General features: G+C 32.4%; 59 protein-coding genes (1 of these 59 running past the window's edge). 11 read left to right on the top strand and 48 right to left on the bottom strand.

Going from position 1 to position 57,671, the window contains the following annotated elements; genetic code table 11:
- The 11 genes from rnr to LQ615_RS01105 all read right to left on the bottom strand — a co-directional run.
- Positions 1 to 296, bottom strand: partial view of a ribonuclease R gene (gene rnr / locus LQ615_RS01155; RefSeq protein WP_239703772.1) — the start only. It extends 2,032 nt beyond the left edge of the window; only the first 296 of its 2,328 coding nucleotides appear in the window; the start codon lies at positions 294 to 296; its stop codon lies beyond the left edge, outside the window.
- A gap of 33 nt (positions 297 to 329) precedes the next feature.
- Positions 330 to 1,070, bottom strand: a complete 741-nt coding sequence (locus tag LQ615_RS01150) for an alpha/beta hydrolase (protein ID WP_017000771.1) — start codon at positions 1,068 to 1,070, stop codon at positions 330 to 332.
- A gap of 90 nt (positions 1,071 to 1,160) precedes the next feature.
- Entirely contained in the window at positions 1,161 to 1,394 is a 234-nt protein-coding gene (secG, locus tag LQ615_RS01145) for a preprotein translocase subunit SecG (RefSeq protein WP_017000772.1), read from the bottom strand.
- Positions 1,395 to 1,463: 69 nt separating this feature from the next.
- Positions 1,464 to 2,807: a 3-phosphoshikimate 1-carboxyvinyltransferase gene (aroA, locus tag LQ615_RS01140; RefSeq protein ID WP_064204480.1), complete on the bottom strand. Its 1,344-nt coding sequence runs from the start codon at positions 2,805 to 2,807 to the stop codon at positions 1,464 to 1,466.
- Positions 2,808 to 3,051: 244 nt separating this feature from the next.
- Positions 3,052 to 4,356 carry a phosphopyruvate hydratase gene (gene eno, locus LQ615_RS01135; RefSeq protein WP_017000774.1) on the bottom strand — a complete coding sequence of 435 codons (1,305 nt, stop codon included), beginning with the start codon at positions 4,354 to 4,356 and terminating at the stop codon, positions 3,052 to 3,054.
- Positions 4,357 to 4,385: 29 nt separating this feature from the next.
- A complete protein-coding gene (gpmI, locus tag LQ615_RS01130; protein WP_064204481.1) occupies positions 4,386 to 5,921 on the bottom strand; it encodes a 2,3-bisphosphoglycerate-independent phosphoglycerate mutase in 1,536 nt (511 codons plus the stop codon).
- The gene (gene tpiA, locus LQ615_RS01125; protein ID WP_017000776.1) at positions 5,921 to 6,682 is read right to left on the bottom strand and encodes a triose-phosphate isomerase; all 762 of its coding nucleotides are present in this window, start codon (positions 6,680 to 6,682) and stop codon (positions 5,921 to 5,923) included. Before tpiA ends, gpmI begins: the two co-directional genes overlap by 1 nt.
- 22 nt (positions 6,683 to 6,704) lie before the next feature.
- Positions 6,705 to 7,895: a phosphoglycerate kinase gene (locus LQ615_RS01120; RefSeq protein ID WP_064204482.1), complete on the bottom strand. Its 1,191-nt coding sequence runs from the start codon at positions 7,893 to 7,895 to the stop codon at positions 6,705 to 6,707.
- A gap of 114 nt (positions 7,896 to 8,009) precedes the next feature.
- Entirely contained in the window at positions 8,010 to 9,020 is a 1,011-nt protein-coding gene (gene gap, locus LQ615_RS01115) for a type I glyceraldehyde-3-phosphate dehydrogenase (protein ID WP_064204483.1), read from the bottom strand.
- A 48-nt stretch (positions 9,021 to 9,068) separates the two neighbouring features.
- Complete coding sequence (locus LQ615_RS01110; RefSeq protein ID WP_017000779.1) at positions 9,069 to 10,085, bottom strand: sugar-binding transcriptional regulator; 1,017 nt, start codon at positions 10,083 to 10,085, stop codon at positions 9,069 to 9,071.
- A 149-nt stretch (positions 10,086 to 10,234) separates the two neighbouring features.
- Positions 10,235 to 10,480: a glutaredoxin family protein gene (locus tag LQ615_RS01105; protein WP_064204484.1), complete on the bottom strand. Its 246-nt coding sequence runs from the start codon at positions 10,478 to 10,480 to the stop codon at positions 10,235 to 10,237.
- 440 nt (positions 10,481 to 10,920) lie between these two features.
- Between LQ615_RS01105 and clpP the strand changes: the two genes are divergently transcribed.
- Positions 10,921 to 11,511 (top strand): ATP-dependent Clp endopeptidase proteolytic subunit ClpP, encoded by a 591-nt coding sequence (gene clpP / locus LQ615_RS01100; RefSeq protein WP_017000781.1) that lies wholly within the window; start codon positions 10,921 to 10,923, stop codon positions 11,509 to 11,511.
- Positions 11,512 to 11,569: 58 nt separating this feature from the next.
- Here clpP and whiA read toward each other — a convergent pair whose 3' ends face one another.
- From whiA to LQ615_RS00975, 25 genes are all read right to left on the bottom strand, one after another.
- Positions 11,570 to 12,511, bottom strand: a complete 942-nt coding sequence (gene whiA, locus LQ615_RS01095; RefSeq protein WP_017000782.1) for a DNA-binding protein WhiA — start codon at positions 12,509 to 12,511, stop codon at positions 11,570 to 11,572.
- Positions 12,512 to 12,636: 125 nt separating this feature from the next.
- Positions 12,637 to 12,786 (bottom strand): hypothetical protein, encoded by a 150-nt coding sequence (locus LQ615_RS01090; RefSeq protein ID WP_017000783.1) that lies wholly within the window; start codon positions 12,784 to 12,786, stop codon positions 12,637 to 12,639.
- Positions 12,787 to 12,895: 109 nt separating this feature from the next.
- Entirely contained in the window at positions 12,896 to 13,882 is a 987-nt protein-coding gene (locus LQ615_RS01085; RefSeq protein ID WP_064204485.1) for a gluconeogenesis factor YvcK family protein, read from the bottom strand.
- Positions 13,869 to 14,783, bottom strand: a complete 915-nt coding sequence (gene rapZ, locus LQ615_RS01080; RefSeq protein WP_103268608.1) for an RNase adapter RapZ — start codon at positions 14,781 to 14,783, stop codon at positions 13,869 to 13,871. The genes LQ615_RS01085 and rapZ overlap by 14 nt, the downstream gene beginning before the upstream one ends.
- A gap of 261 nt (positions 14,784 to 15,044) precedes the next feature.
- A complete protein-coding gene (gene trxB / locus LQ615_RS01075; RefSeq protein ID WP_064204487.1) occupies positions 15,045 to 15,992 on the bottom strand; it encodes a thioredoxin-disulfide reductase in 948 nt (315 codons plus the stop codon).
- A gap of 63 nt (positions 15,993 to 16,055) precedes the next feature.
- Positions 16,056 to 17,504 (bottom strand): tetratricopeptide repeat protein, encoded by a 1,449-nt coding sequence (locus tag LQ615_RS01070; RefSeq protein WP_239703773.1) that lies wholly within the window; start codon positions 17,502 to 17,504, stop codon positions 16,056 to 16,058.
- A complete protein-coding gene (locus LQ615_RS01065; RefSeq protein WP_017000788.1) occupies positions 17,501 to 17,983 on the bottom strand; it encodes an acyltransferase in 483 nt (160 codons plus the stop codon). The genes LQ615_RS01070 and LQ615_RS01065 overlap by 4 nt, the downstream gene beginning before the upstream one ends.
- 14 nt (positions 17,984 to 17,997) lie before the next feature.
- Positions 17,998 to 18,825, bottom strand: coding sequence for a prolipoprotein diacylglyceryl transferase (lgt, locus tag LQ615_RS01060; protein WP_103268609.1), 828 nt, complete (start codon positions 18,823 to 18,825; stop codon positions 17,998 to 18,000).
- Positions 18,822 to 19,754, bottom strand: a complete 933-nt coding sequence (gene hprK, locus LQ615_RS01055) for an HPr(Ser) kinase/phosphatase (protein WP_017000790.1) — start codon at positions 19,752 to 19,754, stop codon at positions 18,822 to 18,824. Before hprK ends, lgt begins: the two co-directional genes overlap by 4 nt.
- A 357-nt stretch (positions 19,755 to 20,111) precedes the next feature.
- The gene (locus LQ615_RS01050; protein ID WP_064204491.1) at positions 20,112 to 20,465 is read right to left on the bottom strand and encodes a hypothetical protein; all 354 of its coding nucleotides are present in this window, start codon (positions 20,463 to 20,465) and stop codon (positions 20,112 to 20,114) included.
- 16 nt (positions 20,466 to 20,481) lie between these two features.
- A complete protein-coding gene (uvrA, locus tag LQ615_RS01045; RefSeq protein WP_017000792.1) occupies positions 20,482 to 23,316 on the bottom strand; it encodes an excinuclease ABC subunit UvrA in 2,835 nt (944 codons plus the stop codon).
- A gap of 5 nt (positions 23,317 to 23,321) precedes the next feature.
- Entirely contained in the window at positions 23,322 to 25,304 is a 1,983-nt protein-coding gene (gene uvrB, locus LQ615_RS01040; RefSeq protein WP_017000793.1) for an excinuclease ABC subunit UvrB, read from the bottom strand.
- A gap of 132 nt (positions 25,305 to 25,436) precedes the next feature.
- Positions 25,437 to 25,667: a CsbA family protein gene (locus LQ615_RS01035; protein WP_017000794.1), complete on the bottom strand. Its 231-nt coding sequence runs from the start codon at positions 25,665 to 25,667 to the stop codon at positions 25,437 to 25,439.
- 8 nt (positions 25,668 to 25,675) lie between these two features.
- On the bottom strand, positions 25,676 to 26,326 hold the full coding sequence (locus LQ615_RS01030) for a YfbR-like 5'-deoxynucleotidase (RefSeq protein WP_017000795.1): 651 nt from the start codon (positions 26,324 to 26,326) through the stop codon (positions 25,676 to 25,678).
- A 1-nt stretch (position 26,327) separates the two neighbouring features.
- Positions 26,328 to 26,903, bottom strand: coding sequence for a TlpA family protein disulfide reductase (locus tag LQ615_RS01025; protein WP_064204493.1), 576 nt, complete (start codon positions 26,901 to 26,903; stop codon positions 26,328 to 26,330).
- 121 nt (positions 26,904 to 27,024) lie between these two features.
- Complete coding sequence (locus LQ615_RS01020; RefSeq protein WP_017000797.1) at positions 27,025 to 27,912, bottom strand: LysM peptidoglycan-binding domain-containing protein; 888 nt, start codon at positions 27,910 to 27,912, stop codon at positions 27,025 to 27,027.
- A 367-nt stretch (positions 27,913 to 28,279) separates the two neighbouring features.
- Positions 28,280 to 28,603, bottom strand: a complete 324-nt coding sequence (gene cccB, locus LQ615_RS01015) for a cytochrome c551 (RefSeq protein WP_070044915.1) — start codon at positions 28,601 to 28,603, stop codon at positions 28,280 to 28,282.
- Positions 28,604 to 28,774: 171 nt separating this feature from the next.
- A protein-coding gene (gene prfB / locus LQ615_RS01010; RefSeq protein ID WP_103268613.1) for a peptide chain release factor 2 occupies positions 28,775 to 29,888 on the bottom strand; the annotation gives its coding sequence in 2 pieces (ribosomal slippage) (positions 28,775 to 29,815 and positions 29,817 to 29,888; 1,113 coding nt in all).
- 12 nt (positions 29,889 to 29,900) lie between these two features.
- Complete coding sequence (gene secA / locus LQ615_RS01005) at positions 29,901 to 32,432, bottom strand: preprotein translocase subunit SecA (protein ID WP_017000800.1); 2,532 nt, start codon at positions 32,430 to 32,432, stop codon at positions 29,901 to 29,903.
- Between the two features lie 167 nt (positions 32,433 to 32,599).
- Positions 32,600 to 33,163, bottom strand: coding sequence for a ribosome hibernation-promoting factor, HPF/YfiA family (gene hpf / locus LQ615_RS01000; protein ID WP_017000801.1), 564 nt, complete (start codon positions 33,161 to 33,163; stop codon positions 32,600 to 32,602).
- 66 nt (positions 33,164 to 33,229) lie between these two features.
- Entirely contained in the window at positions 33,230 to 33,418 is a 189-nt protein-coding gene (locus LQ615_RS00995) for a ComF family protein (RefSeq protein ID WP_239703774.1), read from the bottom strand.
- Between the two features lie 6 nt (positions 33,419 to 33,424).
- Positions 33,425 to 33,754 carry a hypothetical protein gene (locus LQ615_RS00990; protein WP_239703775.1) on the bottom strand — a complete coding sequence of 110 codons (330 nt, stop codon included), beginning with the start codon at positions 33,752 to 33,754 and terminating at the stop codon, positions 33,425 to 33,427.
- A gap of 137 nt (positions 33,755 to 33,891) precedes the next feature.
- A complete protein-coding gene (locus tag LQ615_RS00985) occupies positions 33,892 to 35,178 on the bottom strand; it encodes a DEAD/DEAH box helicase family protein (RefSeq protein WP_231051161.1) in 1,287 nt (428 codons plus the stop codon).
- A 54-nt stretch (positions 35,179 to 35,232) separates the two neighbouring features.
- Positions 35,233 to 36,096, bottom strand: coding sequence for a fatty acid kinase binding subunit FakB1 (gene fakB1, locus LQ615_RS00980; RefSeq protein ID WP_016998594.1), 864 nt, complete (start codon positions 36,094 to 36,096; stop codon positions 35,233 to 35,235).
- Between the two features lie 74 nt (positions 36,097 to 36,170).
- Complete coding sequence (locus LQ615_RS00975; RefSeq protein ID WP_103268616.1) at positions 36,171 to 36,689, bottom strand: hypothetical protein; 519 nt, start codon at positions 36,687 to 36,689, stop codon at positions 36,171 to 36,173.
- Between the two features lie 81 nt (positions 36,690 to 36,770).
- On the opposite strand from LQ615_RS00975, the gene LQ615_RS00970 reads away from it, so the two are divergent.
- Positions 36,771 to 37,421, top strand: a complete 651-nt coding sequence (locus tag LQ615_RS00970; protein WP_064210873.1) for a YigZ family protein — start codon at positions 36,771 to 36,773, stop codon at positions 37,419 to 37,421.
- Positions 37,422 to 37,423: 2 nt separating this feature from the next.
- Here LQ615_RS00970 and LQ615_RS00965 read toward each other — a convergent pair whose 3' ends face one another.
- Positions 37,424 to 38,479, bottom strand: coding sequence for a glycosyltransferase family 4 protein (locus tag LQ615_RS00965; RefSeq protein ID WP_239703776.1), 1,056 nt, complete (start codon positions 38,477 to 38,479; stop codon positions 37,424 to 37,426).
- A 258-nt stretch (positions 38,480 to 38,737) separates the two neighbouring features.
- Here LQ615_RS00965 and gdpS point away from each other — a divergent pair, with 258 nt between their 5' ends.
- The 4 genes from gdpS (at position 38,738) to pepT (ending at position 42,415) form a co-directional block, all read left to right on the top strand.
- The gene (gene gdpS, locus LQ615_RS00960; RefSeq protein ID WP_016998598.1) at positions 38,738 to 39,808 is read left to right on the top strand and encodes a GGDEF domain-containing protein GdpS; all 1,071 of its coding nucleotides are present in this window, start codon (positions 38,738 to 38,740) and stop codon (positions 39,806 to 39,808) included.
- 96 nt (positions 39,809 to 39,904) lie between these two features.
- Positions 39,905 to 40,672 carry a threonine/serine exporter family protein gene (locus tag LQ615_RS00955; RefSeq protein WP_016998599.1) on the top strand — a complete coding sequence of 256 codons (768 nt, stop codon included), beginning with the start codon at positions 39,905 to 39,907 and terminating at the stop codon, positions 40,670 to 40,672.
- A gap of 14 nt (positions 40,673 to 40,686) precedes the next feature.
- Positions 40,687 to 41,151, top strand: coding sequence for a threonine/serine exporter family protein (locus tag LQ615_RS00950; RefSeq protein WP_135021463.1), 465 nt, complete (start codon positions 40,687 to 40,689; stop codon positions 41,149 to 41,151).
- A 37-nt stretch (positions 41,152 to 41,188) separates the two neighbouring features.
- A complete protein-coding gene (gene pepT / locus LQ615_RS00945; protein WP_070045683.1) occupies positions 41,189 to 42,415 on the top strand; it encodes a peptidase T in 1,227 nt (408 codons plus the stop codon).
- Between the two features lie 349 nt (positions 42,416 to 42,764).
- Here pepT and LQ615_RS00940 read toward each other — a convergent pair whose 3' ends face one another.
- Complete coding sequence (locus LQ615_RS00940; protein WP_135021467.1) at positions 42,765 to 43,886, bottom strand: glycerate kinase; 1,122 nt, start codon at positions 43,884 to 43,886, stop codon at positions 42,765 to 42,767.
- Between the two features lie 101 nt (positions 43,887 to 43,987).
- Entirely contained in the window at positions 43,988 to 44,308 is a 321-nt protein-coding gene (ytxJ, locus tag LQ615_RS00935; protein WP_017000356.1) for a bacillithiol system redox-active protein YtxJ, read from the bottom strand.
- 166 nt (positions 44,309 to 44,474) lie between these two features.
- On the opposite strand from ytxJ, the gene LQ615_RS00930 reads away from it, so the two are divergent.
- Complete coding sequence (locus tag LQ615_RS00930; protein ID WP_017000357.1) at positions 44,475 to 44,705, top strand: hypothetical protein; 231 nt, start codon at positions 44,475 to 44,477, stop codon at positions 44,703 to 44,705.
- Positions 44,706 to 44,755: 50 nt separating this feature from the next.
- On the opposite strand, the gene LQ615_RS00925 is transcribed toward LQ615_RS00930, so the two are convergent.
- On the bottom strand, positions 44,756 to 45,643 hold the full coding sequence (locus tag LQ615_RS00925; protein WP_135021469.1) for an EMYY motif lipoprotein: 888 nt from the start codon (positions 45,641 to 45,643) through the stop codon (positions 44,756 to 44,758).
- Positions 45,644 to 45,739: 96 nt separating this feature from the next.
- Here LQ615_RS00925 and LQ615_RS00920 point away from each other — a divergent pair, with 96 nt between their 5' ends.
- Both LQ615_RS00920 and murB read left to right on the top strand, forming a co-directional pair.
- A complete protein-coding gene (locus LQ615_RS00920) occupies positions 45,740 to 46,261 on the top strand; it encodes a GrpB family protein (RefSeq protein ID WP_064210890.1) in 522 nt (173 codons plus the stop codon).
- A gap of 70 nt (positions 46,262 to 46,331) precedes the next feature.
- Positions 46,332 to 47,261, top strand: a complete 930-nt coding sequence (gene murB / locus LQ615_RS00915; protein ID WP_064210869.1) for a UDP-N-acetylmuramate dehydrogenase — start codon at positions 46,332 to 46,334, stop codon at positions 47,259 to 47,261.
- 163 nt (positions 47,262 to 47,424) lie between these two features.
- Here the strand turns inward: murB and LQ615_RS00910 are convergent, their stop codons facing one another.
- The 8 genes from LQ615_RS00910 to nrdI form a co-directional block, all read right to left on the bottom strand.
- Positions 47,425 to 48,465, bottom strand: coding sequence for a ferrated catecholamine ABC transporter substrate-binding lipoprotein SstD (locus LQ615_RS00910; protein WP_017000359.1), 1,041 nt, complete (start codon positions 48,463 to 48,465; stop codon positions 47,425 to 47,427).
- A 103-nt stretch (positions 48,466 to 48,568) separates the two neighbouring features.
- Positions 48,569 to 49,369 carry an iron ABC transporter ATP-binding protein gene (locus LQ615_RS00905; protein WP_064210867.1) on the bottom strand — a complete coding sequence of 267 codons (801 nt, stop codon included), beginning with the start codon at positions 49,367 to 49,369 and terminating at the stop codon, positions 48,569 to 48,571.
- Entirely contained in the window at positions 49,366 to 50,331 is a 966-nt protein-coding gene (locus LQ615_RS00900; protein ID WP_017000361.1) for an iron chelate uptake ABC transporter family permease subunit, read from the bottom strand. Before LQ615_RS00900 ends, LQ615_RS00905 begins: the two co-directional genes overlap by 4 nt.
- Positions 50,324 to 51,292, bottom strand: coding sequence for an ABC transporter permease (locus tag LQ615_RS00895; protein ID WP_017000362.1), 969 nt, complete (start codon positions 51,290 to 51,292; stop codon positions 50,324 to 50,326). The genes LQ615_RS00900 and LQ615_RS00895 overlap by 8 nt, the downstream gene beginning before the upstream one ends.
- A gap of 124 nt (positions 51,293 to 51,416) precedes the next feature.
- Positions 51,417 to 51,848 (bottom strand): FixH family protein, encoded by a 432-nt coding sequence (locus tag LQ615_RS00890; RefSeq protein WP_103268623.1) that lies wholly within the window; start codon positions 51,846 to 51,848, stop codon positions 51,417 to 51,419.
- Positions 51,849 to 52,101: 253 nt separating this feature from the next.
- Complete coding sequence (gene nrdF / locus LQ615_RS00885) at positions 52,102 to 53,073, bottom strand: class 1b ribonucleoside-diphosphate reductase subunit beta (RefSeq protein ID WP_064204699.1); 972 nt, start codon at positions 53,071 to 53,073, stop codon at positions 52,102 to 52,104.
- 27 nt (positions 53,074 to 53,100) lie between these two features.
- Positions 53,101 to 55,206, bottom strand: a complete 2,106-nt coding sequence (nrdE, locus tag LQ615_RS00880) for a class 1b ribonucleoside-diphosphate reductase subunit alpha (protein ID WP_017000365.1) — start codon at positions 55,204 to 55,206, stop codon at positions 53,101 to 53,103.
- Positions 55,178 to 55,567, bottom strand: a complete 390-nt coding sequence (gene nrdI / locus LQ615_RS00875; protein ID WP_103268625.1) for a class Ib ribonucleoside-diphosphate reductase assembly flavoprotein NrdI — start codon at positions 55,565 to 55,567, stop codon at positions 55,178 to 55,180. Before nrdI ends, nrdE begins: the two co-directional genes overlap by 29 nt.
- A gap of 373 nt (positions 55,568 to 55,940) precedes the next feature.
- Here nrdI and LQ615_RS00870 point away from each other — a divergent pair, with 373 nt between their 5' ends.
- Positions 55,941 to 56,825, top strand: coding sequence for a DMT family transporter (locus LQ615_RS00870; RefSeq protein ID WP_135021479.1), 885 nt, complete (start codon positions 55,941 to 55,943; stop codon positions 56,823 to 56,825).
- 3 nt (positions 56,826 to 56,828) lie between these two features.
- A complete protein-coding gene (gene queF / locus LQ615_RS00865) occupies positions 56,829 to 57,329 on the top strand; it encodes a preQ(1) synthase (RefSeq protein WP_017000368.1) in 501 nt (166 codons plus the stop codon).
- The last annotated feature ends 342 nt before the right edge of the window (positions 57,330 to 57,671 follow it).

Genomic DNA, 57,671 nt, shown 5'->3' with positions numbered 1-57,671 from the left:
TTTGGTGGTATAAAAATATCTTCGATTGTATCATCTTCAGGTCTTAAGAATGCAAAACCTTTTTTATGTTGGCTAAGCTTCCCTTTAACTAAATCTGATTTATCTCTTTTCTTTTTATATCTATCCGTCTTTGTTCTTTCTAGTTGACCCGTTTGTTCTAAATCAACTAGAACTTTAATTAATTCTTTAAATGAATCAGCGTTACTTAATCCCATTACGTCTTGAAATTCACTTACCGTCATGGGCGTGTAGTCTTTCTCATTTATGATTTGTTCAACTTCTTCTCTTAGATTCATAGCGGGCCTCCTTTCTTGTTTTTATATTGTGTCTTATTCGGACCAATCTAATGATTCTAAGAATTGATATACGTCTTCAAATACTTTCTCTTTTTCTTGTCCGATTGTTATAACATGACCAGATTCTTCATACCACTTAATATATTTATCATCAGATGAAGATGAATTATAAATAATATTAGCAGAATCAGGATTTATCATTTGATCAAGCTTGCCTTGTACTACAAATAAAGGATCAAATACTTCATCAACTTGATCTCTAACTGCTTGAATAGTATTTTGCAATTCAGTTAAAGTGTCTGTCGGATGAAAATGTTTCATTTCTTCTTCAATTTGTTCACTTGATTTACCTTCATATTTTTTAAATTCTCTTGCATAATCTAGTACACCTTCAAACATAGTACCTTCTGTCTTAATGTACATAGGAGAACACATAGTTACTATACCTTTCACATCACGATTTAAACTTAATTTCAAGCTAAAAACGCCACCCAATGATAGTCCAGCTACTGCTATTTCAGTATACCCTTTTTCCACAAGAAAATCATATGCATCTAAGCAATCTTTAAACCATACATATGGGCTTGATTCTAATATTTCTTCTGGTGGTCTTCCATGACCTTCATAATGCGGAGCATATGATGTATATCCTTTTTTCTGTAAGAAACGTCCTAATTGTCTAACGTCTGATGAATTACCTGTAAATCCATGCAAAAGTAATACTGCGCGTTTACCTTCTTCAAAGAAGAAAGGTTTAGGTAATTGAATTCTCATGATCGACCATCCTTTTACTCTATTTAACTCTATTGTATCTTTTTTTCACTTGCAAACAAATAAAAAAGTCCGACATTACCCGTCGGACCACTACATTTTAAAGTAAGTTATTGCTAACATAATTAAGAAAAATAAAATCGCTAGAATGATTGTTGTTCTGTGTAAAACTAAATCTATTCCACGTTGCTTTTGTTTACCAAATAATTGTTCTGCTCCACCACTAATTGCACCTGATAAACCGGTACTTTTACCTTCTTGAAGTAATACAACGGTAATCAATGCAATACAATCTATGATTAATAAGACGATTAAAAATGTATGCATGGACTCGGTCCTCCTGTCTATTATAACAGTAGCATTATAGCACATTTACAAAATGCACTCAAGTTTTCATTAGTCATAATCTATTGACATGCCTAAAGATTTTAACATTTCAAAGTACGTTGGACAAGTCTTTGATACACATGCTGGGTCAAGCAGTGTTATACCATCTACTTTTGTGCCTACTAAACTAAGAGACATAGCTACTCGGTGGTCATCAAATGTATCCAATGTAGCACTTTGAATCTCTCCTGGCTGAATCGTCCATCCATCTTGATGTTCTTGTATGTTAATCCCTAGCTTAGTTAAGCTTTCAGTTAAAGCTTCAACTCTATTACACTCATGATTACGTATATGTTCAACACCAGTAATTGTAATTGGACCATCCGCAAACGCTGCTAATGTACCGATTGTAAGTGCTTGGTCTGAACATGCATTCATATCGATTGTTAAATTACCTTTGAGCTGTTCTGGACCAGTGATAACGACATAATCTTCACCTTTTTTAACAGTAGCACCCATTTTTTCTAAAATGTCTACAACTTCTAAATCAGGTTGATGGGTTTTTAGGTTCAAATGATTAATCTTAATTGTCGATTTGTTCAGAGCTGCTAGAGCCATAAAATAACAAGCAGTTGATAAATCGGCTTCTAAAGGTAAATTAGTCGCTTGATAAGAACCTTTTTCAACCTTCATATGTTTATAGTCATCTGAGACTTCTACGCTTATCCCAAATTGTTCCATTAATTCTATCGTGATATCTACGTATGCACTTTGTACTATCTCTGTTGTTAATTCAATTTCTGTTGGTTGATTAAACAATGGTGCAGCAAGTAATAATCCACTAATAAACTGACTAGATTTATCGCCTGCTATCATGACTTTACCACCAGTTTCAGGTGTCCCTTTAATTTTGACTGGAAGTTGGCCTTCTTCTTCAATATAAGAGACTTCTACCCCTAATTGGATAAGTGCATCATGTAAAGTTTTATGTGGTCTACCAGCTAATTGTTCCGTAGAAGTGATAGTAATTTCACTTTTATCTTGTGTCCCTAAAATGCCAGGTAAAAATCGAGCAGTCGTGCCTGCTGAACCAATGAATACTGTTTGTTCTTCTGGAAGACTTTCCGTATCTACACCAGTAATATTGATTGAATCTCCTTCAAACTCGAAAGTTGCTCCTAATTTCTTTAATGTTTCCATGCACCAATAAGTATCATCACTTTTAAGATAACCAGATAACTTTGAAGTACCTTTACTAAACCCTGCTAAAATAAAAGCACGATTCGTTACACTTTTACTCCCTGGTATAATAATTTCTTTATTAAATACTTGATCTGTTGGATGCAAACTTAATTTTTCTACACCATCTAAACTAGACCAAGGTGATTTTGCACTTTTTAAATTAATCGTCATCTGTGAAATCCTCCTATAAACATAATTCTCTATATTATAGCCCATTTTAACACGTAATGGAATGATAATGACACATTTAATTTAAAGCGTTAAAGCGTTACTGTAAAAACAGTTTGTTTTAATATAAAAAAACCACCAATCTGTTAGATAATGTGAAATCCAACAAATCGATGGTTTAATTTTGAGAATAGATATATTCATACTAGTCTCATATTTTGTGAATCATTTTATATTAAATGCACAATTATTTAGATAAGTTATAGAAAGCTTTTATACCTTCAAATTTACCAGTTTCATATAATTCATCTTCGATACGTAATAATTGATTGTATTTAGCAATACGATCTGTTCTAGATAATGAACCAGTTTTAATTTGACCAGCATTAGTAGCAACTGCGATATCTGAAATTGTAGTATCTTCAGTTTCTCCTGAACGGTGAGAAATAACTGCAGTGTAACCAGCTTTTTGAGCCATTTCGATAGCTTCGAATGTTTCAGTTAATGTACCGATTTGGTTAACTTTGATTAAGATTGAGTTACCGATACCTTTTTCGATACCTTCTGATAATTTTTCAGTATTTGTAACGAATAAGTCGTCACCTACTAATTGAACACGGTCTCCGATACGGTCAGTAAGGATTTTCCATCCGTCCCAGTCGTTTTCGTCCATACCGTCTTCAATAGTGATGATAGGATATTTGTTAACTAACTCTTCTAAGAAATCAACTTGTTCTTCGCTTGAACGTTTAACACCGTGTTCACCTTCGAATTTAGCATAGTCATATACGCCGTTTTCGAAGAATTCTGAAGCTGCACAGTCAAATCCTAAAACTACATCTTTACCTGGCTCTAAGCCAACTGCTTTAATAGCTTCTAAGATAGTTTCAACGCCATCTTCAGTACCTTCGAATTCAGGAGCGAATCCACCTTCGTCGCCTACTGCTGTGTTTAAACCACGAGATTTCAAGATTTTAGCTAAGTTATGGAAGATTTCAGCTCCCCAACGTAATGCTTCTTTGAATGATTCTGCACCTACCGGTAAAATCATGAACTCTTGGAAAGCAATTGGTGCGTCAGAGTGTGAACCACCGTTTACAATGTTCATCATTGGAACTGGTAATTGAACACCGTTGAATCCACCAAGATATTTGTATAAAGGTTGTCCTAAGAAATCTGCAGCTGCATGAGCTACTGCGATTGAAACACCAAGGATAGCATTTGCGCCTAATTTACCTTTGTTTGGCGTACCATCTAAAGCGATCATTAATTTATCGATTGATACTTGTTCTAAAACTGAAATTTCACCTTCGATAATTTCTGGTGCAATAATTTCGTTAACATTTTCTACTGCTTTAAGTACACCTTTACCTAAGTAACGATCTTTGTCTCCGTCACGTAATTCAACTGCTTCATATTCACCAGTTGAAGCGCCTGAAGGTACTAATGCTCTACCAAAAGCACCACTTTCTGTTAATACTTCTACCTCTACTGTTGGGTTACCACGTGAATCTAATACTTCGCGTGCATAAATATCTGTAATAATTGGCATATTTAAAACTCCTTTTTCATAATAGTTAATTATTTTTTAATTAATGATTCACCAGTCATATCTTCTGGTTGTTCTACTCCTAGTAAGTCAATAAGTGTTGGTGCTAAATCTGCTAGTCTGCCATCACTTCTTACTTCTACCCCTTCTTTAGTTACAATAACAGGAACAGGGTTTGTTGTATGTGTAGTCATTGGTGATTCAGTATCTGTTAATACTTCATCAGAGTTACCATGGTCAGCTGTTATAATTGCCGTACCATTCATAGATAATATTTTATCTACTACTTCACCTAGACATTCATCTACTGCTTCGATAGCTTTAATAGTTGGCTCAAGCATTCCACTATGACCAACCATATCCGGGTTAGCAAAGTTTAAAATGATTAAATCTAAATCACCTTTATCTAATTCACCGATTAAAGCATCTTTAACTTCGTAAGCACTCATTTCAGGTTTTAAATCATATGTTGCTACTTTTGGTGAGTCAATTAGCACACGACGTTCACCGTTAAATTCAGCATGTGAACCACCACTCATAAAGTAAGTTACATGTGGGAATTTTTCAGTTTCAGCAATTCGTAATTGATTTAAATTGTTCTTCTCAGCAACTTCACCGATTGTATTTTTAATATCAACTGGTTTGAAAGCTACTTCAGCAAACACATCATCACTATAATTTGTGAACGTTACGAAATATAAATCTTCTAGTTTACGTTTGATTTCGAAACCTTCGAATTTCTCGTTAGTGTAAACTTGGCTTAATTGTGCTGCTCTATCGGGACGGAAGTTGAAGAATATCATTGCGTCATGACTGTTAACGCCATTATTTTCAACGCCTTTTTCTTCATCTTTCACGATAAATGGCACAACAAATTCGTCTGTAAGTCCATCTTTATAGTTTGCCTCAACACCTTCAACAGCTGTTGGGTAAACAGGACCTTCACCATTAGACATTGCATTATATGCTTTTTCTTCACGATCCCAACGATTATCTCTGTCCATTGCATAGTAACGACCAGAAATAGAAGCAAATTGTCCAATGCCTATTTCTTCGAATTTATTTTCAGTTTCTTCGATATATCTGATAGCTGATTTTTGATCAACATCACGACCGTCTAAGAATCCATGAACATAAACTTTTTTAACACCTTGCTTTTTAGCTAATTCTAGTAAAGCAAATAGATGTTTGTAGTGACTGTGAACACCACCGTCTGATAATAATCCCATTAAATGTAATGTTGAATCATTTTTTACGACATGTTGCATTGCTTCTTTTAATGCTTCAATTTCAAAGAAATCGCCGTCTTCTATAGACTTATTAATACGAGTTAAACTCTGGTAAACAACTCTGCCGGCACCAATATTTAAGTGACCTACTTCAGAGTTACCCATTTGACCTTCTGGTAGTCCAACATCTAGACCACAAGCTGATAATTCGTTATGTGGATATTTATTGTAATATCTATCAAAGTTTGGTTTGTTGGCTTGTTTAACCGCATTACCATGTTCTTCTTCACGGTTTGCAAATCCATCAAGTATGATAAGTGCTGTTGGTTGTTTAGCCATTACTTTGCACCTTCTAATAGTGCTACAAATGAATCAACTTTTAATGAAGCGCCGCCAACTAATGCGCCATCGATATCTGATTGAGCCATATATTCTTTAATGTTTTCAGGTTTAACACTACCACCATATTGAACACGAAGTGCATCTGCTGCTTCTTGTGAGTATGCATTTGCTACAACTTTACGAACATGTGCACACATTTGGTTAGCATCTTCTGAAGTTGAAGATTTACCAGTACCAATAGCCCAGATAGGTTCATAAGCTATAACTGTTGATTTAACTTGTTCTTCAGTGAATCCTTTAAGAGCAGCTTCAACTTGGTCGCCTACTACTGATTCAGCTTTGTCTGCTTCTCTTTCATCTAAAGTTTCACCTACACAAATAATTGGTGTCATATTATGAGAAAATACAGCTAATGCTTTTTTGTTAACATCTTCATCTGTTTCACCAAAGTATTCACGACGTTCAGAGTGTCCAAGGACAACATATTTTACGCCTAAATCTTCTAATGCTGCTGGAGAAGTTTCACCAGTGAACGCACCACTGTCTTCAAAGTGAGCATTTTGAGCACCGATTTGTAATCCTTCTGCTACGCCTTCTTTTGTTAAATTAACAAGTGCATCTAATTGTAAAGTTGGTGCACAAATTACTGAATCAACTTCGTTTGTATCAGGTAAAGCTGGAAGTTCATTAACAAAGTCTTTTGCTTCTTGAACTGTTTTGTTCATTTTCCAGTTACCTGCGATAATTGGTTTTCTCATGATATATTAACTCCTTTTATAATTATTTTTCTGAAATAGCTTCGATACCTGGTAATTCTTTGCCTTCTAGATATTCTAGTGAAGCACCGCCACCAGTTGAAATGTGTGAAAAGTCATCAGCAAATCCTAAGTCCATTGCCGCTGCAGCAGAATCTCCGCCACCGATAATAGTAGTTGCATCTTTTAAGTTTGCGATAGCTTCACATACACCGATTGTACCTTTAGCAAAGTTATTGAATTCAAATACGCCCATTGGACCGTTCCAAACAACAGTGTTAGCCCCTTCTAGAGCTTCAGTAAATAATTCTACTGTCTTAGGACCAATATCCATTGCTTCTTGATCAGATGGGATTTCATCTATAGAAACTTCAGTGATTTTTGCATCATTTGAAAATTCTTTTGCTACTTTACAATCTACTGGAAGGATAATTTTATCTCCTGCACGATTTAGTAATTCTTTAGCAAAATCAATTTTATCTTCTTCTAATAATGATAATCCAATTTCTTTACCTTGTGCTTTAAAGAATGTATATGCCATTCCACCACCGATAATAACTTTATCAGCGATATTTAATAAGTTTTCAATTACGCCAATCTTATCTGAAACTTTAGCACCACCTAAAATAGCTACTAAAGGACGTTCTGGGTTATTTACAACGCCACCGATAAATTTAATTTCTTTATCCATTAAGAATCCTGATGCTGTTTCAACATTAGATGCGATGCCAACGTTAGATGCATGTTCACGGTGTGCTGTACCAAATGCATCATTAATAAATACATCACCTAAAGAAGCCCAGTACTTACCTAATTCAGGATCATTTTTAGATTCTTTCTTGCCATCTACATCTTCGAAACGTGTGTTTTCAAATAATAACACGCCGCCTTCAGATAAATCATTGATAGCATTTTCTAGTTTTTCGCCACGAGTTTCAGGAACAAATGTTACTTTTTCATTTAATAATTCGCTTAAGCGTTCTGCTACTGGTTTAAGTGATAATTCTTTTTTATCTTCTTCTGTTTTCACTTTACCTAAATGTGAGAATAAAATAACTTTACCGCCTTGTTCGGCAATATATTTTATAGTAGGAAGCGCTTGAACGATTCTGTTGTCATTTGTAATTGCTCCGTCTTTCATTGGTACATTAAAATCTGCTCTTACAAGTACCTTTTTACCTTTTAAGTCAATATCTTTAACATTCTTTTTTGCCATGACTAGTCTTCCTCCTCTGAATAATAGAAAATGCTTAACGATTAAAAATAAGCGGAGAAGCGTTGTGCTCCCCGCTTACTCATAAGCATAACCTATTTAGTTCATTTAATTAAATTATTTGTTAGCTTCTGCAGCTAAATATTCTAAAGTACGAACTAATTGTGAAGTGTAAGACATTTCGTTGTCATACCAAGCAACAGTTTTAACTAATTGACGGTCTCCAACTGTCATTACACGAGTTTGAGTTGCGTCGAATAATGAACCGTAAGTGATGCCAATAACATCAGAAGAAACGATTTCGTCTTCAGTGTATCCGAATGAATCATTTGTAGCATTTTTCATTGCTTCGTTGATTTCTTCTATAGATACTTCTTTATCTAATACTGCTGTTAATTCAGTTACTGAACCAGTTGCTACTGGAACACGTTGAGCTGATCCATCTAATTTACCTTTTAATTCTGGGATAACTAAGCCAATTGCTTTAGCTGCACCAGTTGAGTTAGGTACGATGTTTTCAGCTGCTGCACGAGCACGACGGAAGTCACCTTTAGCATGTGGAGCATCTAGTGTATTTTGGTCACCAGTATAAGCATGAATTGTCATCATTAATCCTTCAACGATACCGAATTCATCATTTAATACTTTAGCCATTGGAGCTAAACAGTTAGTAGTACAAGATGCACCAGATACGATTTCTTCTGAACCGTCTAATTCATCATGGTTAACATTGTATACGATTGTTTTCAAGTCGCCTGAAGCTGGAGCTGAAATTAATACTTTTTTAGCACCTGCGTCGATGTGAGCATGAGCTTTTTCTTTATCAGCGAAGAAACCAGTACATTCTAATACTACATCGATGTCTAAGTCTCCCCAAGGTAATTCTTTAGGGTTAGGATTTTCGAAAGTTTTGATTTCTTTACCGTTTACACGGAATCCGCCTTCAATTACTTCTACTTCATCTTTGAAACGACCTTGTGTAGAATCGTATTTTAATAAATGAGCTAACATAGCGTCATCTGTTAAATCGTTGATTGCTACTACTTCGATATTTTCTACTTCTTGTAATCTTCTAAATGCTAAACGACCTATTCTACCAAATCCATTAATTGCTACTTTAGTTGCCATTATGATGGCCTCCTTTAAATTTGTTATTTGAAAAAGGCTATTAACCTTTTATTCCGCATTGATTATTGCTTTTGCAGCACTTTCATCAGTTACCAAAATGGTATTCTTCGGTGCAATTTCAAGATATGCTTTAATCGCATCTGCTTTCGATGCACCGCCCGCTACTGCAAAAATATTTGTTTTTGTCGCTAAATCTTCTAGTTGCAAGCCAATCGTTTTGACACGATGTACGACCTCGCCTTTGGCATTAAAATAATAACCAAAAGCTTCTCCGACTGCATGATGATGTTTCAATTGACTTAAGACTTCATCTGAAGACTTTCTTCTTTCAGCCATTTTCAGCGCATCACCAATCCCGTGAATAATAAAATCCGAGCGACGAATTGCATCCAGAACCTCTATAACAGCTGGTTCTTTCAGCAAAGTCTCATATGAACTTTCGCTTACTTGGTCTGGAACATACAAGACCTTATACGACCCACCAGTTCTATTTGCCATGCTTGCACAAATCGTATTAGCTTGAAATACTACATTTTCTCCCAAGCCGCCACGAGCTGGTGTGAACAAAATGTCTTTATCTAATGGATGTAATGACTCACTAACTTTAGCCATCGTCGACCCACCAGTTACTGAAACAGATGCTTTATCATATAAAGACTGTTCAAGTAATTCTCCCGTTACATTTCCCATCTCCGCCTTAACTGTTTCATCTTTATCAGAGTTTCCTCTTACGATATGAACTTTAACGCCATATTGATTGAAAATCTCATCTTCTAAGTGATTGAAACTTGAATATAATGTGAGGTAATGAGATAACGATGCTAACGTGTGCTCGCCAGTCTCAGTTAGTTTCATACCTGTAGATTGAACGCGGATTAAATCTTGCTGTTTTAAAATTTCTATCTCTGTTCTCAATACCCGTTCAGTAATATTCATAACATCACTTAATGTTCTTCTGCCAATAGGTTGCTTCTTCTCAATCGTTGATAAAATATTAAAACGTCGATACATCTTGTCAATTAGGTCAGGCACAAGTCTATGTTGTATCTTTAACAAATCTTCCATAAACATGTCCCTCCTCACAAATTAACAGATGGGCAATTTCTAACCTGGGTTAGACATTTTTCGTCCCATGTGGGTCAAAAAAATAATATCTGTTTACAGTTATTATAATACACCCACTGCAAACTGATTGCAAGTAAAAGCAATTTGATTTAGCTTAAATTTTCTACTTCTTCTAATAATGTTACGAAATCAATATTTCCTTCTTGAAGTATTTTATCTTGATACATGACAATTGGAATTCTAAGCATGTATTCATTCAATAAATAATCATTATCTTCTATATGTATTGTTTCAATATTAACAGGCTTTTCAAAAGTTTCTTTGAAAAATTCTAGTTGATATTTCGCATCTTCACACAAACCACAATTTCGTCCGATGTAAAATTTAATGTTCATGTTCTCATCCTTTAGTTAAAATAGCCTCCCCGGGACGAATTGAACGCCCATTTCAAGAACCGGAATCTTGCGTGTTATCCATTACACTACGGAGAGTTAATTCTTAATTGTTTATTTATAATGCCTTAACATCTTCATTATATAATAAAGTTATCAATTATAGGGAGTGATTATAATGACTTACAGCCAAGCAGAAAACATTATTAAAAAAAGATGCGAATATTTTAATATGGATGTCACGCTTATACATTGCACTCAGCTTATTGATTACGGAAACTATTATATCATTTATGCAACCATTGACAATAATTGTCGCAAATTTCCTGTGTATAAATCAGCTATTTAAGTTATAATATTCATCAGTAGGTCATATATTTTGACCATGTTTGACTTTGTGTTGTATGATATGGTCATTAACATATTCAAAGGAGGATTAACTGATGAATTTAATACCAACAGTTATAGAAACAACAAACCGCGGTGAACGCGCTTATGATATTTACTCACGTTTATTGAAAGACCGCATTATTATGTTAGGTTCTGCTATCGACGATAACGTAGCGAACTCAATCGTATCACAATTATTATTCTTACAAGCTCAAGACTCTGAAAAAGACATATATCTTTACATTAACTCACCTGGTGGTAGTGTAACAGCTGGCTTTGCTATCTATGATACAATCCAACACATCAAACCAGACGTACAAACTATTTGTATAGGTATGGCAGCTTCAATGGGATCATTCCTATTAGCAGCTGGTGCAAAAGGTAAACGTTTTGCTCTACCTAACAGTGAAGTAATGATTCACCAACCACTTGGTGGTGCACAAGGACAAGCAACTGAAATTGAAATCGCTGCTCGTCATATCTTACGCACACGTGAAAAATTAAACAACATCTTATCTGAAAGAACAGGTCAACCAATTGATAAAATTGAAAGAGATACTGACCGTGATAACTTCTTAACAGCTGATGAAGCTAAAGATTATGGTTTAATCGACGATGTTATGCATCCTGAAGATATAAAATAATTTTTTAATAAAAAAACGCCTTTCCAATTTATTTTGGAAAGGCGTTTTTATTATATACTTAATTAATTGTTTCGCCGCTTCTTATTTTATCTGCCATTTCATTTAATTTACGTAACCTATGATTAATACCTGATTTAGAAATTTTACCTGTACTTACCATTTCTCCAAGTTCTTTAATAGAAACATCTTGGTTATCAATCCTTAATCTTGCCACTTCTCTTAAACGATCCGGTAAATTGTCTATTCCAATCTCTTTATCGATTAATTGAATACTCTCTACTTGTTTCATCGCTGCACTTACGGTTTTATTTAAATTTGCTGTTTCACAATTTACAAGTCTATTCACTGAATTACGCATATCTCTAATAATTCGAACATCTTCAAATTTAAGCAACGCTTGATACCCGCCTATTAAACTTAAGAAATCCGAGATTTTTTCTGCTTCTTTTAAATAACTAATGTAACCTTTTTTACGCTCTAACTGTTTAGAATTTAATTCATACTGATTCATTAAAGCTGTTAAATCTGCTGAATGCTCCTCATATAATGAAAATATTTCTAAATGATATGATGAAGTTTCCGGGTTGTTTACTGACCCGCCCGCTAAAAATGCACCTCGCAAATAGCTTCTTTTACAAATATCATTTTTTAAAATACTTTTATCAATTTCTTGTTTAAACATACCGTCTTGCAGTATACCAAGTTCATCTAGTATTTCTTTTGCTTTAACTTTAATTCTACTAATATATATATTGTTTTTCTTGAGTTTCATTTTCTTTCTTACTAATAATTCAACTTCTACACCGAAGCATTTTTTTATTAGTGAAAATATACGTCGTGCTATGGCTGCGTTTTCTGTTTGAACATTTATAACAAATTGTTGATTAGAAATGCTTAAGTTTCCATTCATTCTAATCAAAGCTGAAAGTTCTGCTTTTGCACAATCATCGTCAACTTCTATTCGCGTTAATTCATTTTTCATTTCTGAAGCAAAGCTCACAGCAGATCACCCTTTCTTATTTATACACATAAAAATAATGATATGCCGAAAGACATATCATACGTTTCATTTCTACTATATATTACATGGAACAGCCGGGCGTATCAAGTTATTCATCTTAAGTTTTATTTTTTTGCTGTTTCTTTGATAATACCAAACAAAATCATAGTCACGCCTATAATTAAAAAGATAACCCCTAAAGATTGATGAACAACTAACCCTGTTAACAATAAAATACATCCAATAAGTACCATCAAAATTTGTACTCGTTTCATAACTACCACCCCATTTTGTAACCCCTTACAAATACACTTTTATTCTACTTCAATTTTTAAAAGAAGCATAGTAATAACATTATAAATATTATTACTATGCTTCTCTAATTTATTTATCTTTTTTGTATTGAATCGTACTAATTTCTTGAAGAACAACTTCATATATAATACGTGCAAGCACTTTATTATTATGCCTAATATATTGATGTGGTGTAATACTCACAAGGTTTTTATCATGAATACATTGAACGCCCATCTCTTTTAATTTGTCATGATCAAAATCTACTTGTTTTGCATCTTCTTCTTCATATCTCAATAAAATTTCTTTATTAAAACGTTCATTCTGACAAATTACAAAATCTATAAACGACGCTCCTACGTGATCGTGAATTGCTTTAACATGATCACTCACGCTATATCCAGTTGTTTCACCTTTTTGTGTCATAAGATTACATACATATAATCTTTCAGCTTCCGTATTAATAATCGCGTCTCTCATCTTGTTTAATATTAAATTTGGTAAAATGCTGGTATACAACGAACCAGGTCCCATAACAATTAAGTCTGCTTCTTCTATTGCTTGTATTGCTTCAGGCATTGGTTCAATGTCTTCAGGTGTTAAATATACTTCTTCTATCTTTTTAGATTTTTTAGGTATATTCGATTCACCGACAACAACTTCTCCATCAGACATAACCGCATTAAGCACAATACTTTTAGTTGTAGATGGTATAACTTGTCCTTTAATATTTAAAATTTTACTTAATTCTTTTACGGCATGTCCGAAATCATCCGTTATGTTAGTCATTGCTGCTAATAATAGATTTCCTATTGAATGACCACCCAATTTTTCCTCTTCAAAACGATATTGGAATAATTTTTCAAGCATTGGTTCTGTATCACTTAATGCTGCTAACACATTTCTAATATCACCAGGTGCAGGTATATCCATCACATCACGGATTTTACCTGTACTACCACCGTCATCAGCAACTGTAACAATGGCAGTTATATCAATTGGATAATCTTTCAGTCCTCTTGCTAATACTGAAAGACCTGTTCCGCCTCCAATTAGGACAACTTTAATTTTTTTCATTTTTTATTCTACTTTCGATATGTGCATCGCGATGTGACGTATACACAACATAATCAAAATTATCTTTAATATCTTCACCTAGTCTTTTAGCAAGTGCTACAGAGCGGTGTTGACCACCTGTACAACCAATTGCAATTGTTAATTGTGATTTACCTTCTTTTTTATATCCTGGTAACATAAACATCATTAAATCACTAAACTTCTTATAAAAAGTCGAAGTCTCTTTCCATTTCATTACATATTGGTATACTTCATCGTCTAACCCAGTTAATGGCCTTAATTCGTCTACATAATATGGATTAGGTAAAAATCTTACATCAAATACAATATCTGCATCTATAGGCATACCATGTTTAAAACCAAAGCTCAACACCCTTACTTCGAATGTTGAAGAAGGATCTTTTTCGAAAGTTTCAATTAATTCTTGTTTTAATGATTTTGGTTTCATTTCTGTAGTATCAATCACAAAATTACTAATACCTTTAATGTCACTTAGCAACACTCTTTCTTGCTCAATAGCTGCTAACAAGCTTCCTTTTTCACTAAGTGGATGTGTTCTTCTCGTTTCTTTATATCTTGAAATTAACCTTTTATCGTTAGCTTCTAAAAATAGTATATCCACAATAACCTTTTTTTCACTTTGTATATAATCTAATTCTTCTCTTAAGTTATTAAAAAAATCTCTTCCTCTTAAATCAATTCCGATTGCTACTTTTGATAAGGAAGGATTACCTTGATCCATCAAATCTACGAATTTTTGTAATAGGATTGGTGGTAAGTTATCTACGCAAAAATATCCTAAATCTTCTAACGCCTGTAATGCTACTGATTTACCTGCACCAGACATACCTGTAACGACTATTAATTCATTCTTCACATTGCTCTTGTCGACAAGTTTCATAACTATTCTCCTTTGACTATCAAATATACCTTTATATTACATCATAACATCATAAAATACATTAAATATATGAAGCTATCGATATTTATTAAAAGAGCGGAACAGAAATTATATTTTTTTAAAAATTTTGTAGTCCCGTCCCAACTAGGATTACTATGATAAAAAATTGTTCTAAGCTCATTTTCAGTCCAGTCAGCTACTCCCTATGTAATGAAACAGTCCGAGACATTTATATATGTCCCGGACTGTTTATAAATTTCATTAAATTAATTGTTCTTCGTCTTCTAGTGTTTCAATATAAGCTTGAGCATTTTGAGCTGCTATACTACCATCACCTGTTGCTGTAACGATTTGACGTAATGTTTTTTCACGTACATCTCCTGCAGCGTATACACCAGGTACGTTCGTTTCCATATCATCATTTGTTTCAATATAGCCATTTTCATTTAAAATACCTAATGATTCAAATGGTTTAGTTAATGGTTTCATACCGATGTAAATAAATACACCATCAGCTTCATGTTCTACTTCAGAACCGTCTTCAGTTGATACTAATGTTACTGAACCAACTTTTCCATCTTTTTCATTAATAGATTTCAATGTTGAATTCCAAATGAAGTCCATTTTTTCATTTTTAAATGCACGATTTTGAATGATTTTTTGAGCTCTTAATTCATCTCTTCTGTGTACAACTGTTACTTTGTCTGCAAATTTAGTTAAGAACATGCCTTCTTCTACAGCAGAATCTCCTCCACCAATAACGTAAATATTTTTACCTTTAAAGAATGCACCATCACAAACTGCACAGTAACTTACACCACGGCCACCTAATTCTTGTTCACCAGGCACACCAATTTTCTTATATTCTGCACCTGTCGCAATGATAATTGCATGTGCAGTTAGTGTTTTATCTCCCATGTTAACAACTTTATAATGACCTTTATCTTCTATATCTTTTATATCACCATATTCATATTTAGCACCAAATTTTTGCGCGTGTGTAAACATTTTAGTTGATAAATCTGGTCCAGTTATTAAATCAAAACCAGGGAAGTTCTCTACATCTTCTGTATTTGCCATTTGTCCACCTGGCATACCACGTTCTATCATCACAGTTGATAAATTAGCTCTTGAAGCATATACTGCTGCTGTCATACCAGCTGGACCTGCCCCAACAATAATTACATCATAATCTACTTGTGTAGTCATTTATAAACTGCCTCCTCTTATTAATTCAGTAGAATTGTACAACAATCATTCACATAAGCAAACTTATATGCTCACTAATGCTTTTATCGCTTTATTTAAGCGATAAGCTGTTATGTTAAATGAATTTTGTATCTCTTTTTTAGTTATTTTTTTATTTAATGTCTTTAAATAAATATAAATCGACGCGGCAACATAGTGTGTTGCTTCTTCAATATTTTCATGTTCTGCAATCAACATTTCAGCATGTTCTATCCATGACACGAATAATTCTTTACCATAATGTTGATATTCAGATTGTTCTATTAATCTCATACCTTCATCAATAAAACCTAGTTTATTAAGATGTAAATCTTGAAAGATATACGTAATATATAGTCGTTCATAATCAGGTAAATTCTCTAAAACTTCCCAAGTTTCATGGGACATGACTAATTCTTTATTCTTCATATGCCCCAATAAGAATATTCCATATAAACGATATCTATAATCTTCATCTTTTAATAAAGGTAACACTTGCTTATCTAGCATATCTTTAAGGTCGTCAATTTTCCATGGAGGTAATTGACTATGGTATTGTACACTACCTTCAAACTTTAGCCAATGACGTTTAGCCTCTTCCAAATAACCTAAATGATAAAAATTATAACTTAAGGCATGATGTAATTGTGGTGTACTCGCCTGAGGTTTCTTTAAAAGTGGCACTAACAATTGGTTTGAAGATTTATGCTTACCTAAATAACTTAACACTACACCCAATTTAAATGACTCTTCGTCATTAATAGGATGTAGCTTACTTAATTGTTTTAAATAATGGTTAAATCTATCCATTTGTTCAGTGTTATATAAGAGTAATGTCATATGGCAAAGTGCATAAATATCTGAGGGGTCCTCATCTAAGATTGTTTGTAATAATGCTTCTGCTTCTTCATATTTACTGTTATACAGCAACGCCATCGCTTTTAAATTCATGATATGCACATCTTCTTGCATAGTTAAACGCTGTCGTTCAAGGTAGTGATATGCTTCATCTAAACGACCATTACCAAATAAATATTGAAAGATATGCTGAATTACATATCTTTCTGCTTCTTCTTCAACTACTGTTTGATCATCATATTTCACTTCGAACATTTGTATCATTTCATCAAAATAATCTTGGTCATCTTCCTCTGTTACATACCTTAAACCGAATAAAAATGCCTTGTTCGGTTCATTTGATTTTATGAACATCTGACTTAAATAAAAATAATAATCTGTTACAAAATTGCCCTTAGCTATTTGATCATACATTAGTTCTTCAGCTTTTGTATTTTGATTAAGCTCTACAAGACATTCAGCGTATGGCGGAATAATAACAAAATCATCAGGCGATAGTTCAAGTGCTTTTTTAAATAAAGACTCAGCATATATATAATCTTGTTCTCTCATTTTTTCCATAGCCTTATGGTAATAGAAGTCTTTATCAAACCTAACATGTATAATATTCGAATTGTCTCCCAATGATTTATTCACCGCCTCTTCTTAAGTTGCATTGGATTGCCAAATGCCATCATATCCTCAGGAACATCTTTCGAAACGATAGTTCCGCTAGCTACAATAGCATTATTTCCAATGTTAACGCCAGCTAAAATCGTCGCATTTGCTCCGATTAACACATTATCTCCAATGTTAACGCGACCAACCCTATATTCTTCTACTAAATACTCGTGGCATAATATTGTCGCATTATATCCTATTACACAGTTACTACCTAGTGTAATAAGTTCCGGGTATAAAATATCTGGCGTTGCTTTAAATGCAAAAGCAGTTTCCCTTCCTACTTTCATTTTTAAAGCTTTTCGATATAACCAATGTTTCCATTTAAGACTTGGTAAATATCTACTAATTTCAATGATAATAACATTTTTACATACTTTTATAAAACGTATTGTTTGATACATTTTCCATAATGGATTCGCACCAGAAACTTTCTTTATTTTTAATGCTCTCAAAATTAACACTTCTTTCAATTCGAGTTATGGTAATAACCTTTAACTTCTCTGAATTTAGGTAAATCATAACGTATCCTTCTATATAATATAAAGATGATTGATGCAATAATAATGACAATAGATATTACTTGAGCAATTCTTAAATATTCAGTAAGCATTAAACTATCTGTTCTTAATCCTTCTATAAAGTATCGACCAATAGAGTAATAAATTAAATATGCAAAGAATGTTTCGCCAATTTTTAAATGTGGTCTTATTAATAATAAAATAATAAATCCAATGATATTCCATATCGATTCATACAGGAATGTCGGTTGATAAAATACACCGTCAATTTGCATTTGGTTAATGATAAAATCAGGTATATGTATGTTTTCCAAGAAGCTTCTTGAAACAGGTCCACCGTGTGCTTCTTGATTGATAAAATTACCCCATCTCCCAATGGCTTGCGCTAAAATAATACCTGGCGCCACAATATCGACCATTTGGAAGAAGGATAAGTTTTTCACTCGACATAATATTGCCCCAGTTAAAAATGCACCAATTAATCCACCGTGTATAGCAATTCCACCGTTCATAATTAAAGGTATCTCTGCTAAGTGTTGACTATAATATTCCCATTCAAATGCAACATAATATATTCTCGCACAAATGATGGCCATAACCACACACCAAATGATTAAATCAATTAACGTTTCTTCTTTAATTCCTACCTTTTTAGCCGTGCTTTGTGCCATAAGATAACCAATTAATATACCAGATGCGATTATGATTCCATACCACCTAATTGAAAGTGGTCCTAATTGAATTGCGACTGGATCTATCCCTAGCACTTCCATCATTCTTTCTCCTTACTAGCGTTTTTTAATATTTCAGCATTTAGACGATTATTAAATTCTTCTGCCGTATTAATACCCATATTGTTTAGACGATAGTTCATCGCTGCCACTTCAATAATGACAGCTAAGTTTCTACCAGGTCGAACAGGTATTGTTTTCTTAGTAATTTTAGAATCGAGTATTTTTAATGTTTCTTCATTTAATCCTACACGATCATAAATTTTTTCTTTGTGCCATGTCTCTAAATTGATATTTAATTTAATACGTTTTTCCATCAAAATCGAACCGGCTCCAAATAATGTCATTACGTTAATGATACCTAAACCTCTTATTTCTAATAAATGTTCAATGATTTTCGGTGCTTTACCGATTAATTCATTCTTATTAATTTCTTTTATCTCTACGTTATCATCCGCTACAAGACGATGACCTCTTTTTACAAGTTCTAATGCTGTTTCACTCTTACCAACACCACTATCGCCAGTAATAAGAACACCAACACCATAAACGTCAACAAGTACACCGTGCAACGAAGTTTCAGGCGCTAATTCTCTTTCTAAATAGCTTGTCACTTGTCCCATCAATTTTGTAGTTGATGATTCGCTGATAAGTAGTGGCGTATTCTCTCTATTACAGCTTTCTTTTAATTCTTCAGGCGCTTCTAGTCCACGCGTTATAATAATAGCTGGTGTTTCCGGTCTACATAATTTAGCCATGCGTCCTTCTTTTTCTTCATCCGGCAACAAATTATAAAATGATAATTCTGTCGTACCTAATACTTGAATTCTGTCTGAAGAATAATGTGAAAAATACCCTGCCATCTCGAGCCCAGGTCTTGATAAATCAGTTTCAGTTACTTTGCGATGGAGTCCAGCCTTACCAGCAATGACTTCCATGTTAAATTGTTCTATTAATTTACTACTCGTAATCATAGGTTCACCTCTAGGTTAATATATGTTAATTCTAATGAACTTTAGTGATAACTGCAATCATTATAAATATACGAAAAGTGACAATAAAGCAAAAACTAGAAGATTAAAGTTCGTTATTTTAAATTATTTGACTTTAAATATAGAAATGTTGCACGTGACACTTCTCTAGCAACTTTAGAGACTCGTAAATTTCTATATGACCAGAATTTATATTATTTCTAATAAAAAAGAGACTAGGACATAAATACATGTCCCAGTCTCTCATTATAAAGGCAGTAGCTGACTAGGTGGGACTACGAAATCTTTTTATTAAACTGAGATTTCTGTCCCGCTCCCAAACGTAACTTTCTAAGCTACTTATAAATTATTATTTTGATCGTTGTTATTATTATCGTTATTCTCGTTGTTCCCTTTGTTAAATGAACGGATAATTGTTCTTAATGATTCGTCTAATTGTTGTACTGGATCCACATCGCTGTTTTCTCTATTTTGAAATTGTTTATCAAATTCAGTTTTACCGTTTTTAGCTGTTGATTTTACTTTTTCAAATAAATCTTCAAATAATGTTTCTACATTTTCTCTAGATTTACTTGTGAATGCTGTTGATTTTTGACCATTATTTGAAGTAGCTTCTAATAGTTTCACCGCTTCATCTACATTAATATGGTCTTTCTCGATTAATTCTAAAATCTTTAACTGTACTTCGTTCATACTTTCGCCTCCCGTTTTATGCTCGATCTCTTTCTAAGATCGGCTTTAAATATTTACCAGTATATGATGCATCTACTTCTACTATATCTTCTGGTGTTCCTGTTGCGATGATTTCTCCACCGCCATCTCCACCTTCTGGACCTAAATCAACGATATAGTCTGCTGTTTTAATGACATCTAAATTATGTTCTATAATAATGACAGAGTCACCATTTTCTACAAGTCTGTTTAATACACTTAGCAAGCGTTTTATATCATCAACGTGTAAACCAGTTGTTGGTTCGTCAAGAATATATAACGACTTACCGTTAGAACGTCTGTGCAGTTCAGATGCCAGCTTCACACGTTGAGCTTCACCACCGGATAAAGTTGTAGCAGGTTGACCGAGTTTAATATAACCTAGGCCAACATCAACAAGTGTTTTAAGCTTTCTATTTATCTTTGGCAAGCTTTCAAAGAAATGATACGCATCTTCTACAGTCATTTCTAATACGTCAGAAATATTTTTTCCTTTATATGTTACTTCTAACGTTTCTCTATTATACCTTTTTCCATCACAAACTTCACATGGTACGTATACATCAGGTAAGAAATGCATTTCAATTTTGATAATTCCATCGCCTTTACATGCTTCACAACGGCCACCTTTAACGTTAAAACTAAATCTACCTTTTTGATAACCTCTTACTTTAGCTTCATTCGTTTGACTAAATACATCGCGAATATCATCGAATACACCTGTATATGTCGCCGGGTTAGATCTTGGTGTTCTACCTATTGGTGATTGATCTATATCAATAATTTTTTCTATTTCATTAACACCTTTAATAGATTTGTGTGCACCAGGTCTTGTTTTTGTATTATAAAGTTGTTTTTGAAGTCCTTTGTATAATACTTCGTTAACTAATGAACTTTTGCCGGAACCAGAAACACCCGTTACACAAGTCAATACTGATAATGGAAAATCTACATCTACATTCTTCAAATTGTTACTCGTTGCACCTTTTACAGAAATTTTGCGTTTCGTTATTTTTCTTCTCTTAGCCGGCACGACAACTTTTTCTTTACCACTTAAATATTGACCAGTTAAAGAATCTTCATTAGCCATGACTTCTTCTGGTGTACCACTCGCAACTATTTCACCGCCATGAACACCAGCTTTAGGCCCTATATCTACTAGGTAATCTGCTGCTTTCATCGTATCTTCGTCATGTTCCACAACAATTAAAGTGTTGCCCATATCTCTCATAGATTTCAAAGTATTAATTAATCGGTCATTATCACGTTGGTGTAGTCCTATAGAAGGCTCATCAAGAACATAAAGTACACCTGATAACCTTGAACCAATTTGCGTTGCTAATCTTATACGTTGCGCTTCACCACCAGATAAAGTACCTGATGATCTGTTTAATGTTAAATATTCTAAACCAACATCATTTAAGAATGTTAGTCTTTCGTGTATTTCTTTCAAAATTAGCTTAGCAATTTGACGTTCAGTTTCATCAAGCGTTAAATTATCGAAGTGTTTTAACGAATCACTTATAGAATATCTTACAACTTCACCTATATGTTGACCGTCTACTTTAACACATAAAGCTTTTTCATTTAATCGATAACCATTACATGTTTCACATGTTTTTTCGACCATGTATTTTTGCATAACTTCTCTTACATATTCAGATGGCGAATCATGGTATCTTCTTTCGATGTTATTCAACACACCTTCAAAAGCCATCGTTCTTGTACGTTTTGCTTTTGTACCATAATCTTGATTAAATTCAAATTTAATTTCATCATCATGACCACGTAAAATGATATTTTTTTCTTTTTTAGTTAAATCTTTAAATGGTTTATCCATATCTATTTTAAAATGCTCACATGTTTGTTCTAATAACGTTGGATAATAATTAGAACTAATAGGTTGCCATGGTAATATAGCGCCATCTTTAAGGCTTAAAGTTTTGTCTGGAACAACTAAATCTATATCAACTGTTAATTTACTGCCTAAACCATCACACGATGGACAAGCACCAAATGGACTGTTAAATGAGAACATTCTAGGTTCTAAATGATCAACAGAGAATCCGCAAATTGGACATGCATGGTGCTCTGAAAACTTAATTTCATCACCATCAATAACGTCAGCAATTGCAGTACCATCAGCTAATTCTAAAGCAGTCTCTAATGAATCAGCTAGACGTGCTTCTATGCCATCTTTAACGACTAAGCGGTCTATTACGACATGAATTGTATGATTTTGATTTTTATTTAATTCTGGTACATCGTCCACGTCTAAAATTTGGCCGTCAACTTTCAATCTTGCATAACCTTTTTTAGCAATATCGTCGATTAATTTCTTATGTGAACCTTTTCTTCCAGAAATTATTGGGGATAGAATTTGAATTTTAGTTCTTTCTTCTAACTCCATTACTTGATCGACCATTTGCTGCACGGTTTGAGATTTTATTTCTATACCATGGTTTGGACATATCGGTCTTCCTACTCTTGCATATAGTAATCTTAAATAATCATAAATTTCAGTTACCGTTGCAACAGTAGAACGCGGATTTTTACTCGTTGTTTTTTGGTCAATCGAAATAGCTGGTGACAGCCCTTCAATTAAATCAACGTCCGGCTTATCCATTTGTCCTAAAAATTGTCTTGCGTAAGCACTTAAAGATTCTACATATCTTCTTTGTCCTTCAGCATAAATAGTATCAAAAGCTAATGAAGATTTACCTGACCCAGATAAACCTGTCATCACTATTAATTGATCTTTAGGTATTTCAATATCTACATTTTTCAAGTTATGTGCTCTCGCACCCTTTACGATGATGGATTTATTTTTCATCTCAGTCACCTTTCTGCTTTTAATTCAAACAATATGTCTCTTAATTCAGATGCACGTTCGAAGTCTAAATCTTTCGCAGCATCTTTCATTTCGTTCTCTACGCGCTCAATTGTTTTCTCTCTTTCTTTCTTCGTGAGTTTCTTAGGTGCTTTTTTCTTGTCTTGTTCGTTAACTTCATCTGTTTCAACTGTAGCAGATATGACATCGCGTATTTTCTTATTAATTGTTTGTGGCGTAATATTATATTTTTCGTTATATGCTTCTTGTGTTTCTCTACGTCTATTTGTTTCATCAATAGCTGTTCTCATAGAATCAGTAATTTTGTCAGCATACATAATGACTTTACCTTTATCGTTACGTGCAGCACGACCTGCTGTTTGGATGAGTGACCGTTCTGATCTTAAGAAACCTTCTTTATCAGCATCTAAAATTGTAACAAGCGACACTTCAGGGATATCTAAACCTTCTCTTAGTAAGTTAATACCCACTAACACATCATAAACACCCATTCTTAAGTCTCTAATAATTTCAATTCTTTCGAGTGTTTTAATTTCAGAATGTAAGTAGTTTACTTTGACTCCTGCTTCTTTTAAATAAGTTGTTAAATCTTCACTCATTTTTTTCGTAAGCGTTGTGATAAGAACACGCTCATTTTGTTCAACACGTTCGTTTATTTCTGACATTAAATCATCGATTTGATTTTTACTAGGTCTTACTTCTATGATTGGATCTAACAAACCAGTTGGTCGTATAATTTGTTCAACCATTTCATCTGTATGCTCAATTTCAAATGGACCAGGCGTAGCTGAAACATACACAAGTTGTTTCGTTTTCTCTTCAAATTCTTCAAATTTAAGAGGCCTATTATCTAAAGCACTTGGCAGTCTAAAGCCATGTTCAACAAGTACATTCTTTCTAGCTTGGTCACCATTATACATACCTCTAATTTGTGGTAATGTAACATGAGATTCATCAACCATAACTAACCAATCATCACCAAAATAATCTAATAATGTATATGGAGTAGAGCCTTTAGGACGTAACGTTAAGTGAACTGAGTAGTTCTCAATCCCTGAACAAAATCCCATTTCTCTCATCATTTCTAAATCATAGTTTGTTCTTTGTTCTAAACGTTGTGCTTCTAATAATTTATTTTCTTTACGCAATTCTTCTAAACGTTCTTTTAATTCTTGTTCAATTCGTTCAATTGCAACTTTCATTTTTTCTTCACGTGTTACGAAGTGGGAAGCTGGATAAAATAGGAAATGTTCTCTTTCTGCTATAACTTCTCCAGTTAAATAATTCACTTCTCTAATTCTATCTATTTCATCACCAAAAAATTCGACTCTTACACATAGCTCATCACGAGATGCTGGGAATATTTCAACAACATCCCCTCTAACTCTAAATGTACCACGTCTAAAATCGATATCATTTCTAGCATATTGGTTATCTACTAATTTTCTTAATAATTCATTTCTTTCCATTTCCATGCCCTTACGTACACTCACTACTAAATCCTTATATTCTTCTGGATTTCCTAAACCGTAAATACAACTCACACTCGCAATAACAATAACGTCATTACGTTCAAACAATGAACTTGTAGCTGAATGGCGCAATTTATCTATTTCATCATTGATAGATGCATCTTTTTCTATGAAAGTATCTGTTTGAGGCACATATGCTTCAGGTTGATAATAGTCATAATAACTTACAAAGTATTCAACACGATTTTCAGGGAAAAACTCTTTAAATTCACTATATAATTGCCCGGCTAACGTTTTATTATGAGCAATAATCAATGTCGGTTTACCAACTTCTTTAATTACATTACTCATCGTAAATGTCTTACCAGTACCAGTAGCACCTAATAATGTTTGGTGTCTTTTACCGTCTTTAATACCCTTTACAAGAGATTTAATTGCTTCAGGTTGATCGCCTTGCGGAGAGTATTCAGAATGTATTTCAAAAGGAATATGTTGCATAGTAACCTCCTAATTTTCTCAAATATATAAATATATTTTAACAAATTTTTGTAAAAATAACCAAACATTTGTTCGTTCTAAGTTTATAAAAATACAAATAAGAGGAAAAATCACATTGATTTATCCTCTTATCTATCTTGATTCAATTTTATCTATTTTAAGTGCGTCCACGATATAATAACCAGCGACTAGACTGATAACATCTAACACAATAATCAACTCATCATGAAAGAACCCTTTGTAAACTGATGCACCGATAATAACTGTTGCAATCAGTAATCCAATCCATTTATTTTGAGTGATTTGTGTCAAAACTATAACCAGTAAACAAGGGAGGAACAATGCTAGAATTGGCCAAATCATTCAATTCGTTAACTCCTTTTTGTTTCACGTTTTTCAAGAATTGTCATTGTCGTTTCTTTTAATTCAGAACGTGGAATAAATTTTTCTTGTAACATTTCCGGTATAATATTTTGAATAAAATCTTGTACTGATGATAAATGATCGAATTGCATAATTGTTTCTAATGAGCTTTCGTAAATTTCAAAAAACAAAGGTTCAGGGTTTCGTTTTTGAATTTCTCCAAAAGATTCATAAAGCAAGTCAATTTTATCAGCAACACTGAGTATTTGTCCTTCTATACTATCATCTTTACCCTCTTGTAGTCTATGTCTATATATACTTTGATATTCTTCAGGAAATTCTTCTGTTATAAACTTTTCTATCATTTCTTCTTCAACTTGAGAAAATAATTTTTTCAATTCATACGAAGCATATTTTACAGGTGTTTTAATATCACCAGTGAATATTTCGGGATAATCGTGGTTTAATGCTTTCTCATATACAAGCTTCCAATTAATTTCTTGGCCATTTGCTTCTTCAACTGTAGCTAAATATTGTGCTATTTTAGTTACTTTAAAAGAATGTGCTGCCACATTATGGTCTTGAAATTTGAATTTTCCAGGACATCTTACTAATTTCTCTAAATCTGTTAAACTTTTAAAATATTGGTGTACCCCCAAATTAATGTTCCTCCTTTAATTGTAAGACTAAGTTATTTAGTGTTTTTTCGGACAATTCTCCTAAATATACTTTTTCTACTTTCCCTTCTTTATTCACGAAAAGTGTTGTTGGTATATTATAAGATTTAAACTTTTTCAAAAAGTCTTCTTCTGCTACATATATATCATAATTTACATGAACGTCATCAATAAGTTGTTGTGCTGGTTTTCTTTTATCTTTAACATTTAAACCTATCAGTTCCACATCTTTATTGGAATGCTTAGCGTATTTAACAAGCTCGGGCATTTCTCTCTTACAAGGATCGCACCATGAAGCAAATAAATTAATAACTGTAATTTCATTTTTAGAAGTTACTTTTTTTAATTCAGTTGGTTCAAGTTTATCAAAAGTTCTCACTTTTTCATCATTAACATTTAAACCAGTTGCAGGATGACTATTTTGAAAAGTTTGTTCGCCCTGTTGTTCTTGAAATTGTTCTTTATTTTGAAACTTATTTACGTCTATCACTTTATATATACTTATTCCTATAATACTCATTAAAATTAATACTAGTATGATTTTTAACCATTTTTTCATTACTTCAAACCTCTTCAGCTTAATTTACATTTATTATATCAACTAAAGTTATAAAAAAAAGCAAATAGTTTAAATTCATAATTGAATTAACTACTTGCTTGTACATGTTTAACTAAAATGACTAATGTATATAGTTGTATGCTTTAGCTGCAGAAGCTGAAATTGTTCGTGAAGAAACAACTCCTACACCTTGATAGTTCATCTCTGATACTTGTAGAGAACCATCAGAGTTAACATTTTCAACGTATGCTACATGACCGTAGCCACCAGCTGTAGATTGTAATATAGCGCCTGCTGAAGGAGTATTGTTAACTGTATAACCAGATTGTGCAGCTGCATTAGCCCAGTTGTTAGCATTTCCCCAAGTGCTTCCAATATCAGGTCGTTTACTAAATGCATAGTAAGTACATTGACCTGAAGTATATAAATTAGCCCCGCCACCTGATGATGGTCTGCTATACGATACTGCAGTAGTTGGCGATTCATTATTAAACGTTGGTAAAGCGTATGCTTGGTAGTCTTCAGTATTATACTCACTACCAGTTGAAGTTTGCTCAAATACATATCTTAATAAGCTTTCTTCTTGAGCTGATGCTTCAGGTGCGTTAATTGAAACAGTAGTTGGTTCTGCAGTAGCTTCATCGCCAGATAATTGAGCGTCTGCTGATACTAATAATGGTTTACCAACTAAAATAATATCTGATGACAAGTTATTCCATTCTTTTAATTCTGATACTGTTACGTCAAATTTTTTAGAGATTTTATTGAGTGTATCGCCTTCTTGTATAACATAAACGTCATCTTTTAATACTTTTATATTTTGTCCTACTGAAACTTCAGTAGAAATTTTATTTAATTCTTTAAGATTTGAAATAGAAGTCCCATATTCTTGTGCGATAGTTGCTAATGTTTCACCTTCTTTAACTTCATGCTCTGCAGCAAAAGCTGTTGTTTGTACTAAAGATGTTAAAGCTGTAACAGATGCAAACGTAACTAATGTCTTCTTCATGATGGTTAAATCCTCCTGAGATTTATATGTTTTTATTTATATTTATATTAATTTGAGTTTCCCTCAACTATTACTGGAAATATAATATCATAAAATCATCGCACAAATTCCTTTGTTACATATTCGTAATATAAACGTTACCTTTCTATAATTTAAATTAAAAATATCTATAAAGTTTATTATGACAGTCTTAATAGCTAGTATTAAATAATATTCATAATATAATATCGTCAGAAAAAATCATTGTCGATGGAGAATTTATCCAAAAACCATTTACCAATTCTTATTTCATTAAAATACAATGTAACAATTATAAAAAAAAGAAAAATACAGAGTTATAAGTTTTCGTAACTTATAACTCTGTATTTTATTTTTGTTCTGCTAACCATTTTGCTACTTCTTTAGCTTCTTTTTCATCAACTACTTTACTCGGCATACTACCTTTACCTTCATTGATAATTTTCTCTATATCTTGTTCTGATAGTTTAGAACCTACATTTTTCAATGATGGACCAGAAGCACCTTCTAAGTCTTTACCGTGACAGCCGACACAAGAATTATTTTTAAAAATCTTTTCCCCCTGAGAGCTATATTCTTCAGATTTACTTTCGTCCGATGAAGAATTTCCACATCCAGCAAACACTAATGAAGAAGCCGCAACGATTGAAATAATGCCCATTTTAAATCTCATGTTTTACACCCCATATTAATATATAATCACATTAATATTTTACCATGATTGTGTTTATTTTAAAACGATATTGTGTATCTTTTCACAAAACCTTAACTATTATGTTCATCAAAAAAATCAGGTGAATTTCTTGTTATTTAAGAATTTCACCTGATTTTTGTTTACTTTATTTTATGATTGCTCGTTTAATTGACTACGTAAATATGCATCTATAAACGGATCAATTTCTCCGTCCATTACTGCACTTGTATTTCCTGTTTCTTCATTGGTTCTATGATCTTTAACCATCGCATATGGATGGAATACGTAAGAACGTATTTGACTTCCCCACCCAATTTCTTTCTGCTCACCTCTTATTTCATTTAAAGCAGCAGCTTGTTCTTCTAATTCTCTTTGATAAAGTTTAGCTTTTAACATTTTCATTGCTTGCTCTCTGTTTTTAATTTGAGAACGCTCATTTTGACAAGTAACAACGATGCCTGTTGGTTGGTGTGTAATACGCACCGCTGAATCAGTAGTATTAACGTGCTGTCCACCTGCACCGGATGCTCTATAAGTGTCTACTGATATATCTTCAGAATTAACTTCGATTTCAATTTTTTCATTATTAAATTCTGGTGTAACTTCACAAGAAACAAATGATGTATGTCTTCTTCCCGAAGAATCAAATGGAGAAATACGTACTAATCTATGAACACCTTTTTCAGCTCTTAAATAGCCATAAGCATTGTGCCCTTTAATTAATAAAGTTACACTTTTAATTCCTGCTTCATCACCATTTTGGTAATCTAATGTCTCAACTTTAAAGCCTTTATGTTCAGCGAATCGTTGATACATTCTGAGTAACATAGAACCCCAATCTTGAGATTCTGTTCCGCCAGCACCAGGATGTAATTCTAATATCGCATTATTCTCGTCATGCTCTCCATTTAATAATAGATTCAATTCAAATTGTTCTATATCTTTATTAATTGTTTTTAAGTCAGACTCTAAAGCTTTATGCATATCTTCGTTATATTCTTCTTGTAGTAATTCAATCGTTGTATACAAATCTTCAATTTGATTTTCTAAATTATAAAAATCATTTACAACTGACTTGAGTGCATTATTTTTATTAATAATTTCTTGTGCTTTATTCTGATCATCCCAAAAAGAAGGATCAACCATCATTTCTTCATATTCTTGTATGTTTGTCTCTTTATTTTCTAAGTCAAAGAGACCCCCTGATGTTTAATAATTTTTCATTATGCTTATTTAAAATCTGTTTAATTTCCGTTAATTCCATAATTTAACTCCTTTACGCTTTACCGTGACAATTTTTATATTTTTTGCCGCTTCCACAAGGACAAGGGTCATTTCGACCTACTTGTTCATCTTTAACAATCGGTTTAGGTTTTACTTTTTCTTTACCGTCGTTTGCTCCAACGTGTTTAGCTTCACCAATTTCAACTTGTTGACGTTCTACTTGTTCACCGCGGTCAATTGTAGCTTTTAAAATATACTTACTTACTTCGTCTTCAATGTCACTTAACATTGTTTCAAATAATTCTAAACCTTCATTTTGATATTCACGCAATGGATTTATTTGACCATAAGATCTCAAGTGAATACCTGTACGTAATTGATCCATCGTATCGATATGATCTGTCCATTTACGGTCTATCGTTCTTAATACAATCATACGTTCAAATTCAGACATTTGATCTCCGAATTCTTCTTGTTGATGTTTATATTGGTCTTTAATTTTCTCAAGTACAATTTCTTGGATATCTTCATAGTCTCTTCCACGTATATCATCTGCTTTAATTACACCAGGTTGTAGATAAGAATCTTCGATATATTGAACAAGTGCTTCATAATCAATATCATCTTCATTAGCAGATAAATGATAGTTTATACCACGTTCAAGAGAAGATTTAATCATACCTTTAACGATATTTTCGACATTATCATTTTCAATAATATCATTACGTTCACCGTATATAATTTCACGTTGTTGTCTTAAGACATCATCATATTCTAATAGACGTTTACGAGCATCAAAGTTATTACCTTCAACACGTTTTTGAGCAGACTCTACCGCTCTTGAAACCATTTTTGATTCAATAGGTGTATCATCATTCATACCTAGTCTGCCCATCAATGATTGCATGCGTTCAGAGCCGAATCTCACCATTAATTCATCTTGTAACGATAAATAGAATCTACTTTTACCAACGTCACCTTGACGTCCAGAACGACCTCTTAATTGGTCATCAATACGTCTAGATTCATGTCTTTCTGTACCGATAACTGCTAGTCCACCTAATTCTATAACGCCTTCGCCTAGTTTAATGTCTGTACCACGACCAGCCATGTTTGTCGCGATTGTAACAGCGCCTTTTTCACCAGCGCTTTGAATAATTTCCGCTTCACGTTCATGGTTTTTCGCGTTTAAAACATCATGTCTTACGCCTTTTTTCTTCAGTAAGTTCGAGATATATTCACTCGTTTCAACCGCTACTGTACCTAATAGTACTGGTTGACCTTTTTTGTATAATTCGATGACATCTCTAACTACAGCATCAAACTTACCTTTTTGAGACGCAAATATCATATCTGCTTCATCTTTACGTTGAATAGGTCTATTAGTAGGAATTTGAGTTACAGTCATATTATAAATGTTTCTAAATTCTTCTTCTTCCGTCTTAGCAGTACCTGTCATACCAGATAATTTATTGTACATTCTAAAGAAGTTTTGGAATGTAATAGAAGCCATTGTTTTAGACTCATTTTGAATTTCTAATCCTTCCTTAGCTTCAATAGCTTGATGCAATCCATCTGAGAAACGACGGCCCGGCATTGTACGACCAGTAAATTGGTCAACAATCATTATTTCACCGTCTTCAACAACATAGTCCTTGTCTTTAAACATCGTACGATTTGCTTTTAATGCAATGTTGATATGATGCATTAAGTTTACATTTTTAACATCGAACAAGTTATCTATTTTAAACATGCGTTCTGCTTTATCAATACCTTGTTCAGTTAACGTAATCGCTTTTGTCTTTTCATCATACGTAAAGTCATCTTCATCTTTTAACATTTTAACGAAAACATTTGCTTGAGTATAAAGTGTCGTAGATTTTTCTGCTTCACCAGATATAATTAACGGTGTTCTCGCTTCGTCAATTAAAATAGAGTCGACTTCATCGATAATCGCAAAGTTTAATGGTCTCATTACGCGGTCATCTTTGTATGTGACCATGTTATCTCTTAAATAGTCAAAGCCTAATTCATTATTCGTACTATACGTAATATCTGCAGCATATGCCGCTCTTTTTTCTTCTGTACTTAAAGAATTTAAATTCAAGCCTACAGATAAACCTAAGAAGTTGTATAGTTTTGCCATTTCTTCACTTTGGAAACTAGATAAATATTCGTTTACTGTAACAACATGTACCCCTCTGCCACTCAGAGCATTTAAATATACAGGCATTGTTGCTGTTAACGTTTTACCTTCACCAGTTTTCATTTCTGATATATCACCACGATGAATTGCAATACCACCCATAACTTGTACTTTAAATGGTGTCATGCTAAATACACGTGTAGAAGCTTCTCTTACGATTGCATATGCTTCTGGAAGTATTTTATCTAAATACTTTTCTTGTTTTTTATAATCTTCTATCTCTGCTAATTCTTTTTGGTATTGTACTGTCTTTTCTCTTAATTGGTCATCTGTTAGTTTTGCAATTTCGTCTTCAAAACCGATGACTTGATCTGCTAATTTTGCAAGTGATTTTACAACTCGCTTATTACCATCAGCTAATTTTGATAAAAAACCCATTTTGTTCTCTCCTTCAACTAGGAAACTAGTAATCTTACAACAATATATCATAACACTTTTATTTTTATTTTTATACTATTTAAGATTACCACCTCTTTTAACGAAAAGCTATTATTACACAAAGAAAACTGACACAGAAGTTCTGCATCAGTTTTCGGTTTATTCATTTATTGTATTGATGTTTCAATTAAACCATATTTACCGTCTTTACGTTTGTAAACTATACTTGTTCCATCTGTTTCTGCATCTGTGAAGATGTAGAAATCATGACCTAGTAGATTCATTTGTAAAACAGCTTCTTCAGAATCCATAGGTTTCAATGCGAACTGTTTAGAACGAATAATTTCTATTTCACTATCGCTTTCTTCGTTTTCCTCCGGATAACCAGGTTCAGTAGTAGCGAATATGTCTTTTTCTCGTCCTTTATCACGATACTTTCTGTTTACTTTTGTTTTGTACTTACGCACTTGTCTTTCTAATTTGTTAGTTATTAAGTCGATTCCAGCATATAAATCATCATGTTTTTCTTCAGCTCTTAAAGTAACTTCTTTCAACGGAATTGTTACTTCAACTTTACTACTTGAATCCTGATAAGTTTTAATTTTAACATGAGCTATCGCTTCTGGGACATTTGTAAAGTAACGTTCTAATTTACCTACTTTGTCCTCAATATAATTTCTTATCGGATCAGTCACTGTGATGTTTTCACCATGAATTTCAAATCTGATCATAAAGCACCGACTCCTTTAATGCGCTATTCTCTTTGTGTTTCTTCCTACTATTATTTTACCATTATTTTATCCTCTTGCAAATGTTAAGGCATCTAGTTTTCTGATTTTTCTAACAAATAAATGCTCGGCCATTTGATGTAATGTTAGACCCGTCGTATAGATATCATCTACTAGTAATATTTTTTTATTTTCTAAGTTTATTTCGTCGATTAATTTAAATGGATTATTTTGTTCTGACCTTTCTTTTTTCGACAAGCAAGCTTATTTTTTTCGTTCTTCTGTTTGAAATAGTTGTGTATAAGGTATGTTTTGTTTATCTAATACGTACGCAACATGATCGAAAGTTCTATTTCTTAGTTTATTATCATTAATAGGTGCTGGCACGATTAAATCATAATTTTTAATTATCTTTCTAGGTATTTGAAATATTTCGTACAAAGCTAAATCTCCAGAAAATTTATATTGATGCATCAATGTTTTAATGAAAGTTTGATAATCATAAAGTGTATGTAGTTGATTAATTAATTTATAACTTTGAGATAACCACATACAATCTAAACATTCATGTTCATCTTCTGATAATATTTTCAAACATTTTGTACATCTTCGTACATTATGATTGAACGTCAAATTTAACCGGCAAGATTGGCATATGTTTTGAGATTGATTAAATAAATTCAATAAATTTATCGATTCATTTATTGAATTTTGACAGATTAAGCATTTTTTCACTTTAACCATCCTCTTTCTTTAGCAAGTTTATTCATGCTCATAATTTCTTTTCTTGCTAAGTCCATTTCTTTAGTTATCCCTTTGTTGTAACATATTACGTTTCCTGTCGGATTAGAAGTCTTTCTACCGACTCTTCCTGCAATTTGAATAATAGCACTTGAAGTAAACATATCTGTTCGAATAATTACAACATCCAATGCTGGTAACGTAACACCTCTCTCTAAAATAGTCGTTGTAAACATGATATCAACTTCGTTATTTCTTAAACGACTAACTTTCTCATGTCTTTCTGGATCTTGACTCGATACACATTCAATCTTTGAAAAGTACTGCGTATATAGTTTGAATACAGATTCCATATAATTAATATCGTGGAAAAATACAAATGTTTTTCTATTTTCATTAACTTGTCTTTTTAAAAATTTTAGTAATTTATGATTTATTTTTGTTGTCTTAACAATATTATAATGAAATTCTGGTACAGGTAGAGGGTGTCCGTGATAGCGTGCAGGTAAAGTTATTATTTGATGTTCTTTGAAAAGTGAACGCAGTTGTTTGTTAGGAGTAGCAGTTAAACAAATATGACTAGATTGTATACGAGTTGCTTTACTTATCGTTGTCATTAACTGATTGTCCATTTCTAAAGGAAATGCATCAACCTCGTCAACGATTACCACATCAAAATGTTGATAATATCTCATCAACTGATGAACTGTAGATACAATAAAGGTACTGTCAAATTTAGCAAACTGTCCTTCATATAATAAATCTAGTTGTTCATCAACAAAAGCCTGTTTCAACCTTAAATATACTTCTTTAACAACATCTACTCTTGGAGAGACAACAGCCACGTTATAACCTTTACGTCTTGCTTTAGAAATACCTTCAAAAATCATTTCTGTCTTTCCTGCACCTGTAACTGCGTGCAATAGCAATGGGGAATGTGACAAGATAGCTTCACTAACCTTTTGAGAAGCTAGTTCTTGTTGAGGACTTAATTTAAAATCTAGTTTAAAGTATCCGGATGTCTCTTCTCTGTGACTTTCTATCACGTATATATTTTTACAACTTTGAACTTCACCAAGTTGAATACAACTTCTACAATAAATAGTTTCTTTATTACAGTGGTAACAATAATAATGATAGAACATCCTTTGATCAGTATTTGTACATTGATTACATTTATACTTATCATTAACGATTGTAACCCCTGGTAAAGTTTTTAAAATTTTTTCATCAGTAATGTCACTTAAATCATGACAAATACGGCCATAATATTTCATATTACCTCCAATAAAAAAACACAAAAAGCATATGCTTTTTGTGCTGACATTATATTATTTTGTTAAATCGATTGGTGTTGTTGTATAGCCTACACCTAAAGAGCCTTCTCCTAAATGTGTTCCGATGACAGGACCAAAGTAACTAATAATTACATTTGCTTTTGGAAACTTTTCTTCTAGTTGTTTCTTCCAAGCAAGTGCGCCTTCTTCATCATTGGCATGTATAACACAGATTGAAACTTCCGAAGACTGGTCTATTTCTTTAGCAATTTGTTCTTCGATTCGTTTCATTGCTCTTTTTTTCGTTCTAACCTTCTCATAAGGGACAATTTTGGTATCAACAAAATGAAGTATAGGTTTCACCTGTAACATTGTGCCTACTAAAGCTTGAGCGCCATTAAGACGTCCGCCCTTTTTAAGGTTGTTTAAATCATCAACTATAAAGTATGCATTTGCTGCTTGCTTCATTTCTTCTAATTGCTTTAAAATGCTTTCAAGCGGCACATTCTCTCGAATAAGTTGACTAGCTTTCAACGTGTAAAAGCCTTGAACCATACAAGATATTTCTGAGTCAAATGGATGTACTTTTATACCTTCAACCATAGAGTTTGCAGTAATAGCACCTTGGTAAGCACCGCTAATACCACTGGATAGATGAATTGCGATCACATCTGTATATCCTTCTCTTTCCAATTCTTCTAATAACGCTACATAGTCTCCAATTGTAGGTTGAGAAGTAGTTGGTAATTGTGTTTCATTTCTCATTCTTTTATAAAAATCTTCCGTATTTAAATCTATTAATTCTCTGTATGTTTCATCTTTAAAAATCACATTTAAAGGGATTATTTTAATTTGATATTCATCAATATAAGCCTGATCTAAATATGCTGTCGAATCCGTTATTACAGCAATTTTCATAAAATTTTTCCTCCTAGATTCTCTTCCATAAACATCATATCTAATAAACAGATATTTGAAAAGTACTTTATCTATTAAATTGCTGCTTGTGCCATTTTAGAATACTTATAAGTGTTATCTTTCTTAACAAGTGTTACGACTTCATTAAATGATTTTTTTTCATCATCTCCACCACTTTTCGGGTGAGCTGTAGTATCTACATTATAAAACACAACAACCTTATCTTTATCTTTTTCTAAAAATTTAATATTAGAAATTTTTTTATCAAACTTATAATCTTTAAGCGTATCTTGTAAAACTGACTTTTCTTCTTTAACATCTAACTGTTTTGAATCATGATCTATCGTATCAATATACTTATCTACATTACCTTCGTTTAAAGATTCCCTATTTTTCTCAATCGCATCTTTAACAGCTTTCTCTGTATCTTTATCTACCTCAATTGTTTCTTTCGGATTGCCTTTATCATCTAATAATACACCTTGGCTATCGTCTTTATCCTTCGTTTCTTGTTTAGGTTCATCTTTAGAACCACACGCCGCTAATATTAAAGTCAAAGCTATGCATAAAAATATTAATTTATTCTTCTTCAATTGATACAATCCTTTCCCGTCTAATTTCAATAGTATATAATATATCGTAACAGATAACGATGTAAAGGGAGAAGTTTTAACATGGCTGAAGGACTAATTACTATAAAAGCACCACATGAAACTGAAATAATAATAAATAAATCTAGATTTATAGCGAGTATTCACCCGGCCGAAACAGAAGAAGAAGCTAAAGCATTCATACAGCAAAAGAAAAAAGAACATCATTCAGCGACTCATAACTGCTCAAGTTACGTCATCGGACCAACTATGCTCACACAAAAAGCCAATGATGACGGAGAGCCTTCTGGAACTGCTGGTGTACCAATGCTCGAAGTATTAAAAAAGCAACAATTACATAATGTAGTTGTTGTGGTTACCCGTTACTTTGGTGGCATAAAACTTGGTGCCGGAGGACTTATCAGAGCTTACGGAAGTGCAGTAAGCCAAGTGATTAATGAAATCGGTCGTATCATTTTACTTGAAGCTATACCGTTTGAAGTCACTTTAGATTATGATCAAACGGGTCGTTTTGAATATGAATTACAACAAACAGAATATATGCTTGTTGATACAGCCTACACTGATAAAGTGAAATATACGATACACGTGATTGCCTCAGAAGAAGAAAACTTTATGAATTTCTTAGATGAAATTAATCAAGGAAAATACGAATTAAATAGAGAAGAAACTATTGCCTTACCGTTTCCATATAACAAAGAAGAAGAACGCTAAATTTAGCGTTCTTCTTTATATTTAGACCGTGTTAATAAATTGAGTATAGGTCTGTAATTAGGATGTATTAAACCTGTAAATTCTACGATTAATTCAATTGTAATTAAAATCATAATAAACATCATCAATACACCGTATGGCGGTGATAAGTATAGTATGACACTAGATATGCTAAACAATATAGCAATCATATAGATTAATACTACTGTCTGTCTATGTGTATAGCCTAAATCCAATAACTTATGATGTAAATGTGATTTATCTGCCTGTACTATGGATTGCTTATTATGTAATCTTCGAATTATAGCAAACAACATGTCTATAAATGGTACTGCTAAAATAACCATCGGGAAAAATAGTGATATTAATGTAATGTTTTTAAAACCTAATAGTGATAAAACACCAATAATATAACCTAACAACAATGCACCACTATCTCCAAGGAATATTTTTGCTGGATGCGAATTGAAAACTAAAAATCCTAATAACGAACCAATTAACACGCTACATATCATCATTATGAAAATATTTTGTTGTAATATGGCAATAAATCCAATCGTTACAAGCGCAATACACGAAATACCTGAAGCTAGACCATCTAATCCATCTATTAAATTAATTGCATTCATAACTGCGACTACCCAAAATATAGTCATAGGTATACTAAATATGCCGAATTTTATAACAATTCCAAAAGGTAATGTTATAAAGTCTAATGTAACACCATTTAATACAACTATAAGTGAAACTGCTATTTGTCCTGCAAGTTTCACCAGTGGTTTCATATCGTATAAATCATCGACTAAACCAATTAAATAAATAACAATTGCGCCTAATATAATAGGTATTATTTCATGTTCAACTGGTTTGCCCCACCATAACCCGATAAGAAAAGATAGCAAAATAACTGTTCCGCCCAATACTGAAACTGGTTTAGTATGTACTTTTCTTACATTAGGCATATCAACAGCACCTATTTTTTTAGAAAGTACAATTACTAAAGGTGTAAGTATTAAGCTCACAATCATCGTTAATAATATTAATTGCAAAGTAAACATGGATTCACCTTCATCTTATAATTGAAGAATAATGTTAATAAAACATTTCTTTAAGAATATCAAAATTTCAGCTCACATGCTATAAAAACCACTGCATCCCATATATTCCCAATTGTTTCAGTAGTAAATATTCCGCTTTTAATTCCTACAAGCTGTGAAAAATGAAACTTTTTTTCCGAAAATACTTGTTATATCGTGACAAACGTCATCTAATAGATTACAATATCATATGGCTTATAAAATGAAGGATGGTGCTATATGATACAAGCAATTATATTTAATATTTCTGTAACTATTGCGTCTTTTTATCTATACCATCGCATCCAATATAGTGAAACTAGAACCGTAAAATTTTCACAAAATTATATCACCATTCTAATGACTGGTGTTTCGATATTGTTAATATCCAACCCTATTCAATATCATGATTATGTTATCACGTTAAGCTTTATCCCGTTATTGTTCTTAGGTAGATTTACAAATTTATTTTATACCTCATTCAGTGCAGTCATCATTTTGCTAGTAGATATGTTTATATTCAACACACCATTTTTAGATGACTTACATCTACTCATAATAGCAGTAGTAGTAGGTATGATTGGTCCATTTCTTAAACAAAGTGATTTTGTTAGCATACAATTATTATATTTAATCAGTATCCTTATTATTGTTATTACTTTGATATTCTTAAACCCTGATTCATGGTTGAATGAATGGTTGTTTCTTGTACCAATTTCCTTTATCCTTAGTATTATTAGTGCGAGTGTTTATCGCGATATATGGATTCTTAAAAATCTTATTTCCCGTTATGAAAATGAAGAATCAGTCGATTATTTAACTGGATTAGGAAACGTAAAAGAATTCGATAGATATTTAAATAGAACAACTGAACTCGTTACTGAACAACAACAATCTATGGCATTGTTGTTAATTGATATAGATGGATTTAAAGATGTAAATGATGAATATTCTCATACGGCTGGTGATGCAGTGCTCAAACAGATGTCCCAATTACTCATTAATTACTTGCCTAAAGACGTAAAAGCATTCCGTAACGGAGGAGAAGAATTTTCTATTATATTGATTGATGAATCATTAGATAGTGCGATTAAGTTAGCCGAAAGTATTAGAGATAGTGTGCAACAATCAACGTTCCATTTACCTAACAAAGACACAATAAAACTTTCTGTCTCCATAGGGGTCGGCTATTTAACAGAAGAGGATAATAAATCTAAAAGACGTGTATTTAAAGACGCGGATGATATGTTACATGAAGCGAAATTACAAGGTCAAAACAAAGTAATGTTCAATCCAATTATTAAATTATAAACTAAACATAGAATTGCCTATTGCAATTCTATGTTTTTTGTTGAATTGTTGTTATATAAGGATTATATTTTATTCATTGCGAACATGGAGGTTATTATGGAAGAATTAAAGGACTTCACAATAATAGATGAGAATAAAATAATCGATGTCGTTATGACAGCAGGACGCATCCTTTTGGAAAGCGGTGCTGAAACATATAGAGTTGAAGACACAATGGCTAGAATCGCAACGAGTTATGGCTTAGAAAATACACATAGCTTTGTAACTTCCACAGCAATTATTTTCTCATTAAATGATAGAACTAACACTAGATTGATAAGAATAGATGAAAGATCGACAGATTTAGAGAAAATATCTCTGACGAATCAAATTTCCAGAAAGATTGCAAATAACGAATTATCGATAGATGAAGCTAAATCTGAATTGATACATTTACATCATGCTGCATTACAATTTCCTTTTTGGTTAAAAGTTTTGGCAGCAGCTATTGCATCAGCATGTTTCTTACCTATGTTTGGCGGTAAACAACCTGATGTTATCCCTTCATTTATAGCTGGTGGTACTGGGTATTTAACAATGGCAATTGTACATAATACGATACGCATTAAATTTTTTACTGAATTTATTAGTTCATTAATTATAGCTACAATAGCTACAATAAGTGTCAATTTCTTTTACGGAGATAATTTAAGTTTAATTACCATTGCCTCTGTTATGCCACTTGTACCAGGTGTTCTTATTACAAATGCAATAAGAGATTTGATGGCTGGTCAATTATTAGCTGGTATTTCTAAAGGTGTAGAAGCGGCTTTAACAGCATTTGCAATCGGTGCTGGCGTAGCAATTGTATTATTACTAAGTTAAGGAAGGTGCTATGAATGTTAGATTATATTTATCAAATACTATTAAGTTTTACTGCAACATTATTCTTCTCTGTCATTTTTAATGCACCTAGAAGACTTCTAATTGCTTGTGGTGTTGTTGGAGCCATAGCTTGGATGATTTATACTGTTTCTTTAGACTTCGGTATTGATAAAGTTCAAGCTTCGTTCTACGGGAGTTTCACTTTAGCTATCATGAGTCATATCATGAGCCGCTACTATAAACGTCCTATGATTATTTTTATAGTAGCTGGTATTATTCCTTTAGTTCCCGGTGGTTTAGCTTATGATGCCACTAAAAACTTAGTTATTAATAATTATGATGTAGCTATCAATACGTCATTACAAGCTACACTAATATCTGGATCTATTGCGTTTGGTATTTTAAGTTCTGAAATTGTCTTCCAAATTTACATTCGTACTAAGCAATTTTTTGCTTCTAAGAAACAAAAAAGCGTATAATAAGTAAAGTAAATAGAAGTAAAAGGGAGAGAATAATGTGAAACAACGTCTAATTGATCGATTAGAAAGATATGTAAAGATAGACACACAAGCGGATCCAAATAGTACAACAACACCTTCTACTGAAAAGCAATGGGATTTAATTAAACTTCTTGAAGAAGAAATTAAAGCACTTAACCTTGAAGTAACAGTAGATGACAAAGGGTATTTAATGGCTACATTACCATCTAATACCGATAAAAAGGTTCCTACTGTTGGTTTATTAGCACATATTGATACATCACCTGATTATAATGCTACAAACGTTAATCCAGTAATTGTAGAAAATTATAACGGGGAAGATATTCAGTTAGGTCAGACAGAAAAAGTGCTTAGCCCAAATACTTTCCCACAATTAAAAGATGTTATCGGGCATACACTAATGACAACTGATGGCACATCATTGCTAGGTGCAGACGATAAAGCTGGTGTCGTAGAAATTATGGAAGCTATTATTTACTTAATTGATCATCCAGAAATCAAACACGGTGACATTCGATTTAGCTTTACGCCTGACGAAGAAATTGGTAAAGGGCCACACAACTTTGATGTAGAACGTTTCAATGCTGACTTTGCTTATACAATGGATGGCAGTTTAGAAGGCGAACTACAATACGAAAGTTTTAATGCAGCTATGGCTGTTGTAGAAGTTAATGGTGTCAATGTTCATCCTGGTTCAGCTAAAGATGTTATGGTCAATGCTAACACGTTAGCAATGACTTTTAATGAACAGTTACCAGCTGATGAAGTACCTGAACATACTGAAGGATATGAAGGCTTTTACCATTTAATGCAAATGGAAGGTAACGTTGAAAAAGCAACATTACAATATATTATTCGTGACCATGACAAAGCACAATTTGAGCGTAGAAAAAACCATTTGTTAGATATCGCCAAAAATTTAAACCACCATTATGATGAAGAACTGATTAAAGTTCAAATCGATGATCAATATTATAATATGGGTGAAAAAATCAAACCTCATCCTGAGCTAATCGATATACCTGAGAAAGTGATTAAATCTTTAGGTATTACACCTGTAATAGAGCCGATTCGTGGTGGTACTGATGGTTCTCAACTTTCTTATATGGGCTTACCTACACCAAATTTATTTACTGGTGGCGCTAATTTCCATGGACCATTTGAATATGCGTCTATTGATGTTATGGAAAAAGCAGTGCAAACAATTGTAGGTATCCTATCTGAATTTGAAAAACAATCTTAATTCAAAATAAATAAGCATATCACTTAACTGATTATTTCAGTTTGAAAGTGATATGCTTATTTTTTATAAGATCTACGATTTTGTTCGTGCAAGGTTTCCTAGGTTATAGTTCGAGCCTGTAGTCTCTCACTCATACGATTCCCTCAGGCGTCAGCACTTTACAAAATCGTAGAAAATATTGCGCTAACGGGCTTGTTTACACGCACTAACTCGTTAGAAAATGTAACGAGCTTGTCTCAAATTTCTTGCACGTTAGAGGCCCCACTCTCTTATTATTCATTATAAATAATGAGGTACTCGCGCTTACATAACAAAAATCCGAAACATTTGTTATGTTCCGAACTCTTAATTATAAATTGCTTTTCAATAATCTTAATGCTTGTGTCGTTAAATGTCTTAAGGCTATGCCCATTTCTAATTCGGTCATCGTATATTGATCTTTGTTTAGTACTTTAAACATTGCTGTAACTTCTTGTTCAATATATTTATCGAATTTTTCATCTGTTGCACAAACTGCGATATTAACTTTATTGTGTTTATAACATAATTCTGCAATTCTTACTGAAGTCGTCTCGAGTAATTGTTGGTTCGGTTTTAAACCTTCCCCAAACACAACAAAATCAGCTTGCTCAATTAATTGGTCTAAGTATGTCAGTTCGTTAACAACATCTCCACCAGTTACAAGTTCGCCATCCCATAGACAATTTAACATAGCAGCTATACCGCTACCAGATCCGCCTCTTTCTTCTTTACCTAATAATGTTTTATGCTGACTCTTAAACAGTTCACTTATATACCATAAAGCATTATCTATATCTGTAGCCTCTTCTAACGAGATATGATTTAATTCACGTTCTTTCATAACTCGACTACTTTTACCATAATATTTAGATTCAAAATCTGTAATGACTTTAATTTTTTTATCTTTCAAACGTTTATCTAAATCATATAAGTCTATTGTTCTAATATATTTAATCCATTTAGCGCCCTTGCTTAAATCTACTAAAGCACCTTCAGCGTCATAAAACTTTGCACCAAGTGCTTGAATCATGCCTAGACCACCATCATAACTTGCAACGTTACCTACTGATATAATCATTTCATTAGTATTTTCTTTAAGCGCTTCATTAAGCATTTCACCTAAACCGTAAGAAGTGGTTTCACTTGGTCTAATTGTTTCTTCATTTGAAGTTAACACTTCACCCGCTTCTATAACCGTTATGTTATTACCAGTAACTGCATAAACTGATGTCTTAGGGTTCATATATGCATCATGATGATCTACCGAATATTTCGTGCCTGATTGCCATAATAATATTGAATCAATAACTTCTCTTTGACCATTAAATAAAGGTACTTGCACTATATCCGCTTCATTAAATTGAGACTTTATCGCTTCTTCTACAAATCTATTTGCATGATAACTTGATAAAATACCATCAAATTCATCCATCGCAACTAATACTCTCATATTTTTCACCTCATGCTTTTTATCATAATTCATTATACTGTTTTTTTCTCTATTTAACAAAAAAACAAACAGTCAATATGACTGTTTGTCTTATATCATTATTACTCTTCTGCTTTCGATAAACTTGCTACTGTGATATTATCATGACTTGCATCCCACTCGGCATTCCCGTTTATAAAATAAAAAGCCTGTGGTGATTCATGTTTGACGCCAGTTTTGTCAGCTATATAATCAGATAATTCTCTTTCTTCTTGAACAATTAAATAATAACCGTCCATGTCTCTTTCATATAAGAATTTATTAAATTGATCATACGCACTTGCCGAAATAGGACAAGTACTGCTGTGTTTCATTACAAATACGTTTGGGTTATCATTGAGTACTTTTTCAAATTGATCGATGGAAGTTAATTTCACGACCATTTTAATTCACCTCTATCATAATTTAACCAATACAATTGAACACTATAACATCATTCGTTTTATATGGCAAATTCTATTTTTATCTTAATTATGTTTACCCGCATTCTTTGATATTAACCATTAGTTAATTTTGATATACTATAATTACAATAAGGAGGTGCTTTATTTGACCAAAAATGTAACACCTACCCTCATTAAGAGATGGGGAATGATTGATACGATTAATGCATGTTTACTTATTATTTCTATTCTGTTTTTATTCGATTTTAAAAACCAACCTGCATTATCATATATCTTAATTATCGCATTTTCGATTTGGGTTATCTCTTTAGTAGGTAAAAATATATACTTATCACAAACTAAGAAGAAAGAATCCACCGTTAAAAAAGAAGAATAAAAGAAACACACCGATACAGAATAAACTTTTATTCTAATATACGGTGTGTTTTATTTTTCTAATCTATCAATAGCTTTATCATACTTCTCATCTTTTCCTAAGTACGCAACTTTACTGTTAAAGTCATCAGGGGCTTTTATTTTTTGAAGTTTTTCTTCAATAATACTACCTTTTTTTCGTTCCTTATAATAATCACTTAAAGTGTAATACATTTCAATCTGAGATTGCCTCATTTGATTCACTCTATTGGATTTAATATTTGTTTGATTAAGAGCTTTTACATACTTAGATATACTCGGAATGATTTTATCATGGATATACTGTGATTTCTCTTTCACACTATGCGCTTCATTTAAATACTTAGCTTTATTATTTAAATCGTCACTATTTTTATCTATTACTGATACTAACGCTTCATAATCATCTTTATCTTCAGAGCTATCTTTAGCTTTACTAGCATTTTTTTCAGCTACTGCTTTATTTTTCTCAAATACCTCTGTATATTCTAATATTTTCTCATTAGATCTGATAGATTTTTCGAATAGCGATATATATTCATTTAGCTCTGAAATAGAGTCTTCTCTCTTTTTAACATTGCTAACGTAAATATTATGTGCATCTTTTACTTCTTGTGTACTCGGCTCGATATTCTCAGCTTGTTTTTTAAGACTCTTAACTTCAGGTAAGACTTCTTTATCAAGTTCTTTATGAAGCTTATTCAATTCTTTATGTTTTTCAGCTGTTACTTCAGTGCCTACTAGTTGATCTAATTTATCTAAATTTAATTGATTAATATTATCAAGAATTGTGTCTTCTTTTTTATAAATAGGTTTCATATCTCTTTTATATTTTTTAAGATCTGAATTTACCTCATTACTACAAGCTGCAATAATTAATACAAGTACAAATAACATTAAGTAGAGTAATTTAATTTTCATCATTGCACCTCTGTTTCACTTGTATTATACATAATATCATGGATAATTAAAATGTTATATATTATATTCTTATTATTGATTAATGGAAGTGTTATTATGTTAAAAAGACCTCAACCGTTCATTCAATTACAATCAACAAAAAATTTTAAAGCAAAATATATAAAAATTCAACAACTATTGTTTAGCCTATTAAATACACCTATACAAGATGTTTATCATATAGGTGGCACGAAACAAACCCTTTATACAACTGAACCTATCTTAGATGTACTTGTTACCGTGCGTTCATTACATGATATTACTAGCTTAGATGAGAAGAGATTAAACTATCACAACATATATAGATTACACCACTCTTATAAGAAGAAAATTATGATGGCTCAATTTAAAGATATGATTACATTAAGGCAAATTGTGCGTATACATATTGTTGAACAAAACAGTCAAATGTTATATGATTATTTAACTGTAGATGAACTTTTAAATCACGACAACTCAGTTATAGACTCATTTCAAAGTTTTAAAACAAACACTATAAATAACAATAAAAGTGTAAGAGAATATGAGAACAATAAGCAACAATGGTTTCAACAACTTATTGAAAAACATTGCTCATAAGCTATTCGCTTAAACTGGAAAATCTTGATATAATATTTTTAAGAGCACAGTAAAGAAAGGACGTCGAACGGTGAATAACCCTACAATTTTGGAGGATTTATCAAAATTTCTCCCTAAATCATTAATTAAGGTGAATGAACCTTTAAAAAAATATACTTTCACAAAAACAGGTGGAAAAGCAGACTTTTACTTATCCCCTACTTCATATACAGAAGTTCAAAAAATAGTAGAATATGCATACCTTAATCAAATTCCTTTAACGTTTTTAGGGAATGGTTCTAATATCATCATTAGAGACGGGGGTATACGCGGTATTGTAATCAGTTTATTACAATTCAATCAAATTCACGTTCGTGACGGTTGTATAACATGCGGAAGTGGCGCAGCGATTATAGATGTATCAAGACGTGCAAGAGACCATCATTTAACAGGATTGGAATTTGCATGTGGCATCCCCGGTTCTGTCGGTGGTGCAGTCTATATGAACGCAGGAGCTTATGGTGGCGAAGTTAAAGATTGCATTGATTACATTAAAGCTATAGATGATACAGGCAAGCTATATACAATACAAAGCGATGAACTCGAACTTGGTTACAGAACAAGTATTGTTCAACGTCAACATTTAGTTGTACTTGAAGCAACTTTCAAATTACAGCCGGGAGATATAAAGACAATACAAGCTACCATGGATGATTTGACGCAAAGAAGACAAGATAAACAGCCTTTAGAGTATCCATCGTGTGGCAGTGTTTTCCAAAGACCTCCTAACCACTTTGCAGGTAAATTGATACAAGATGCTGACCTACAAGGCCATAGAATAGGCGGTGTAGAAGTATCGACTAAACATGCTGGTTTTATAGTAAATGTAGATAACGGAACAGCTACTGATTACGAAATGATTATTGAACATGTTCAAAAAGTCGTTAAAGAAAAGTTTGACGTAGAGCTGAAACGTGAAGTACGTATTATTGGAGAACCAACAGATCAATTAACAAATTAAAACAAACACTTCAGTGAAACGTATAAGCAGCCAACAAGACAAAATATTGTCTTGTTGGCTGCTTTTTCAGATATATAAATACTCCTAATCCATTAGTTAAATAAACTTAGGATTAGGAGTATTCTTTTTAAGCTGGGGCATTAAAATATCTCAGCTTTATTTCTTATTCTAAACCTTTAGCAACTTCGTCTACTTGTTTTTCAGTAGTTCTTACGCCACCTGAAGCTAAGTACCATAATTGTGGATCAACGTTTACAACTTTGTCTTCTTTAATTGCTGTAACATCTTTGATAACGTCGTTTGATAATGCTTTGTTAGCACTTTCTTTTCCGCCAATCGCTTTACCTCTGTCCATGGCATAGATGATGTCAGGATTCTTTTCAGAAATATATTCGAAGCTTACTGGTTGGCCATGTGTGCTTGCTTTTAAGTCTTTATCGACTGGTTTTACATCCAATACGTCAAAGATTAAGCTACCAAATCTTGCACCTGGACCATATGTAGATAACTCACCTTCGTTAGCTAATAAGTACATTCCTTTTTTATCTGATTTATCAGCTTTTGCTTTAACATCTTTAATTTTCTTCTCTAAGCTCTTGTTTAATTCTTTTGCTTTATCTTCTTTATCGAAAATTTTACCTAAATTATTCGTATTTTCTTCAACTGAGTTCAAGTAATTTTTATCATCTGCACCTACGTATAATCTTGCTGCGTCTGGAGCTGCTTTTTTCAATTCATCTTGTACTTCAGTTCCTGCAGTACGACCAGAGAATAGAATTAAGTCTGGGTCAATTTCTGCAATTTTATCGTAGTTTACTTCTTTAACTGAGCCAGTGTTTACAAATTCGTCACCTTTGAATGTGTCTAAGAATTCAGGTAATGAAGCGCCGCCTTCACCTTTAGGTACACCTTTAACTGCGTCTTTTGCACCTAATGCTTCAACTGTATCTAAAGTACCATAATCTAATACAACAACCTTCTTAGGATTAACTGGAACTTTCACTTTCTCTTCTACTGTCTTAGCATCACTGCCATCTTTCTCTTTACCACGAACTTGATATTTAGATTCGATTTCTACTGTTTTAGAATCACTCTTAGTATCGTCTTTTGATGACTTTTCCTCTTTACTACTTGAATCATTACCGCATGCTACTAATACGATTGATAATACTGCTATTAACATAAAACTAAATACTTTCTTCATGAACTAAACTCTCCTTCTTATATATAATGATGTAAAAACAGTGCATAAATAAATAATTACTTACTTGCAAATATCAAGCATCACTCCTTTCAATGTAAAAAGACTATATTGCTAAAGTTTGAATTTCTTCTGCTTCAATATATTCATTATCAAAGTAAACACAAATGCGTTGTCCATTGATCTCTTCGATTTTAATATCTAAATCATATATACCACTTAGAACAGGTTCTTCTATTACATCATCTTTAGATCCTGCTATTTCTACTTTACCTTCTTTTATGGCAATGATTCTATCTGAATAACAAGAAGCGAAATTGATATCGTGAATCACGAGTACAATCGTTTTATTCATTTCTTTTACAAGTCTTCTTAATATCTTCATAATTTGAACGGAATGTTTCATATCTAGGTTATTTAATGGTTCATCAAGTAAAATGTAATCAGTATCTTGAGCGATTGTCATTGCAATATAAGCACGTTGTCTTTGCCCGCCTGATAATTCACCTAAATATTTGCCTTGTATTTCTGTTAAACCTAAATACTCTAAAGCTTTATCAATCATTTTATGATCTTCTTTTTTCAATTTTCCTTTTGAATATGGGAAACGCCCGAAACTTACTAATTGTCTAACTGTGATTTTCAACTCTGTATGGTTTGTTTGTTTTAAAATAGATAGTTTTTTCGCCAAATCATTACTTTTCATTGAAGATATATCATGGTTATCTATTTTTATACTTCCGTTATCTTTTTCAATTAATCTACTAACCATTGCTAATACAGTACTTTTACCTGCACCATTAGGTCCTATAAATGATGTGATTTTTCCTGTTTCTATTTCGATGTCCACTTCGTCTACGACTTTATTGTTTTGATAAGCTTTCGTTAATCCTTCTACTTTTATCATGTTACATTACGCTCCTTTAATATTAAGAATATAAAGTAAATGCCGCCTATAAAGTTGATCATAATGCTAATTTCAGTGTTGCCTTCAAATAAATGTTCAACTACCCATTGGCCTAAAAATAAACTAATCCAACTAATTAAAATAGCTGTTGGTAGTATATATTTATGTTCAAACCTTTTTATAAATTCATGAGCCAAGTTCACTACAAGTAAACCTAAAAATGTAATAGGTCCGACTAATGCTGTAGAAACTGTAACAAGTAATGCTACCATTACCATCAACCATCTTGTAACTTGTGTATAATTGACCCCTAGGTTGATTGCTTGGTCTCTACCTAATGAAAGTACATCTAAATATGGTTTAATAAAGAACGCAATGATAATCATTATGATTAATACAACGCCGGATATTAAAAGTATGCCTTCATTAATTGCATTAAAACTTGCGAACATTGCACTTTGAATAGATAAGAACTCTTCTGGATCTATCATCATCTCTATAAAACTGGATAAACTTGAGAAGAATGTCCCAAATACAATACCTAATAATAAAATGAAAAACACATTTTGATCTTTAGACCTAAATAATATTTGGAATAAGAATAAACTGAATATAATCATACCGACTAAAGTCACTAAGAAATTTAAATGGTTATTCAAAACAATTGTTGAAGTAGAACCAAAGAAAAATATTAATGAAGTTTTTATAAACATATAAACAGCATCTAAACCAATAATAGAAGGTGTCAAAATTCTATTGTTTGTAATTGTTTGGAAAATAACTGTTGATACTGCAATACTTGCGCCAACTAATAACATCGCGATTGTCTTTCTTACACGACTTGTTAATTGGTATTCTAAAATCTTTGGATTGATGTTATAGAACAAATACAACGCTGCTATTAAAATAGTTATAATGGATAAAAGGATGAGTTTCTGTACTGGTGTTAATTTCTTAAGCATTTTTCGAACGTCCTTTCATCAATAAAACTATGAAAATAAAGCTACCAATTACACCGATTGTTAAACCAATTGTAATTTCGTATGGGAATATAATCAGTCTTCCTAAAATGTCGCATATCATAACAAACAACGCGCCTAAGATTGCAGTGTGCGGTAAAGCATTTTTAAGATGATCACCTCTGAATATTGAAATTAAGTTCGGTATAATTAACCCTAAGAAAGGCATCATTCCTACTGTTACCACAACTAGTGCTGTAATGATAGATGCAATGATTAAACCAATATTAACTATTCTATGGTAATTTAATCCTAAGTTGACACTGAAGTCCTTTCCCATACCTGCAATCGTAAATTTGTTGGCAAAAATATACGCAATTATCAATAAAGGAATACTTATGTATAAAATTTCGTATCTCCCACTAGTAATGATAGAAAAGTTACCTTGCATAAAGTTCCCTATGCTTTGAACAGCGTTTGTTCTTAAAGCAACAAAGGTTGAAAAACTAGAAACAATGTTACCAAGCATTATCCCTACAAGTGGTATAAAAATAACATCTTTGAATTGAATTCTTTGTAGGATTTGCATGAATAACATTGTTCCAAATAAACTTAGTAATGTTGCGAATAAAAGTTTAAATAATATATTCGTGTCTGGAAATAGTATCAGTGAAATTAAAACACCTAACTTTGCCCAATCCATCGTGCCTGCTGTTGTTGGAGAAACAAATTTATTTCTCGTTAACTGTTGCATAATCAGACCGCATATTGCTAAACAACTTCCTGAAATAATAATACTAACCGTTCTAGGAATTCTACTAGATACTAGTATATTTTTCTGTTCATCTGTAAGACTTAATATTTGTAAAGGTCTCACTTCTGAAACACCAATAAATATTGAGAAGAATGTTGCGATAACTAATAATACAATCAATACATCTAAACGCATTAAAAACTTTCCCATGATACACCCTACTTCTCTTAGTTGATAACGATTATCATTATCTTTATTGTAATGAATATTCAGTTAAAATGCAATGCTATTTAAAAAAAGAGTAATGAAATTAAATTTCATTACTCTTTTATAATTATTTTATATTAATATCTTTATTCGGCATTGTATGTTGATCACGTGCTGTGACATGACTTGTGATATTATAAGTACCTTCTTCATCGAATTTATACTTTAAAGTATATTTCCCGTCTTTATTTTCTTTCACTTTTTTCATTTCAGAATTCTTTTTGTCGCCATCTTTTATGATTTCAAACATTACTTCATCAGCGTCTTTTACTTTTTCTTTCCCTAATGTAACTTCAGCAGATAAATCTACTTCTTCCCCTTTTTTCGCTTCTTCTGGTACATCTAGCTTAACTTCTAAAGCTTGAGGTTTATCAGATGAATCATGATCTGACTGCTTATGTTCTGAATGATTTTCTTCTTTTTCTTTATTATCATTACCACAAGCAGCTAATACAGAAATAATTAACAATGATAAAAGACCCAGTAAAACTCTTTTCATATGTAACCCACCTTTTTTAAATTCTATTCTCATTATATCTAATTAAGTAAATGTAAAATGCTCAAATATTGAAAAATATGTTAACTTTTCTATTCAAAAGCTAAAATAACACTTTTATATACTTTCATTTTATATGTTTTCACCTTAAATAAAAAGGTCTTATAAAGTATAGGATACAAAAAACTGCCACTAAAGTTTTGCATTTTGCGACAGTTTTAAGAAAGTAATAATTACTTTTATTTAATTATTGTTTTTAGTTTTCATCGAAAATAAAATCTTCATCTGTTAAAGGTTCAACATTTAGTGCTAATACATATCCATCACCTTTAACGCTGAAAAAGTCATGGTTCTTAGTGCTTGTATCTAAAGCATTTTCGATAATAGGGTTGAATGATTTTTCTTCATAATACGGTTCGAAACCTAAGTTAGCTAACGCTTTATTCGCATTATATGCAACGTAATTCATAACGTCCTCTGTTAACCCAATTTCATCATAAAGCATTTTTGTATATTCATACTCATTTTTGAACAATAGCTCTAGCATGCGGTACATTTCTGTATCTGCCTTTAATTTCTCATCTTCAGTTAATTCATTTCTTAAACTTTGTGCATCTAAACCAGTAAATACACCATGAATAGATTCATCAAGTAATATTTTACGAATAATTTCTCCAGAAGTTGTCATGCGACCTTGTCCTGCTAAATATAATGGATAATAGAATCCTGAGTAGAATAAGAAAGTCTCAAGGAACACACTCGCTACGCGAGCCATATATTGATCATATACTGACGCGTCTTTAGACCATAATTTATGATAATTGCTCAAAATGATATCTGATTTATATTTTAAATGTGGTTCTTCTACTACCCACTTATCTAGTAATTCATTCGTTTCACTGGATGGTAATAATGTTGTGAAAATATGAGAATAACTTTTCGCATGAATTTGCTCCATCATACCCATAAATGAGTAAACTGCTTTTTTACGTAAATCTTTAGTGTGCATCATAATAAGCGGCATGCCGTCGTCAGCTTGATGTGTATCTAAGCCTGTTAATCCAGCCAATGCTTTCTTAAATGCATTCTTTTCAGGTTCTGTTAAAGTTTCCCAACTTGCAATATCTTTAGAAACTTTAAATTCTGTTTCTACCCACATTTGGGAAATGTTTTGACGCCAAAACATGTTTGTCATATCTTCTTGTGTATTCCAATTTACTGCCTTCATGTTAGATCTCCTATCTTATTAAAATGATTAAATTGAACAACTTGTACATTCTTCAACGCTTAATAATTTGTTACGAGTATAATAAAGTGATTTTAATCCTTTATGATGTGCATATACATATAGTCTTGAAAGTTCACGTGTTGAAATTTCAGAATTTACATATAAGATTGTTGAAATACCTTGGTCTACGTGTTGTTGAATCGTCGCAATTAAATCAATTAATTTCATTTGATCTATGTTAAATGCTGATTTGTAATACCACATTGTTTCTGGTGATAAGAATGGCATAGGGTAAAATGTTTCTGAGTTACCATATGTTCTTCTTTCAATTTGGTCAACGATTGGCATAACAGAACTTGTAGCATTTTGAACATAAGAAATACTTTGTGTTGGTGCTATAGCAAGTCTGTATGCATGGTAAAGACCGTTTTCTTTAACTTTTTCAGCTAAAGCTTTCCAATCTTCTGCAGTTGGAATATCTAATCCTTCAAATAAATCTGCTACATTATCAAATTGCGGTTTAATATCTTCTTGTGTATACTTCTCGAAATATTTTCCTGAAGCGTAATCCGATTTATCAAAATCAACGTAAGTTTCTTGTCTTTCTTTCGCTATTTCCATTGAACGCTCTATAGAATAATAGTTCATCATCATAAAGAATACATTTGCAAAGTCTTTAGCTTGTTCTGATTCATAGCCGATTTTATTTTTTGCTAAATATCCATGTAAGTTCATTACGCCTAAACCTACTGAGTGTAATTCATTATTTGCTTTTCTAACACCCGGAGCATTTTTGATTTCAGTGTCATCTGACACAACTGTTAATGCATCCATACCTGTATGAACAGAATCTCTGAATTTTTTAGATTCCATAACATTTACAATATTCAATGAACCTAAGTTACAAGAAATATCACGTTTAATTTCATCTTCTGTTCCATAGTCATTAATAACTGAAGTTTCTTGCAGTTGGAAGATTTCAGTACATAGGTTACTCATTTTAATTTGGCCAATATCAGAGTTCGGATGAACTTTGTTTGCATTGTCTTTAAACATTAAATAAGGATAACCTGATTGTAATTGTGTTTGTGCAATTGTATTTAACATTTCACGTGCATCTTTAGCTTTCTTGATGATGTTAGGGTTTGCTACTAGCTCATCGTAATACTCGTCTAAGTTAATATCATCTAATGTTTTACCGTACTCACGTTCAACCGTGTGTGGTGCAAACATGTAAAAGTCTTTACCTTCTTTTGCTAAATCGAAGAATTTAGAAGGAACAATCAATCCAGTTGAGATAGTTGAAAGTCTAATATCTTCGTCTGCGTTTACTTTTTTAGTATCTAAGAATTCAAGAACATCATAGTGGAAAATGTTTAAATATACTGCGCCTGCGCCAGGTCTTTGACCAAGTTGATCTGCATAACTAAATCCACCTTCTAATGATTTAGCAACTGGTAGTACGCCTTTAGCTACACCTTTAATACCTTTAATCGCTTCGCCACGTGCACGAAGTTTCGATAAGTTGATTGCAACTCCTCCGCCAATTTTACTTAATTGTTTCGCTGTTGAATCAATAAAGTTAATAGAGTTTAAGCTATCATCTACTTCTAATAGGAAACAACTCACTAATTCACCTCGTCTTGCTCTACCCGCGTTTAAGAAAGTAGGTGTTGCTGGTTGAATTCGTTGTTCAATCATTCCTTCAATAAATTGTTTCGCTTGTGCTACGTTTCCTTTAGCTAAATACAATGAAACAATAATAACGTGTTCTTTATATGTTTCTAAATACTGAGATTTATCATTAGTCTTTAAGGCATAATCTTTAAAGAATTTACTTGCTGACATGTAACTTGCAAACTGAAAAGGAATAGAATCTGCAAATTCATTTATTTCTTCTAAATCCGCTTCACTATACTCTTTGAATAAATCATAATAGAAATCTTGATCAACCAAAGCATGTAAACGTTCAATTGGAGTACCAAATTGAATTGTTTTTTCTTTTACTTCTTCTAAATAAACTTCTAATGCTTCTTGGTCTTTCTCAATATCAAAGAAACCATCTTCTCTACGCTTAGTCACTTTATTATTTAATTCGATATGATTATAATTCTGTTTGTTTATCATTTTCATAAAGATTAACCACCTTTTCTCTAAATTCATCTGCTATTTCCTGATTACCATGAAGTTCAAACTTCATTAATAAAGGGACATTATAATTATTCGCAATTTCCTCACTCGCTTTTGCAAAATTATTGCCCCAGTTTCTATTTCCACTGCCAGCTACCGCTTTAAGATTTTTATGATTTATATCTAAAAATGCTTGGACGGGGTCAGGTACTTGGCCAAACCCAATTGTACCTGTGACAATTATAAATGGTTCATTTATTTCTTCTGTCTTGTTTGCTTCAGTGAGAGCCATCGTATTCGATAATCCTGCTCTTTGAATAAATCGTCTAACATTACCTGTTAAAGAAAAATAAATTATCTTCATACACTATCACCTGCCATATGTATATACTTTGTGTTTACGAATTTTTATAAATTAAAAACATAAATTTTTACATAGTTTATAACTTTTTATTCTAAATGCGCAAAACACAAGATATAGTGTTAACTTTTGTTAGTACATACTATATTATGTGATTTATTATAACATTAACGACGAGCCATAACACTCATAATACCTTAAATTTTTATAAAAAATAGGGTTGACTTTATCGATATGTCACACAAGTGTTGTTATATCAACATTTGAAAATTTCTTTATTTTACTTTCATAAATTTTAAAAATTAGAATTCCATATACTTTGTAAAGTGAGTTATGATAATATATGTTCATTGATAAAAAATGGAAGGTGTATAAAATGAATTCTACAATAAAAGGTATTCTTGCTATACTTATATCTTCTATTGGATTTAGCTTAATGGCTGTTTTCTTCAGATTGTCTGGGGATTTACCGGTTTTCCAAAAATCATTATTCAGAAATCTAGTAGCCATGCTTGTTCCAATATATATTGCTTATAAAGCACGAGTATCATTTTTCGGCAAATTAGAAAACCAACCATTGTTAATTTTAAGATCCTCTTTAGGACTCATTGGTGTTTTGCTAAATATTTATGCCATAGACCATATGGTACTAAGTGACGCAGACATGTTAATGAAATTAAATCCATTTTGGACTATTATTCTATGTGCACTATTTCTAAATGAACGCGCTAGAAAATACCAAGTTATTGCAATGATTGTCGCAATAGCAGGTGCAATTTTCATTATCAAGCCATCATTTAATTCAGATATGACACCAGCGATTATTGGTCTATTATCAGGATTATTTGCTGCAGGTGCCTATACTTGTCTGAGACCTCTAGGTAAACGTGAAAAAGCTTATACAACTGTATTCTATTTTTCATTTTTCTCTACAGTAGTACTTATACCTTTTGTTATTTTCACGTATGAACCAATGAGCATAACACAAGTAATCATATTATTGTTATCTGGTGTTTTTGCTACTGTTGGTCAGTTCGGAATAACGATAGCTTATAGTTACGCTGCTGCTAAAGATATTTCAATCTTTGTATACGCGTCAGTTGTATTTAGTGCATTACTAGGTTTTATAATTTTCAAAGAGTCACCTGACTTATTAAGTTACCTTGGCTATATCATTATATTCCTTGCTGGGTATTATATGTTCAAAAAAGCTCAAAGAAATCCAAAACCGGAAGAATCAATAGAAAAAGGAGTATCATAAACAATGTCAGAAGGCAGAAAAAAAGAAGATTTAAAAGATATAACATTATTAGGAAACCAAAACAATCAATATTATGACCAATATAATCCAGAAGTTCTAGAAGTGTTTGATAATAAACACCAAGGCAGAGATTATTTTGTTAAATTTAACTGTCCTGAGTTCACATCATTGTGCCCTATTACAGGACAACCTGATTTTGCTGCAATTTATATCTCATATATACCAAATGTAAAAATGGTAGAATCTAAATCTTTAAAACTCTACTTATTTAGTTTTAGAAATCATGGGGATTTCCATGAAGATTGTATGAATGTTATCATGAATGACTTGATTGAATTAATGGATCCACATTATATAGAAGTTTTAGGTAAATTCACACCAAGAGGCGGTATTTCAATTGACCCATATACTAATTATGGTCGCCCAGGTACAAAGTATGAAGAAATGGCTGAATATCGTATGATGAATCATGACTTATATCCTGAAAACATCGATAATAGATAACAGACCATAATTCCAATATATAGTAGAAATTGAGACATTAGCCTCAATTTCTCAAAAACAAACGCCCAATCCGCTAGTTAAATACGGATTAGGCGTTTGTTATATTTTAATTTATAGCCATTGCTTAATATAAGCGCTTCTATAGCCTCTCAAGTATGAATATGCACTTTTTTCACCTTTCTATGCAATTCAGCATATTTTTAGACGTTATAAAGAAAACGCTTACAATATTTTTAACTTTTTCCCTTTCTTTATAAAGCCTGAAATGAAAGGGTTTAATTATTTTAAATAGTCATTATTGTATGAATATTATCAATATTTATCTTGTATTTTTATTAGCAA

Source organism: Mammaliicoccus sp. C-M13 (assembly GCF_022386845.1).
Taxonomy (GTDB): domain Bacteria; phylum Bacillota; class Bacilli; order Staphylococcales; family Staphylococcaceae; genus Mammaliicoccus; species Mammaliicoccus lentus.
This window is presented reverse-complemented; position numbering and strand designations above follow the sequence as displayed.

Excerpts from the sequence above, each read along its gene's own strand:
- LQ615_RS01150 (WP_017000771.1), bottom strand. The coding sequence starts at position 1,070 with ATGAGAATTCAATTACCTAAACCTTTCTTCTTTGAAGAAGGTAAACGC.
- secG (WP_017000772.1), bottom strand. The coding sequence starts at position 1,394 with ATGCATACATTTTTAATCGTCTTATTAATCATAGATTGTATTGCATTG.
- aroA (WP_064204480.1), bottom strand. The coding sequence starts at position 2,807 with ATGACGATTAATTTAAAAAGTGCAAAATCACCTTGGTCTAGTTTAGAT.
- eno (WP_017000774.1), bottom strand. The coding sequence starts at position 4,356 with ATGCCAATTATTACAGATATTTATGCACGCGAAGTATTAGATTCACGT.
- gpmI (WP_064204481.1), bottom strand. The coding sequence starts at position 5,921 with ATGGCTAAACAACCAACAGCACTTATCATACTTGATGGATTTGCAAAC.
- tpiA (WP_017000776.1), bottom strand. The coding sequence starts at position 6,682 with ATGAGAAAACCAATTATCGCAGGTAACTGGAAAATGAACAAAACAGTT.
- LQ615_RS01120 (WP_064204482.1), bottom strand. The coding sequence starts at position 7,895 with ATGGCAAAAAAGAATGTTAAAGATATTGACTTAAAAGGTAAAAAGGTA.
- gap (WP_064204483.1), bottom strand. The coding sequence starts at position 9,020 with ATGGCAACTAAAGTAGCAATTAATGGATTTGGTAGAATAGGTCGTTTA.
- LQ615_RS01110 (WP_017000779.1), bottom strand. The coding sequence starts at position 10,085 with ATGGAAGATTTGTTAAAGATACAACATAGACTTGTGCCTGACCTAATT.
- LQ615_RS01105 (WP_064204484.1), bottom strand. The coding sequence starts at position 10,480 with ATGAACATTAAATTTTACATCGGACGAAATTGTGGTTTGTGTGAAGAT.
- clpP (WP_017000781.1), top strand. The coding sequence starts at position 10,921 with ATGAATTTAATACCAACAGTTATAGAAACAACAAACCGCGGTGAACGC.
- LQ615_RS01090 (WP_017000783.1), bottom strand. The coding sequence starts at position 12,786 with ATGAAACGAGTACAAATTTTGATGGTACTTATTGGATGTATTTTATTG.
- LQ615_RS01085 (WP_064204485.1), bottom strand. The coding sequence starts at position 13,882 with ATGAAAAAAATTAAAGTTGTCCTAATTGGAGGCGGAACAGGTCTTTCA.
- rapZ (WP_103268608.1), bottom strand. The coding sequence starts at position 14,783 with ATGAAACTTGTCGACAAGAGCAATGTGAAGAATGAATTAATAGTCGTT.
- trxB (WP_064204487.1), bottom strand. The coding sequence starts at position 15,992 with ATGACTACACAAGTAGATTATGATGTAATTATTGTTGGGGCAGGTCCA.
- lgt (WP_103268609.1), bottom strand. The coding sequence starts at position 18,825 with ATGATGGAAGTGCTAGGGATAGATCCAGTCGCAATTCAATTAGGACCA.
- hprK (WP_017000790.1), bottom strand. The coding sequence starts at position 19,754 with ATGATTACGAGTAGTAAATTAATAGAACAATTTAACATGGAAGTCATT.
- LQ615_RS01050 (WP_064204491.1), bottom strand. The coding sequence starts at position 20,465 with ATGAACGAAGTACAGTTAAAGATTTTAGAATTAATCGAGAAAGACCAT.
- uvrA (WP_017000792.1), bottom strand. The coding sequence starts at position 23,316 with ATGAAAAATAAATCCATCATCGTAAAGGGTGCGAGAGCACATAACTTG.
- uvrB (WP_017000793.1), bottom strand. The coding sequence starts at position 25,304 with ATGCAACATATTCCTTTTGAAATACATTCTGAATACTCTCCGCAAGGC.
- LQ615_RS01035 (WP_017000794.1), bottom strand. The coding sequence starts at position 25,667 with ATGATTTGGCCAATTCTAGCATTGTTCCTCCCTTGTTTACTGGTTATA.
- LQ615_RS01025 (WP_064204493.1), bottom strand. The coding sequence starts at position 26,903 with ATGAAAAAATGGTTAAAAATCATACTAGTATTAATTTTAATGAGTATT.
- LQ615_RS01020 (WP_017000797.1), bottom strand. The coding sequence starts at position 27,912 with ATGAAGAAGACATTAGTTACGTTTGCATCTGTTACAGCTTTAACATCT.
- cccB (WP_070044915.1), bottom strand. The coding sequence starts at position 28,603 with ATGAGATTTAAAATGGGCATTATTTCAATCGTTGCGGCTTCTTCATTA.
- secA (WP_017000800.1), bottom strand. The coding sequence starts at position 32,432 with ATGGGTTTTTTATCAAAATTAGCTGATGGTAATAAGCGAGTTGTAAAA.
- hpf (WP_017000801.1), bottom strand. The coding sequence starts at position 33,163 with ATGATCAGATTTGAAATTCATGGTGAAAACATCACAGTGACTGATCCG.
- LQ615_RS00985 (WP_231051161.1), bottom strand. The coding sequence starts at position 35,178 with ATGAAATATTATGGCCGTATTTGTCATGATTTAAGTGACATTACTGAT.
- fakB1 (WP_016998594.1), bottom strand. The coding sequence starts at position 36,096 with ATGAAAATTGCTGTAATAACGGATTCGACAGCATATTTAGATCAGGCT.
- LQ615_RS00970 (WP_064210873.1), top strand. The coding sequence starts at position 36,771 with ATGGCTGAAGGACTAATTACTATAAAAGCACCACATGAAACTGAAATA.
- LQ615_RS00965 (WP_239703776.1), bottom strand. The coding sequence starts at position 38,479 with ATGTTTACTTTGCAATTAATATTATTAACGATGATTGTGAGCTTAATA.
- gdpS (WP_016998598.1), top strand. The coding sequence starts at position 38,738 with ATGATACAAGCAATTATATTTAATATTTCTGTAACTATTGCGTCTTTT.
- LQ615_RS00955 (WP_016998599.1), top strand. The coding sequence starts at position 39,905 with ATGGAAGAATTAAAGGACTTCACAATAATAGATGAGAATAAAATAATC.
- LQ615_RS00950 (WP_135021463.1), top strand. The coding sequence starts at position 40,687 with ATGTTAGATTATATTTATCAAATACTATTAAGTTTTACTGCAACATTA.
- LQ615_RS00940 (WP_135021467.1), bottom strand. The coding sequence starts at position 43,886 with ATGAGAGTATTAGTTGCGATGGATGAATTTGATGGTATTTTATCAAGT.
- ytxJ (WP_017000356.1), bottom strand. The coding sequence starts at position 44,308 with ATGGTCGTGAAATTAACTTCCATCGATCAATTTGAAAAAGTACTCAAT.
- LQ615_RS00925 (WP_135021469.1), bottom strand. The coding sequence starts at position 45,643 with ATGAAAATTAAATTACTCTACTTAATGTTATTTGTACTTGTATTAATT.
- LQ615_RS00920 (WP_064210890.1), top strand. The coding sequence starts at position 45,740 with ATGTTAAAAAGACCTCAACCGTTCATTCAATTACAATCAACAAAAAAT.
- LQ615_RS00910 (WP_017000359.1), bottom strand. The coding sequence starts at position 48,465 with ATGAAGAAAGTATTTAGTTTTATGTTAATAGCAGTATTATCAATCGTA.
- LQ615_RS00905 (WP_064210867.1), bottom strand. The coding sequence starts at position 49,369 with ATGATAAAAGTAGAAGGATTAACGAAAGCTTATCAAAACAATAAAGTC.
- LQ615_RS00900 (WP_017000361.1), bottom strand. The coding sequence starts at position 50,331 with ATGCTTAAGAAATTAACACCAGTACAGAAACTCATCCTTTTATCCATT.
- LQ615_RS00895 (WP_017000362.1), bottom strand. The coding sequence starts at position 51,292 with ATGGGAAAGTTTTTAATGCGTTTAGATGTATTGATTGTATTATTAGTT.
- LQ615_RS00890 (WP_103268623.1), bottom strand. The coding sequence starts at position 51,848 with ATGAAAAGAGTTTTACTGGGTCTTTTATCATTGTTAATTATTTCTGTA.
- nrdF (WP_064204699.1), bottom strand. The coding sequence starts at position 53,073 with ATGAAGGCAGTAAATTGGAATACACAAGAAGATATGACAAACATGTTT.
- nrdE (WP_017000365.1), bottom strand. The coding sequence starts at position 55,206 with ATGAAAATGATAAACAAACAGAATTATAATCATATCGAATTAAATAAT.
- nrdI (WP_103268625.1), bottom strand. The coding sequence starts at position 55,567 with ATGAAGATAATTTATTTTTCTTTAACAGGTAATGTTAGACGATTTATT.
- LQ615_RS00870 (WP_135021479.1), top strand. The coding sequence starts at position 55,941 with ATGAATTCTACAATAAAAGGTATTCTTGCTATACTTATATCTTCTATT.
- queF (WP_017000368.1), top strand. The coding sequence starts at position 56,829 with ATGTCAGAAGGCAGAAAAAAAGAAGATTTAAAAGATATAACATTATTA.